At 68.4% G+C, this 44,116-nt stretch carries 39 protein-coding genes and 2 pseudogenes; 19 read left to right on the forward strand and 22 right to left on the reverse strand.

Features of this window, described 5'->3' with window-relative positions:
• Window positions 1-129: 129 nt before the first annotated feature.
• Window positions 130-573, forward strand: a pseudogene (locus D3218_RS18720) (IS5 family transposase); the annotation flags it as partial.
• A gap of 121 nt (window positions 574-694) precedes the next feature.
• On the opposite strand, the gene D3218_RS18725 reads toward D3218_RS18720, so the two are convergent.
• The 5 genes from D3218_RS18725 to D3218_RS18745 all read right to left on the reverse strand — a co-directional run bounded on the left by D3218_RS18725 (window position 695) and on the right by D3218_RS18745 (window position 5,714).
• Window positions 695-1,777 (reverse strand): ABC transporter ATP-binding protein, encoded by a 1,083-nt coding sequence (locus D3218_RS18725; RefSeq protein ID WP_119541606.1) that lies wholly within the window; start codon window positions 1,775-1,777, stop codon window positions 695-697.
• A gap of 18 nt (window positions 1,778-1,795) precedes the next feature.
• Window positions 1,796-2,641 carry a carbohydrate ABC transporter permease gene (locus D3218_RS18730; RefSeq protein WP_119541607.1) on the reverse strand — a complete coding sequence of 282 codons (846 nt, stop codon included), beginning with the start codon at window positions 2,639-2,641 and terminating at the stop codon, window positions 1,796-1,798.
• Window positions 2,642-2,646: 5 nt separating this feature from the next.
• A complete protein-coding gene (locus tag D3218_RS18735; RefSeq protein ID WP_245415121.1) occupies window positions 2,647-3,573 on the reverse strand; it encodes a carbohydrate ABC transporter permease in 927 nt (308 codons plus the stop codon).
• A gap of 88 nt (window positions 3,574-3,661) precedes the next feature.
• Complete coding sequence (locus D3218_RS18740; RefSeq protein WP_119541608.1) at window positions 3,662-4,906, reverse strand: ABC transporter substrate-binding protein; 1,245 nt, start codon at window positions 4,904-4,906, stop codon at window positions 3,662-3,664.
• 127 nt (window positions 4,907-5,033) lie between these two features.
• Window positions 5,034-5,714 (reverse strand): GntR family transcriptional regulator, encoded by a 681-nt coding sequence (locus D3218_RS18745; RefSeq protein ID WP_119541609.1) that lies wholly within the window; start codon window positions 5,712-5,714, stop codon window positions 5,034-5,036.
• A gap of 80 nt (window positions 5,715-5,794) precedes the next feature.
• Between D3218_RS18745 and D3218_RS18750 the strand changes: the two genes are divergently transcribed.
• Genes D3218_RS18750 through D3218_RS18760 form a run of 3 tightly spaced genes read left to right on the forward strand, consistent with a single transcriptional unit; the run spans window position 5,795 to window position 8,792 of the window.
• Window positions 5,795-6,937, forward strand: coding sequence for a mandelate racemase/muconate lactonizing enzyme family protein (locus D3218_RS18750; RefSeq protein ID WP_119541610.1), 1,143 nt, complete (start codon window positions 5,795-5,797; stop codon window positions 6,935-6,937).
• A gap of 40 nt (window positions 6,938-6,977) precedes the next feature.
• Window positions 6,978-7,730 (forward strand): 2-dehydro-3-deoxy-D-gluconate 5-dehydrogenase KduD, encoded by a 753-nt coding sequence (gene kduD / locus D3218_RS18755; protein ID WP_119541611.1) that lies wholly within the window; start codon window positions 6,978-6,980, stop codon window positions 7,728-7,730.
• Between the two features lie 42 nt (window positions 7,731-7,772).
• Entirely contained in the window at window positions 7,773-8,792 is a 1,020-nt protein-coding gene (locus D3218_RS18760) for a zinc-dependent alcohol dehydrogenase (RefSeq protein ID WP_119541612.1), read from the forward strand.
• A gap of 424 nt (window positions 8,793-9,216) precedes the next feature.
• Here D3218_RS18760 and D3218_RS18765 read toward each other — a convergent pair whose 3' ends face one another.
• The 8 genes from D3218_RS18765 to D3218_RS18800 all read right to left on the reverse strand — a co-directional run bounded on the left by D3218_RS18765 (window position 9,217) and on the right by D3218_RS18800 (window position 17,165).
• Window positions 9,217-10,110 (reverse strand): VOC family protein, encoded by an 894-nt coding sequence (locus D3218_RS18765; protein ID WP_119541613.1) that lies wholly within the window; start codon window positions 10,108-10,110, stop codon window positions 9,217-9,219.
• A gap of 21 nt (window positions 10,111-10,131) precedes the next feature.
• Entirely contained in the window at window positions 10,132-10,755 is a 624-nt protein-coding gene (locus D3218_RS20275; RefSeq protein WP_119541614.1) for a serine O-acetyltransferase, read from the reverse strand.
• 272 nt (window positions 10,756-11,027) lie between these two features.
• Complete coding sequence (locus D3218_RS18775; RefSeq protein WP_119541615.1) at window positions 11,028-12,569, reverse strand: aldehyde dehydrogenase family protein; 1,542 nt, start codon at window positions 12,567-12,569, stop codon at window positions 11,028-11,030.
• The gene (locus tag D3218_RS18780; RefSeq protein ID WP_119541616.1) at window positions 12,562-13,482 is read right to left on the reverse strand and encodes an NAD(P)-dependent oxidoreductase; all 921 of its coding nucleotides are present in this window, start codon (window positions 13,480-13,482) and stop codon (window positions 12,562-12,564) included. The genes D3218_RS18775 and D3218_RS18780 overlap by 8 nt, the downstream gene beginning before the upstream one ends.
• Window positions 13,483-13,664: 182 nt before the next feature.
• On the reverse strand, window positions 13,665-14,573 hold the full coding sequence (locus tag D3218_RS18785; protein ID WP_119541639.1) for a LysR family transcriptional regulator: 909 nt from the start codon (window positions 14,571-14,573) through the stop codon (window positions 13,665-13,667).
• Between the two features lie 75 nt (window positions 14,574-14,648).
• Complete coding sequence (locus D3218_RS18790; RefSeq protein WP_425359319.1) at window positions 14,649-15,797, reverse strand: amidohydrolase; 1,149 nt, start codon at window positions 15,795-15,797, stop codon at window positions 14,649-14,651.
• Window positions 15,798-15,832: 35 nt separating this feature from the next.
• Window positions 15,833-16,342 carry a hypothetical protein gene (locus D3218_RS18795; RefSeq protein WP_119541617.1) on the reverse strand — a complete coding sequence of 170 codons (510 nt, stop codon included), beginning with the start codon at window positions 16,340-16,342 and terminating at the stop codon, window positions 15,833-15,835.
• A gap of 22 nt (window positions 16,343-16,364) precedes the next feature.
• Complete coding sequence (locus D3218_RS18800; RefSeq protein WP_245415122.1) at window positions 16,365-17,165, reverse strand: DUF3100 domain-containing protein; 801 nt, start codon at window positions 17,163-17,165, stop codon at window positions 16,365-16,367.
• Here D3218_RS18800 and D3218_RS20280 point away from each other — a divergent pair.
• Complete coding sequence (locus D3218_RS20280) at window positions 17,152-17,283, forward strand: hypothetical protein (RefSeq protein WP_280959983.1); 132 nt, start codon at window positions 17,152-17,154, stop codon at window positions 17,281-17,283. The genes D3218_RS18800 and D3218_RS20280 overlap by 14 nt on opposite strands.
• Before the next feature lie 467 nt (window positions 17,284-17,750).
• On the opposite strand, the gene D3218_RS18805 is transcribed toward D3218_RS20280, so the two are convergent.
• Window positions 17,751-19,610, reverse strand: a complete 1,860-nt coding sequence (locus tag D3218_RS18805; RefSeq protein ID WP_168990600.1) for a putative bifunctional diguanylate cyclase/phosphodiesterase — start codon at window positions 19,608-19,610, stop codon at window positions 17,751-17,753.
• Between the two features lie 394 nt (window positions 19,611-20,004).
• Here D3218_RS18805 and D3218_RS18810 point away from each other — a divergent pair, with 394 nt between their 5' ends.
• The 7 genes from D3218_RS18810 (at window position 20,005) to D3218_RS18840 (ending at window position 27,146) form a co-directional block, all read left to right on the forward strand.
• On the forward strand, window positions 20,005-21,036 hold the full coding sequence (locus tag D3218_RS18810) for a class I SAM-dependent methyltransferase (protein ID WP_119541620.1): 1,032 nt from the start codon (window positions 20,005-20,007) through the stop codon (window positions 21,034-21,036).
• Window positions 21,037-21,333: 297 nt separating this feature from the next.
• On the forward strand, window positions 21,334-22,224 hold the full coding sequence (locus tag D3218_RS18815; protein ID WP_119541621.1) for a dihydrodipicolinate synthase family protein: 891 nt from the start codon (window positions 21,334-21,336) through the stop codon (window positions 22,222-22,224).
• A gap of 5 nt (window positions 22,225-22,229) precedes the next feature.
• Window positions 22,230-22,916 carry a GntR family transcriptional regulator gene (locus D3218_RS18820; RefSeq protein WP_119541622.1) on the forward strand — a complete coding sequence of 229 codons (687 nt, stop codon included), beginning with the start codon at window positions 22,230-22,232 and terminating at the stop codon, window positions 22,914-22,916.
• Window positions 22,917-22,978: 62 nt separating this feature from the next.
• The gene (locus D3218_RS18825) at window positions 22,979-24,313 is read left to right on the forward strand and encodes an ABC transporter substrate-binding protein (RefSeq protein ID WP_119541641.1); all 1,335 of its coding nucleotides are present in this window, start codon (window positions 22,979-22,981) and stop codon (window positions 24,311-24,313) included.
• Window positions 24,313-25,239 carry a carbohydrate ABC transporter permease gene (locus D3218_RS18830; RefSeq protein WP_119541623.1) on the forward strand — a complete coding sequence of 309 codons (927 nt, stop codon included), beginning with the start codon at window positions 24,313-24,315 and terminating at the stop codon, window positions 25,237-25,239. Before D3218_RS18825 ends, D3218_RS18830 begins: the two co-directional genes overlap by 1 nt.
• Before the next feature lie 13 nt (window positions 25,240-25,252).
• Entirely contained in the window at window positions 25,253-26,071 is an 819-nt protein-coding gene (locus D3218_RS18835) for a carbohydrate ABC transporter permease (RefSeq protein ID WP_119541624.1), read from the forward strand.
• Between the two features lie 10 nt (window positions 26,072-26,081).
• Window positions 26,082-27,146, forward strand: coding sequence for an ABC transporter ATP-binding protein (locus tag D3218_RS18840; protein WP_119541625.1), 1,065 nt, complete (start codon window positions 26,082-26,084; stop codon window positions 27,144-27,146).
• A gap of 52 nt (window positions 27,147-27,198) precedes the next feature.
• On the opposite strand, the gene D3218_RS18845 is transcribed toward D3218_RS18840, so the two are convergent.
• Window positions 27,199-27,603: a RidA family protein gene (locus tag D3218_RS18845; RefSeq protein WP_119541626.1), complete on the reverse strand. Its 405-nt coding sequence runs from the start codon at window positions 27,601-27,603 to the stop codon at window positions 27,199-27,201.
• A 188-nt stretch (window positions 27,604-27,791) separates the two neighbouring features.
• Here D3218_RS18845 and D3218_RS18850 point away from each other — a divergent pair, with 188 nt between their 5' ends.
• The gene (locus D3218_RS18850) at window positions 27,792-28,694 is read left to right on the forward strand and encodes a LysR family transcriptional regulator (protein WP_119541627.1); all 903 of its coding nucleotides are present in this window, start codon (window positions 27,792-27,794) and stop codon (window positions 28,692-28,694) included.
• A gap of 37 nt (window positions 28,695-28,731) precedes the next feature.
• Here D3218_RS18850 and D3218_RS18855 read toward each other — a convergent pair whose 3' ends face one another.
• The 7 genes from D3218_RS18855 to D3218_RS18885 all read right to left on the reverse strand — a co-directional run bounded on the left by D3218_RS18855 (window position 28,732) and on the right by D3218_RS18885 (window position 38,208).
• A complete protein-coding gene (locus D3218_RS18855) occupies window positions 28,732-31,128 on the reverse strand; it encodes a trimethylamine N-oxide demethylase (protein WP_245415123.1) in 2,397 nt (798 codons plus the stop codon).
• Between the two features lie 100 nt (window positions 31,129-31,228).
• Window positions 31,229-32,584 carry an NAD(P)-binding domain-containing protein gene (locus tag D3218_RS18860; protein ID WP_119541628.1) on the reverse strand — a complete coding sequence of 452 codons (1,356 nt, stop codon included), beginning with the start codon at window positions 32,582-32,584 and terminating at the stop codon, window positions 31,229-31,231.
• Window positions 32,585-32,636: 52 nt separating this feature from the next.
• Entirely contained in the window at window positions 32,637-33,770 is a 1,134-nt protein-coding gene (locus D3218_RS18865) for an aminomethyl transferase family protein (protein ID WP_119541629.1), read from the reverse strand.
• A 49-nt stretch (window positions 33,771-33,819) separates the two neighbouring features.
• On the reverse strand, window positions 33,820-34,860 hold the full coding sequence (locus D3218_RS18870; protein ID WP_119541630.1) for a heme-dependent oxidative N-demethylase family protein: 1,041 nt from the start codon (window positions 34,858-34,860) through the stop codon (window positions 33,820-33,822).
• Window positions 34,861-34,874: 14 nt separating this feature from the next.
• The gene (locus D3218_RS18875) at window positions 34,875-35,840 is read right to left on the reverse strand and encodes a PDR/VanB family oxidoreductase (RefSeq protein ID WP_119541631.1); all 966 of its coding nucleotides are present in this window, start codon (window positions 35,838-35,840) and stop codon (window positions 34,875-34,877) included.
• On the reverse strand, window positions 35,837-36,439 hold the full coding sequence (locus D3218_RS18880) for a dimethylamine monooxygenase subunit DmmA family protein (RefSeq protein ID WP_119541643.1): 603 nt from the start codon (window positions 36,437-36,439) through the stop codon (window positions 35,837-35,839). The genes D3218_RS18875 and D3218_RS18880 overlap by 4 nt, the downstream gene beginning before the upstream one ends.
• A 56-nt stretch (window positions 36,440-36,495) precedes the next feature.
• Window positions 36,496-38,208, reverse strand: a complete 1,713-nt coding sequence (locus tag D3218_RS18885) for a trimethylamine N-oxide permease (protein ID WP_119541632.1) — start codon at window positions 38,206-38,208, stop codon at window positions 36,496-36,498.
• A gap of 480 nt (window positions 38,209-38,688) precedes the next feature.
• On the opposite strand from D3218_RS18885, the gene D3218_RS18890 reads away from it, so the two are divergent.
• The 6 genes and pseudogenes from D3218_RS18890 to purU all read left to right on the forward strand — a co-directional run.
• A complete protein-coding gene (locus tag D3218_RS18890; protein ID WP_119541633.1) occupies window positions 38,689-39,399 on the forward strand; it encodes a helix-turn-helix domain-containing protein in 711 nt (236 codons plus the stop codon).
• A 160-nt stretch (window positions 39,400-39,559) separates the two neighbouring features.
• Window positions 39,560-40,471 carry a class II glutamine amidotransferase gene (locus D3218_RS18895; RefSeq protein WP_119541634.1) on the forward strand — a complete coding sequence of 304 codons (912 nt, stop codon included), beginning with the start codon at window positions 39,560-39,562 and terminating at the stop codon, window positions 40,469-40,471.
• Window positions 40,472-40,506: 35 nt separating this feature from the next.
• Window positions 40,507-41,193 (forward strand): GltB/FmdC/FwdC-like GXGXG domain-containing protein, encoded by a 687-nt coding sequence (locus D3218_RS18900; RefSeq protein WP_119541635.1) that lies wholly within the window; start codon window positions 40,507-40,509, stop codon window positions 41,191-41,193.
• A 22-nt stretch (window positions 41,194-41,215) separates the two neighbouring features.
• Window positions 41,216-42,544, forward strand: coding sequence for an FMN-binding glutamate synthase family protein (locus tag D3218_RS18905; protein WP_119541636.1), 1,329 nt, complete (start codon window positions 41,216-41,218; stop codon window positions 42,542-42,544).
• A 97-nt stretch (window positions 42,545-42,641) separates the two neighbouring features.
• Entirely contained in the window at window positions 42,642-43,949 is a 1,308-nt protein-coding gene (gene glnT, locus D3218_RS18910; protein WP_119541637.1) for a type III glutamate--ammonia ligase, read from the forward strand.
• A gap of 31 nt (window positions 43,950-43,980) precedes the next feature.
• A pseudogene (purU, locus tag D3218_RS18915) lies at window positions 43,981-44,116 on the forward strand (formyltetrahydrofolate deformylase); the annotation flags it as partial.

Below are 44,116 nucleotides of genomic sequence, written 5' to 3' on the forward strand. Positions count from 1 at the left end.
TGCTCGAGCCCATCGGAAACATCCCGCCAGCCGAAGCCGAGGCCGCATACTACGCCCAGCTTGAGGCATTTCCGATCGCCGCGTAGGACTCAAACCAATCAGCCTCCGGCAAACCCGGGGCGGTTCAGATCTGCAAAAGAGCGAGACTGCCGTGAAGCGCTTGGCCGATCTCGTGGCGGCTATGGCACGAAGGCCTGCGTGATGGCCGACGGCGCCGGGCACGCCATCGCCTTCCGCTTGGCACCCGGACAGGCACACGAACTGCCGCACGCCGTTCCGCTCTTGGCCCATCTGCCGGGCATCCCGAAGTGGGTCGTGGCCGACCGCGGCTACACCAGTCATGCGTTCCGCCAGCACATCTGGGACATCGGCGCTCGGCCCGCCATCCCGCCGCTTCGCCACGAAGCGCCAGTTGCCTGCCCGGACTGGATCTACAACAACCGCAACCGGGTCGAACGCCTGTGGGCCCGGCTCAAGGAATGGCGCGCCGTTGCCACCCGATACGAAAAAACCGCCGCCAGCTTCCTCGGTGTCCTCTGTCTCGCCGCCGCGCTCGATTGGATCAGGCGCTAACAGGCCCTAGGCGGTGCCGAGAGGTCGAGCTTAACGTTTAGCAGCGAATTGGAGTTCTGAGAAAAGCCGGGGGCCTCCCGATTGGTCCTGACCCGTGAAACTGGTCCGGACCACTACGAGGTCAGAGGCGCTGCTCCGTAGTCGGGTCGAAGATGCTGATGCGCCGTGTGTTGACGGTGAGCGCGATGTCGCTGCCCGAGCGCGCGAAGAAGTGCGGCGGTAGGCGGGCCATCAGCGGCGTGTCGCCGTGCCGGACGGTGACCATCGTGTCGGGGCCCGTCGGCTCCACCACGTCGATCACCCCCTCAAGGTCCACCCCGCGTCCGTCGGCAAGGCCGATGTCCTCCGGTCGCACGCCGAGGATCACGGGGCGTCCAGCGGTGAACGGGGCCGCGACCACCGAAGGATCCAGCGGCAGCCGCGCGCCGTTCGGCGTCGTGAAGTACATCGCACCGTCGGCGAGCACGATCTCGCCGGGCACGAAGTTCATCGCGGGCGAGCCGATGAAGCTCGCGACGAACATGTTGACCGGCCGGTCGTAGATCTCGCGCGGCGCGGCAAGCTGCTGGATCGTGCCGCCTCGCATGACTGCGACCTTGGTGCCGAGCGTCATCGCCTCGACCTGGTCGTGGGTGACGTAGACGATGGTGGAGCCCAGCCGCTCGTGCAGGCGCTTGATCTCGGTGCGCATCTCGACGCGCAGCTTGGCGTCGAGGTTGGAGAGCGGCTCGTCGAACAGGAAGAGTTCGGGCTCGCGCACGATGGCGCGACCCATCGCGATGCGCTGGCGCTGGCCCCCCGACAGCTGGGCGGGCTTGCGGTCGAGAAGGTGATCGACCTGCAGAAGCTCGGCCGCGCGCTTCACCGCGGCCGTGCGCTCCGATGCCGGCACCCCGCGCATTTCGAGGCCGAAGCCGATGTTCCGCTCGACAGACATGGTGGGGTAGAGCGCGTAGGACTGGAACACCATGGCGATGTTGCGATCCTTCGGATGCACCTCGTTGACGCGGCGCGCGCCAATGCGGATGTCACCGCCCGTCGCCTCCTCCAGCCCGGCGATGATGCCGAGAAGGGTGGACTTGCCGCAGCCCGATGGTCCAAGGAGAACGAGGAAGCCCCCGTCTTCCAGCGCCACGTCGATGCCTTTCAGAACATCCAGCGAGCCGAAGGACTTGCGCACGCCCTCGAGGGTCAGGGTTGCCATGTCGAGATACTCCTCTCGTCAGCCCTTGACCGCGCCGGCGGTGAGCCCGTGCACCATGGTGCGCTGGACGACCGCGAAGAGCACGAGGACCGGAAGAATGCTTAAGATACCGCCTGCGGCCAGAACGCCCCAAGGCAGTTGAAATTCGCCGACCATCAGCTGGAGACCGACCGGCCACGTGCGTGAGCCCTGGCCCGACGTCAGCATCAGGGCGAACAGGAACTCGTTCCAAGCGCCGATGGCGATGAAGACGGAGCTGGCCACCAGCCCGTTGCGCGCGATGGGCATGACCACCCGCACCATGGCGCCGAGCCGTGTCGTCCCGTCGATGCGCGCGGCGCTTTCCAGCTCCTTCGGCACCGCGTCGAAGAAGCCCTTCAGCATCCAGACGAAGAGTGGCAGGAGAAAGCTCGTATAGGCGAGGGCGAGGCCGAAACGGCTGTCCACGAGACCGACGCTGCGCAGCACCACGAAGAGCGGCACCACGACCATGACGGCCGGGAACATGCGCACCACGAGATAGCCGAGCATCAGTTCGTTGCGCCCGCGGAAGGTGAAGCGGGCAAAGGCGTAGGCCGCAGGCGTGCCCGCCACGATGCAGATCAGAAGCGTGATGGCGGTGACGACCACGCTGTTGCCGATGAGCGCCGGGAAGTTCGACTGCGTCCAGATCGCGACGTAGTTCTCGAAGGTCAGGCGGCTCGGCCAGTACTGCATCGTGGTCGTGACGATGTCGGCCTCGGGCTTCAGCGAGGTTAGGAAGGTCCAGACGATCGGCCCGACGCAGAAGATCGAGAGGGCGACGAGTACGAAATAGGTCGCGCCGTTGATGAGCAGGCGCCTGCGACGGCTGGTGCTGAGCATGGCGGTCAGTCCTTGTTCACGCCTGAGATGCGGACATAGACCCAGGCGAAGACCATCAGGATGACGAACATCACGGTTGCCAACGCGCCGGCATAACCGAAGTTGAATTCCTTGTAGGCGACCTGGAAGGCATAGAGGGACAGGACCTGCGTGGCGTTGCCGGGGCCGCCGTTCGTCAGGATCAGGAGGAGGTCGGGCGAGTTGACGAGGCCGATGACGCGCAGCACCACGGCCGCTGCGATCACCGTGCGCAACATCGGCAGGGTGATGAGGCGAAGGTTCGCGATCATGCCGGCGCCGTCGACCGCCGCCGCCTTGTAGAGGTCCTGTGGGATGCCCTTCAGGCCCGCGAGCAGGAGAAGCGCGAAGAAGGGGAAGCCGTGCCAGGCCTCGACGAGGATGGCGGCGGCAAGCGCGGTGTGCGGGTCGGCGAACCACGCCTTGTAGGTCGACAGGACACCGAGGTTGACGAGCATATCGTTGACGACGCCGAGGCGCGGATCGAGGAGCAGCGCCCACATATGGCCCGCCACGACGTTGGGCAGGAAGTAGGGCAGGAGGATCAGGACGCCGAAGAGTTTGGTTCCGGGCAGGTCGCGGTTGAGCGCGACGGCGGCCACCAGCCCGAGCCCGAGTTCGATGATGGTCGCGGCCGTCACCCAGATCAGCGTGTTCCAGAAACTGATCCAGAACACCCGGTCCGACCAGATCTGGGCATAGTGCTTGAACCCGACGAAGCCGTCGAGACCGGGGCGTGTCAGGCGCATCTCGCGGAAGCTGATGAGGAAGCCGTAGATCGTGGGATAGGCGATCACCACGAGGATGAGCGTCAGGCTCGGCACGAGTAGGAGATACATCCAGAAGCGCGTCTCGGAGAGGTCTCCGATCCAGCGCAGCGGACGTCCTAGAGGCGTCTGGGCAAGCGTCATCATTGCTGCGGCACCGGAGCGCCGCCCTCCGTTCCTCGGGCGGTATGGGGTGGGGAGGAGGCCGGCGGCTGGCCGCCGGCCGCCCGCGCCGTCAGCGCATCGCGGCGTCGAGACCCTCGATCATCGCGTCCACGGCCGCTTCCGGCGTCGTCTGGCCGATCAGCACCTGCTGGAAGGTCGGGTTCACGGTGTTCTCGGTCCAGGCCGTCAGGCCGAGGAAGCGGTTCGGCAGGCGGCCGAAGCCGAGCGTCTCGATCGCGGCGGCGTAGAGCGGGTTGGACTTGATGCGCTCGTCCTCCAGCGCTGCGGCGGACGCCGGGAAGTAGCCCGTTGCTTGGAGGAGCGCGATCGCCGCGTCCGTCTGGCCCCAGAAGCTAATCCACTTCCAGGCTTCGTCCGCATGGGCGTCGTTCATGATGGCGTTGCCGGCGAACGAGGTGCGCGCGATATGCGCCTTCGGGCCGGCGGGCATCGGGGCCGTCGAAAATTGCTCGCCGGGCTTGAGGGCAGCCGAGATCTCGTTGAGCGATCCGGTGTGGTGCCAGACCATCGCGGTCTGGCCCGTGCGGAAGGCCTCCATGATCTGGCGGTAGCCGTCGTTGGGGGCGCTCGGCGGAGCGACCTTGTCCTTGACGAACAGGCTGGAATAGTAGGTCACGGCCTCGATGGCGGCCGCCCGGTCAATCGCCGGCTGGCCGTCCTCGACGATGGGCGAGCCGAAGGCCTCCATCACGTCGATCACGTACTTGAAGGCGCCCGCGCCGCCGCGCAGGCCGAAGCCGTAGCGGCCCTTGGAGGGGTCGGTCAGCTTCTTCGCCGTTTCCAGGAACTCGACGTAGTTCTTCGGGGGCGCGGAGATGCCGGCCTCCTCGAAATAGTCCGTCCGGTAGTACATCCAGTCGACGAAGGCGTAGGCGGGAACGGCGTAGATCTTCTCGCCCTCCCTCATCGCCTCCCAGCGATTGTCGGGAAAGTTCTTCTGGAGGTCCCAGGCGTCGACGCGCGCACGGATGTCGACGAGCCCGTCCATGGCGAGGATGTCGGGGAAGCGATCGGCGATCACCATCGCGGTGTCGGGGCGCGAGCCCGAGAGGATCGCGGCCGAGATCTTGGCCATGTAGTCCGACTGCGGGATGTTCTCCTGGCGCACGGCAAAGCCGGGCGAGGTCGCCTCGAACAGCTTGATGACCGCCTCGAGACCGGCGAACTCGCTCTGGCTGGTGAAGTGGTGCCAGTAGCTGATCGCGTCCGCGGCCTGGGCGGACGTGAGGGACAGGCGCCCCACGAGTGTCGAGACCGCGAGTCCTGCTAGAACCTCGCGCCGATTGATCGTCATATCCCGTTCCTCCCGAACGCAGTCGCATCAACTGATAGATCAATTGATGGTCTTGATATTTCAATTTTGCCGGCTGTGCAAGGGCGGATCCCATCGGTTCTTTTCGGCCCGGCCGCCCGGGCAGCCGTCAGGAGATGCGCATGTAGCGTTGCAGTGCCGCGCCGAAGTGGCGCTCCAGAGCGTCTTCCGCCGCGTCCGGGTCGCGCGCGCGGCAGGCTTCGAGAATCTCGATGTGCTCGCGCAGGGTGCGGTTGACGATGGGGATCGTCATCCGGCGCTCCAGACGCAGAAGGCGAAGATAGTTGTGCATCCGCCGATAGGTGTTCTCGACGAGGGTGTTGCCGAGGATCGCGACCACCGCGTTGTGCAGGGCATGCTCCAGTTCGTCGAGCGTTTTCATGGTCTTGTCCTCGAGGCTTTGCTCGGGGACACGGGCTTGCAGGTCTAGGTGGCGCGCCAGGAGATCCGTCATCAGCGCCTCGTCCCCCTCGTCGGCGAAGAGGCGCACGGCGCTGCGCTCGATGATGAGGCGGAACTGGTAGGTCGCCCGCGTCAGCTCGATGCCGGGCCGCACGAACTCGATGCCGGAGCGCGGGTGGATCCGCAGGATGCCCTCCGTCTCGAGGATTCGCAGCGCGTCGCGCAACGGGGCGACGGGAATGTCGAGGAGTTCGCAAAGCTCGCCCTGAGAGACGAAGCCGCCGGCCGGGACCTTCCGGTCGAAAAGCGCCTCGAGAATCCTCTCGTAGGCCACGTCGCTGAGGCGCGGCTTTGCGATTTCCGCAGTGGGTTGCTTCCTGACAGCCACTTGCCGCCCCCTCCTCGTTGATATACTAACACGGCAATCTGATAGATCAGATGACCGTATTGATGACGCTGGAGGCAGCGATGACGATTGTCAACTTCCGGATCACGCGCTTCCAGTTCGCCCGCGACCGGGTCGTGGGCGACAGCCAGGTGCGGACCACCGAGGCCAACATCGCCGCGCTGGAGCTGATCTCCGACACCGGCCAGGTCGGGCTCGGCTTCATGCAGATCCTGTTTTCCGTCGTGCCGGACCAAGTCGAGATCGAGCGCTCCTTCGCGCACGAGGTCTGGCCGAGCCTGGAAGGCCAGCGGGCGATCGCGCTGGTACATCGTGTCTCGCGCCCGCGCGGCGGCAACCAGCGTTCCTCCACCCTGCCTTTCCACGAGGCGGTTCAGGTCGCGCTGTGGGATCTCGCGGCCAAGGAGGTCGGCCTGCCGCTGCACAGGATGCTCGGCAGCCGGCGCGACCGGGTGAAATGCTACGCGAGCGGCCTCGACTTCCACCTCAGCGACGAGCATTTCACCGCGCTCTTCGCGCAGGCGGTCGAGCAGGGCTACCGCGCCTTCAAGATCAAGGTCGGCCATGAGGACTTCGAGCGCGACCTCCATCGGCTCGACCTCCTGCGCGGCGTCGTGCCCGCCGGCTCGCAGGTGATGATCGATCCCAACGAGGCGTGGAACGCCAAGGAGGCCATCGTCAAGCTGGAGGCGATCCGGCGCGCGGGCCACGACCTCCTCTGGGTCGAGGACCCGATCCTGCGCGACGACTACGACGGGCTGCGGATGCTGCGCCGCTCGGTCACCTGGACGCAGATCAACTCGGGCGAATATCTCGACCTCAACGGCAAGCGTCTCCTGCTCGGCGCCAACGGGGCCGATCTCCTCAACGTCCATGGCCAGGTCACGGACGTCATGCATATCGGCTGGCTGGCGGCGGCCGTCGGCGTGCCGGTGAGCCTCGGCAACACCTTCCTGGAAGTCGGCGTCCACATGGCCGCGGCCCTGCCGGAAGTGGAATGGGTCGAATTCTCCTTCCAGAACTTCGAGCATCTGGTGGATGAGCCGATCGCCATCCAGGACGGCTACATCATCGCTCCCGACCGTCCGGGCCATGGCCTGACCTTGAGCGAAAGCGCGCGGGCGGAGTGGGCCCGGCCGCATGTCCTGACGCCCGACCAGATTGGCCCCGCGCCCGCCAACCAGCGGCTTCGCACATTCGCCTGAGCCCACGCTGCTGCACCCCGCTCTTCAGACAGGACGCCTCATGAACCCCTTCGATCTTGGCGGCCGCACGGCTGTCGTCACCGGTGCCAACACGGGGCTCGGCCAAAGCATCGCGCTGGCGCTGGCCGAGGCCGGCGCCACGATCGTCGCCGTCGGGCGCTCGGCCATGGACGAAACGCGGGCGGGCGTCGAAGCGGCTGGCGTCTCGTTCCACGAGATCCGCGCCGACCTGTCGACGACCGAGCCCCTCAAGGGCATCGTCGAGGAGACGATCCTCACCTGCGGCGCGCTCGACATCCTCGTCAACAACGCCGGCATCATCCGCCGCGCCGACGCGGTCGACTTCACGGAGGAAGACTGGGACGCGGTGATCGACACCAACCTCAAGTCCGCCTTCTTCCTCTCGCAGGCCGCAGGCAAGCACATGCTGGAGCGCGGCCGGGGCAAGATCATCAACATCGCCTCGCTCCTGTCCTTCCAGGGTGGCATCCGCATCCCGTCCTACACCGCCTCCAAGAGCGGGCTGGCGGGACTGACGAGGCTCCTGGCTTGCGAATGGGCGGCACGCGGGGTCAACGTCAACGCGATCGCGCCCGGCTACTTCGTCACCAACAACACGCAGGCCCTGCGCGAGGACCCCGACCGCTCCGCTGCGATCCTGTCGCGCATTCCGGCGGGGCGCTGGGGCCAGCCGTCCGACATCGGCGGGGCGGCGGTGTTCCTTGCCTCCTCCGCCTCCGACTACGTGCACGGCATCGTGCTGGCGGTGGACGGCGGCTGGCTGGCGCGCTGAGCCGCGACGAACCCTTTTCCCCTCACGACGGGACGATCATCCATGAGAGCGGCCTTCTACACCGGCAACCGCACCTTCGACCTGCGCGACGTGCCCGTAGCCGAGCCGGCCCCCGGCGAGGTGCGCGTGCGCGTCGCCTACAACGGGATCTGCGGCACCGACATGCATGCCTATCACGGCGCAATGGACAAGCGGATCGGCTTCAACCGGGTCATCGGCCACGAAATGTCGGGAACGGTCAGCGCGCTGGGCGAGGGCGTGTCGGGACTCGCGTCGGGCCAGCCCGTCGTCGTGCGCCCGCTGAAGCCCTGCGGCGCCTGCCCCGCCTGCGCGGCGGGCCATTCCCATATCTGCCACAACCTCAAGTTCCTCGGCCTCGATACCGACGGCGCGCTGCAGGAGGAGTGGTGCGTGCCGGCCTATGCCGTGCATCGGCTGCCCGACGGCGTGCGCCTCGATCACGCCGCGCTCTGCGAGCCGGTGGCCGTCGCCTGCCACGACGTGCGCATGGGCCGCGTGAAGGCCGGCGAGGACGTTCTGGTGATCGGTGCCGGCCCGATCGGCGTCCTGATCGCCATGGTCGCGCGCAGCCAGGGGGCCAAGGTCACGATCAGCGAGATCAATCCGCATCGCCTCGCCGCGGTGGAGGCGATGGGCTTTCCGACGCTCGACCCCACGAAGGTGGACGTCGCCGCTGCGATCACGGAAGCGACCGGGGGCAAGGGGGCCGACGTCGTGTTCGAGGTCTCGGGCACGCAGGCCGGAACCAATCTGATGACGGAGGCCGCGGCCACGCGCGGGCGCATCGTCATGGTCGCGATCCACACCAGGAAACCCGAGGTCGATCTCTTCCGCTTCTTCTGGCGCGAGCTCGAACTGATCGGCGTGCGCGTCTACGAGCCGGAGGATTTCGACCGTGCGATCGAGCTGATCGCATCGGGCGGCATCGACTGCGAGCGCATGATCACGGACGTGCGCGACCTCGGAGAGGTCGCCTCCGCCTTTGCCGCACTCGACGCCGGTGGCCCCTCGATGAAAAGCCTGATTCGTGTTGCCGGCTGAGGCGGCCTTACCTGCGGTTTGAATTACCCAGTCATACGCAGGCCGCCATGCAGTGCGGTTCCTCAAGCACGATCCACCCACACGTTCGCTTCGACCGCTAGGCGGCTTCCTCGTGCCCGGGTTGCGGATTTCGAGTGGGCGTCGAGAGCTATGGACCGGCGTAGACTGGTCGAAAGCGGATCGACCGCTTCCAAGCGTCCGCTTCCCCATCGGTCGTCAGCGCGACCGTGTGATTTCCGGACAGTTCGCTAACTGGCTCGCCCGGCGAAATGCTGTCGTTCGATGCGCCGCGCGAGGCTGAACGCGGTGACGCGAAAGCCGGACTGCCTTGGACACGATAGGCCCCGCCTACGAGCGTCGGGGTCGACAGTGATCCGATGGAAGGTCCGGCGCTTTGGCGCCGATGCTTTCCGCGAACCGACGGCTACGCGGTTTTCGCGCTCGTGACGAAGGCGAGGAACACGTTGCCGAAGCGGGGTGCGTCCGTCAGTACGATGCGCTCGCCCTCGTCACGGCAGGCCTCGTGTTCCAGGAACGACTTGACGCGGGCGAGATCGGGCGCGGCGATCTCCATGGCGAGATAGCAGGGGCCGAGGTCGCCAGCGATCTCGGGCGGGATGGGTCCGTAGCGCTTCGCCGCCGCCGCGCGGTCGAGGACAGTGAAGACACCATTGTCGGTTTGGGCACCGAATCCGTCGGCCGTCTCGAACAGGGCCGTTTTGCCGTAGAGGGCGGCGAGACGGGCGCGCACGCGGGGCCAGTCCTCGCGCTCGGCCAGGATGGCGACCCCCGCATAGCCCGTGCAGCCGTTGGGGTGGTCCATCCAAGCCGGAACCTCCACGAGATCGCGGCGGTGCTGCTGGCATGCGAAGTTCGACAGGCGGGGGAGGTCGTCCGACGCGAGGATCTTCAAGGTCGTCGCGGTGCGATCGGCCTGCCCGTCCGGCAGCGTCACGTCGCGCCCGAACGCGATCGTGCCCTGGCAGGCGACCCCACGCGCCGAAAGGGTCGCGACATCCTTTTCCGCGTCGTCGCTGTGGAGCGCGCAGAGGGAGATGCCCTCGCGGGCCTTCAGATCGTCGCGAACCGCGCGGCCGAAGCTGAAGCCTTCGAGCGCCTTCTCGTCGATCAGGGTCTCGTCGTAGACGCCCATCAGCTCGATCAGGCAGTCGCGAAAGATCGCCAGCGACGTGCTCGTGCCCCACGGATGGCGGCCGACCGGCGTCATGCGGAAGCCGAGGGCCGCGTAGCGCTCGCGCATCGTGTCGATGTCGCGCACCGCGATGAGCGGGTGGTCGATGCCGAGGACATTGGCCATGTCGCTTGTCGCCCCGTAAGGTCAGATGCCGCTGAAGGAAGTGGCGCTGCGCACGCGCTCGCGGGCGGGCACACCGGCGACCGTCGCGTTCGCGGGCACGCTTTTCGTGACCACCGCGCCCGCTGCCACCACCGCGTTCTCGCCGATGTCGATGTCGCCCAGAAGTATGGCGCCGGCACCGATCGTGCAGCCGCGCCGGAGGCGCGGGTGGCGCGTTGGCCCGAGATCCTTGAGGTCGGTGCCGAGCGTGACGCCGTGCCAGATCGACACGTCGTCCTCGATCAGCCCCGTGCTGCCGGCGACGAAGCCGAGCCCATGGTCGAGCCAAAGCCTGCGGCCCATCGGCACGGCGGGGTGGATGTCGTGGTTGAAGGCACGCGCGAACTGGACTTTCAACGCGAGCGCCAGGTCGCGGCGGCCCTGCCGCCAGAGTGCGTGTGCGGCGCGGTGTCCGACCAGCGCCTGCAATCCGTTGCCGAAGAGAAGCGCGCCGACCCCGCCATTGGGATCGTTGTCCTTGCGGCCGGTGGTCTCGATGTCGGATAGGGCCGCCGAGAGTGCGTCATGGTCCGAAGCGAAGACTTCGAGACAGAGAGCGCGGGCTTGGGCGCGGCGGGCTGGATCGGCGATCGCCGCGCCGAGCACCGCGGACAGGAGATGCGCGTCGTCTTCGGCATCCTCCGCCCGAAGACCGTAGACGGCACAGAGCGTTGGGTCGCACTCCAGAAACGCGCGTGCGGCCTGCGCGAGGGTATGGGCAGCGGGGAAGGGGAGATGGGGACCGTCATCGTCATCGGGCTCCTTCGACGTGCACCCCGTTGCATCGATCCCGCTCGGGACGTGCCCGCCGTTCTAGCGGCGGGACATCGTCGCTGCCAGGGGGACGGACCGAAGCCGGTCCGCCCGTCGCATCTCGGTCAGTCTGCGGAGTAGCCGAAGGCCACGGCCGGATCGGCCGCGGTTTCGACCCAGACGCTCTTGGTCGCCGTGTAGGCCAAGAGGCCCTCGCGGCCGCTGGAGCGGCCGTAGCCGCTGCGCCCGAAGCCGCCGAAGGGCGACATGACGTTGATGGTCTTGTAGCCGTTGATCCAGAACGTGCCGGCGCGCACGCCGTGGGCGACGCGGTGCGCGCGACCGACATCGCGGGTCCAGACGGCGCCTGCCAATCCGTAGACGGTGCCGTTGGCCAGCCGGATCGCTTCGTCCTCGTCCTCGAAAGGCGTCACCGCCACCACCGGGCCGAACACTTCCTGCTGCGCGATTTCCTGGGTGGGCTTCACGCCGTCGAGGATCGTCGGCGCGTAGAAATAACCGCCGGAGTCCTCGAGGTCCGCCGGCTTGGCACCGCCGAGCGCGAGTTCGGCGCCGTCGCCGAGGCTCCGGCGCACCATCTCGTCGATCTTCGACCATTGGCGCAGGTTGTTGATCGGACCGATCTGGGTCGTCTCGTTCAAGGGTGAGCCGACCGGGATGCGGCTCGTGGCGCGCGCGAACTTCTCCACGAACTCGGCATGGATCGAGCGGTGGACGAGAAGGCGCGAACCCGCGACGCAGCTCTGGCCGGCGCCCCCGAAGATCGCGGACTGGGCGCCGAGGATGGCGCGGTCGAGATCGGCGTCGGGGAAGACGATGTTGCCCGACTTGCCGCCGAGCTCCAGGATGCAGGGCACGATGTTGCGCGCGGCCGATTGCGCGATGGCCGAGCCAGCGCCCTCCGAGCCGACGAAGACGACGAGGGCGGTCTTGTCGTGCGAGATCGCGGCCTGACCCGTCGTGGTTCCGCCGCCGGCGAGCACGTTGACGAGACCCTTGGGCGCGCCCGCGCGCTCGCACAGGACCCCGAGGACGAGGGTGGCCAGCGGGGTCAGTTCCGACGGCTTGATGACGACGCCGTTGCCGGCCGCGATCGCCGGGGCGATCTGCCAGCCGCCGGTGAAGAGCGGCGCGTTCCAGGGGGTGATCTGGACCACGACGCCGAGCGGATCGTGGCGGGTGTAGTTGAGATGCGAGGAGGGGACGGGAATGACCTCGCCGTGCAGCTTGTCGCACCAGCCGCCGTAATAGTCGAACATGTCTGCGACGCGGCCCGCCTCGCCGCGCACGTCGCGGATCGGACGGCCGGCCGAGCGGCATTCGAGTTCGGCGATCGCCTCCTCGTTCTGGCGGATCAGGCGAGCGATCTCGAACATGACGCGGCCGCGCGCCGAAGCGGTCATCGCAGCCCACGCGCGCTGCGCCTTCTCGGCCGCCGCCATCGCCGCGTCTACCACCGGGGCGCCCGCGTCGCGGAAGCTGGCGAAGACCCGGCCCGTCGCCGGGTCGGTGAGGTCGAGCGTCTCGCCGGTGCCGGCCAAGACCGCGCCGCCCACAAAGCTGCCGATTTCCGAGCCGGGCAGGAAGGCGCCGAGAAGCTCGCGGATGCGCGCGGAAGGATCGACGTGGAAGGCGATGTCACCCATGGGAGGCACCCTTTGCGGCTGGCGTTTCGTTCGGGTCCTTGAAGGCACCCATGCGGGTGAAGTCGTCGCGGTCGGAGACCGTGTCGCCGCTTTCGGCCCAGAGGCGCGCGGCCTCCGTGGTCAGCGGGAGGGAGACACCGCTCTCAGCCGCCAGCGCCTGGGCGAGGCGTACGTCCTTGCGCATCAGCCCGGCGGTGAAGCCGCTGTCGAAGCGCTCGGACATGATCCACGTGGGAAAGTGGACGTCGCTGAGGAAGGACTTGCCCGAGGCGGCGTTGAGGACGCGCAGCACCGCGTCCGGGCTGACGCCGGCGGCGGCGGCGAGCTTCAGCCCTTCCGCCGTCGTGATCATATGGGCCGCGACGAGGAGGTTGTTGACGAGCTTGGCGACGTTGCCGGCCCCGCTCGGGCCGACATGCAGGATCTTGGTTGCCATGGCTTCGATCACCGGACGGGCGAGGGCGAAGTCCGCCTCCTCGCCGCCGATCATCATGGCGAGGCTGCCCGATGCCGCGCCCGCCGGGCCGCCGCTCACCGGCGCGTCGAGGAAGCCGTGCCCGGCCTGCCCAAGGCGTCGCGCCAGGTCGCGGCTGACCTCGGGTTCCGAAGTGGAGGTGTCGACGATGACGACGCGCCCGCCCGTGGCCGACCCGATGCGCGCGAAATGCTCGTCCACGACGCCCGCCACGTCCTTGGCGGTGGGCAGCGAGAAGACGACGAACTCCGCCCGTGCCAGGGCGTCGCCGAGCGCCGCCGCGGGTTCGACGCCCCCGGCCGCCGCCTCGTCGAGGCGCGCCTGCGAGAGATCGAAGCCGAGGGTGCGGAAACCCTTCGACGCGAGCGTCTTCGCCATGCCGACGCCCATGGCCCCGAGGCCGACCACGGCCACCGTCGTTGGGTTCGCTTCACTCATGCCGGCATCCTCGTGGATCGTGGGTGCGGAGAACGCTCGCGGCTCCCGGGAAGAGCGCGGATCGGCCGCTTCATCGGTGAGGTTCCAGGATGCGGCGGGGGCCCGGTAGTCGCTTCGCGGCATACGGTGCGTTGCTGCCGACGCAACGCGGGCTCGGCGGGTTCCCGATCGTCCATCCCGGCTCAGTCTCGGAACGCCGCCATCTCCCGCGCGAGGCACGTTGCGAGCTGTTCCACCGAGGCGGGCAGCCGGCGGTGCGCGCGCACGATGAGATGCGCCGACGCTTCCAGGAGAAGCGGATCGGTCAGTTCGCGTGTCGCCACCGTGCCGTGCGCGACCTCGGTGGACACGGCAAAGCGCGGCAGAAAGGTGACGCCGAGACGGGCGGCGACGAACTGGCGAAGAGCGTCGATCGAGCGCGTTTCGAGAACAGGCGTGAGGGCCATGCCGGCATCGGCGGCCACGCGGCCGACGAGCTGGCGCACGCCGTGTCCGGGCGACAGGAGGGCCGTCGGCTCGCCGAGGCAGTCCGCCAGCGTCAGGTCGGAGCGCCGGAGAAGCGCGTGACCGGGCGGGGCGACGAGGCAGAGCGGCTGGCGCCGGATCGCGAGGGAGCGGATTCGGATGTCGACGAGCGGGTTGTAGGCGATGGCGATATCGGCCTCGCCGTTGGTGATGGCGTCCACCATGCGCTCGGTGCTGCCGAGGGTGAGGGTGTAGCGGATGCCGGGATGGTTGGAGAGCGAGGTTCGTAGTCCATGGTGGATGAAGTCCGAGACGAGACCTTCGGCGCAGATGATCCGCACCCTTGCCCGCTGCAGGCCCCGCAAGCCGTCGAGTTGCTCGGTCAGGAGGCCGTGATCCTCGATCACGCGCTTGCCGTGCTCGCGCACGAGTTCCCCGGCCTCGGTGAGGAGTACGCCCTTGGCGGTGCGCTCGAACAGGGGAAGGCCGAGCGCATGCTCCAGCTCGGCGATCTGGCGGCTGACGACGGAGGGCGCGACATTCAAATGCTCGGCCGCGCGCCGGATGGAGCCGGTGCGCACTACCGTCATGAAATGCTTGAGGCCCTTGGCGTCGATCGTGTGCATGCCGCCCATCCGCCGGGAGAGGCGCGACGCGCGCCGGCTCCCGGCATAGTCTGGCGCACGTTGACGCCCGCCTTCTTAAGCCCGCAGCGAGGCGGCGACCAGCGCGGTCCAGAGGCGGACGCCGTCCGGAATGATCGCGTCGTTGAAGTCGAAGCGCGGCGAATGGAGGCCGGGGTTCTCGCCGTCCTGGCGGCTGCCGAGCCAGAGATAGCAGCCTGGCCGCTCCGCCAGCATGAAGGCGAAGTCCTCGGCCGCCATGCTGGGCGCGGCGTCCACGACCCGCAGGCCTGTCGACCCCGCCGCATCGCGCGCGAAGGCCGCCGCCGCCGGATCGTTGATCGTCGCAGGATAGCGGCGCCGGTAATCGACGCGCGCCGTGCAGCCCATCGCGCCCGCGACGCCGCCAGCGACGTCCGACACGCGCTGCTCCACGAGATCGCCGACGGCCGGGTCGAACCAGCGGGTCGTGCCGCGTAAGGCTACCGTCTCGGGGATGACGTTGTAGGCGTCGCCGCCATGGATCTGCGTGACCGAGACGACGGCCGCTTCCAACGGCGAGACGTTGCGGCTCGCGATCGTCTGGAGTGCGGACACGACCTGCGCCGCCGCCGCGACGGGATCGGCCCCCTCGTGCGGCATGGCGCCGTGCGAGCCGCGCCCCGAGACGGCGATCTCGAAGGTGGCGAAGGCGGCCATCATCGCCCCTTCGCGCGCGACGACGCAGCCCGTCTCGAGCGCCGGCCAGTTGTGGAGACCGAAGACGCGGTCCGCCGGGCAGTCGCGGAACAGACCGCCCCGCACCATCTCCAGCGCGCCGCCCTCGACCTCCTCGGCGGGCTGGAACACGAAATGCACGGTGCCGTCGAGACCGGTCATGCGGCTCGACGTGCGCGCGGCTGCGAGCGCCACCGCGACATGGCCGTCATGCCCGCAGGCATGCATGACGCCCGGCACCGTCGAGGCGTAAGAGGCGCCGGTTTCCTCGACGATGGGCAGGGCGTCCATGTCGGCGCGGATCGCGATCGCGCGCCGCGAGGTGCCGCGCGACAGGGTGCCGACGACGCCCGTGCGCCCGATGCCGGTGCGCACCTCGAAGCCCCATTCGGCCAGTCGCTCCGCGACGAAGTCGGCCGTCGCGTGCTCTTCGTAGGCGAGCTCGGGCTTGGCATGCAGCATCCGCCGCCACGCCACCGCCTGTTCCATCTCCGACGAGGGCAGTTCCAGGGTCGCCAAGGCCGGCCTCCTTCCCGCGCGTTCGTTCACTGGCCGAGGCGCAGCGTGAGGTCCGCGATGACCACCGAGCCGAGATAGGTGCCGAGCATGACGCAGACCGCGACGATGACGATCTTCCAGCCCGAGCGGCGGGCGATGGCGAACTCGTTCGCCGTCAGCGCAAGGCCGGCATAGGCGAGGGCGGGGGTCGCCAGCGCCAGGAAATTGAGCTTGCCGACGGCGTCCGTCACGAAGGCCGAGCCGGGCACGCCGGGAATGGTGACGACGATCGCGACCAACGAGATCCACGCGACGCTCGGCAGGTAGAAGGGGATGAAGCGCGCCATCGCGAGCCCGACGACGCAGACCGCGAAGAGGACCGCCATGCCGGGCAGGGCCTCCAGCGGGGAGGTGCCCGTGCCGATCCAGTTGGCGAAGAGGCCAAGGGCGCAGGCGATGACGAGAAGGGCGCAATGTCTGGCGACGTCGATCCGGCGCTCGTCCTCCTGCTGGAGAAGGTCGGCGGCGGCGTCGGCGATGGGATTGGTTTGGGTCATGGGTCCGATCCTTCGCGAGGGGTCAGTTCGAGGCGCCGGCGAACTCGGCGGGGCGCGCCCGGCGATAGAGCCACTCGGTGAGGGGAAGCGCGATGAAGAGGCCGACATAGAGGCCCGTCGCGTAGGTCAGGATGTTGCTGGCGGCGGCGAGCGCCAGGATCGTGTCCCCCTGTTCGGGCAGCGCCGCGACGAGCCCGCCCGTGCAGGCCGCCAGCATCGAGCCCGAGCCGACGCCGCAGGACATGGCGAGCGCGCGCACGTCGAAGACGTCGAGGGCTAGGATCAGCGGCGGCATGATGGCGAAGACGAAGGTGCCGATCAGCGTGCCCACGGCATAGACGCCCATCGCGCCCGCTCCCTCGGGGCTGTTCAGTCCATACTTGTCGGCGATGAGCGCGAGGTTCGGCTCACGATCGATCGAGAAGGTGGCGCCGATCGCCTCCCGGCCCATGCGAAGCAGGAAGACCGCGATGGGGAAGGCGAGTGCGATCGTGCCGAGATTGCCGAGTTCCTGGATCACTAGGGCTGGACCGGCTTCGATGATCTTGTCGATCTGCGGCCCGACCGTGGTGCCGAACTTGGCGATGAAGGGCATGATCGCGATGGTGATCATCGTGCTGGCGAGCTTCACGGAGACCGGCGGCAGGAGCTTGCGCGTGGCGGGCAGGATCGCCGGGTTGAGTGCGATGCCGACGGCGAAGGCGTAAAGGATCGGCAGGAGGATGACGGTCCCCACACCGATCGGAATGCGGATGATACCGACCAGTTCCGCGACGGCGACGATGCCGAGCACGAGGAGATGGAGGGGGATGAACTTCGCCATGCCAGGTCTGGTCATCGACATGCTGCCTCCGATTGCCAAAGACCGCGGTGCACAAATTGGCGGCTTTTCTGGCTTGGCTGAATTTTCAGGCAGCGTCGGCGAGTTGACCCGCTCGTAGTAGGGGCCACGGCGGCAACGAAGTGTTGCGAGTGGTGCAACGCTTGGATCCGCCGGACGCGATGGTGCCGGAGGAGCTTTCGCGTTCACGGGTTCCACGCAATGGCCTGATTCGCTTGGATCAGGTGCGACGGAGGATGTCTCGACGGACGCCCGAAGATCGGTTCCCGTTGGAATGCTTCGGGGACGGCACGCTTCAAATCAACAGGTTCTGATCCTATGGCTGGGCTCAGCGTGTAGGCTGCGACCGGGGACCTGATCCGCCAGGAGCGCAACGGCAACGTGATGAAGGGCTTTAGGGGCGTTCCCGCAGCCGCAGGCACGAGCGCATGACGCGGGTTATGACGAACCTGCGGTGGAGTGCCGGTCCGGTGACCTTCCGGCCGACTGACCGCGCCTGAAGCGCGATGCCGGGCGGTTACGCACGGGGTGGGCCGGCAAGCCGGGTGGGCCGCAGGCAGGTGTCGCTCAGGACGGCGCTCGCCTTGCGTCCTCCGGCGGGTGGTGGGGTGCCTTAGAGAACTGACATACCGGTTGCGGGCGGCCCATCAGGTATCCTTGCGCCATGCCGACGCCGGCCGAGCGCACGAACGCCAGATGGTCGTCCGTTTCCACGCCCTCCACCACGACGCGCAGGTCGCGGTTGCGCAGAAGCTGCAGGACATCCTGCAGGAAAAGCTGCCCGTCGTCGGTGTCGATGCGGTGGAGGAAGCAGCGGTCCACCTTCACGACGTCGAACGTGATCATCTGGAGCCACTGCAGCCCGGCATAGCCGGTGCCGAAATCGTCGAGCCAGATCTGCACGCCGAGGGCCTTCAGGCTCCGGATGACATCCAGGATGTGGGCGTCGAGGGAGATGTCGATGCCTTCGGTGATCTCCAGCGCCAGCGAGGAGGGGTGCAGCCGGAGCTCTCCCAGCAGCCGCGCGACATACATCGGGAAGCCGGGCGCCCGAAGCTGCACCGCGGAAACGTTGACCGAGACGCGTTCGGCGACTCCCCCGACCAGGATGTCCGTGCAGGCCCGGCGCAGTGCCCAGCGGCCGAGCTCGCCGATCAGCCCCGTGCGTTCCGCCACGGGGATGAACGCGGCCGGGCTGATGGGCGCCCCGTCGTCGTCGCGAAGGCGCATCAGCGTCTCCACGGCGCACAGGCGGCCGGTGTCGGTGGCGACGATCGGTTGGTAGACCAGCGATACCAGATCGTCCGCCAGCGCGCGGGCGAGAAGCTCGGCGATACCGTGGTCGGGATGCCAGCTTTCCGGGGCGTCGGGATCGAAATGGTGGGACCGGTTCCGCCCGTCCGCCTTCGCGAGGTACAGGGCCCGGTCGGCCTCGCTGCTGACGCGCTCCAACTCGGGGCTCGTGCCGACGCGCGTCATGCTCGCGCCGATGCTGACCGTCACGATGCCCATTCCGTCCGAGCGTTCGGCGTGCTGAACCTCGAGGGCCTCCACGGCCTCGCGCATGGCCTCGGCGAAGCCGAGGAGCGCCTGCGCGTCGTCGACATGGCAGAAGGCGATGAACTCCTCGCCGCCGTAGCGCCCGACGATCGCGTCGTGCGCATCGGCCGCAAGCTTCAGGGCATGAGCGACACCGACCAGGCAGTTGTCGCCGGCCTGGTGGCCGTACCGGTCGTTGAAGGCCTTGAAGTGGTCGACGTCGATCAGGAGGACGCCGATCGGCCGGCGGTCCTTGTTCCAGCGTTCGCGATATTGGGCATATTCGCACACGACGGCGCGGCGGTTGCGCAGCCCCGTCAGGTGATCCGTGTTGGCGATGCGCGCCAGTTGCCGTCCCTTGTCGCGCGCAGCCTTCTCGTTGATCCGGGCTCGGGTCTCGTTCAGGAACGTCGCGTATCGCTCGAAGGTCAGTTGCCAGGAGAGGTAGAGGGCGAACCAGAGGAAGACCAGGAAGTAGGCATTCAGGACGAGCTTGGTGTCGAACGACACGCCGGTCGCAGCGACCACCGCGCAGAGCAGGGCGGTGATGGCGGACGAGCACCCGGCGCTCACGGCGAAGCGGAACCGGAAGAAAAGGCTCGAACTGACCACGAAGACCGTGCCGAACACGAGGAACAGCGCGAACGTGTCCTGATGGATCGTGGATCTCGCCACGAGGGCCCAGGCCGCCGCCGCCGCGAACAGGCCGACCGCACAGGTCAGGTTGATGAGGTGAACGGCGACGTGGCGCGTCACCTGCCACTCCACGATGGCCAGGATCGTCAGGCCCAGGACGATTCGCGTGGTCGCGCTGATGTGGCCGACGTCGGCGAAGAGCCAAAGATCGAACAGACCGAAGGAGATGAAGCAGGCGACGGCTGCGCGCACGCCCTCCCGTAGCGATCGGCGATCGGCGGGATCGGTCTGCTTCTCGAAAAGGCCGCGCAGCAAAGGGTCGAAGCCGCGCCAACGCGGCCGCGTCAGCGCGCGCTCAATGCGTCCCGCAAGATCATCGCCGCCCGCGATCGATGCATTGTTTCCCATTTACGCCGTGCCCGGATCCCATTCGGTATCGAAGCGTCCCGCTCGCGCGAAGCAGTCGACGGCCTCGGCGCGCGAGCGCCAGGCCATAGTACATGGGGGCGGTTACCGACTTGCAAAAGCTGCTTCTGGATAAACCCCGTCCAGCCGAAATAACTGGTTAATGAAGCGTATAAAATTTGCCACGATAGCTCAAAAACCATCGGCACTTCTTTCAACGAATCAGGCAGGCAGGACCGAAATGGCATTTGAAATCGATGGACAGAGCCTCATCACCGGCAATCTCGTGCGATCTTCGAGATCCGACGCGCCCCCGATCGAAAAGACCTCGGGGCGTGAGTCGGCGGCGAGCGAGGTGCTTCCGATCCTGACGATCGCCGAAGGCGCCTTCGTCAGCGGCGCGGATCCGAGCGGCATCGTGGAGCGGTTGGCAGGCCGTCTCCACGAACTGCGCAGGGCATCGTCGCAGGACGTCTGGGACGAGGTCGTGGAGCTCGCCCAGCAACATTCCGTCCGGCGTTTCCTGATGCAGGACCCGCTGACGAACTGGTCGGCCACCAAGCCGCGCGGCTATTCCGGCGACGCCGGCCTTCTCGACATCTACTACAAGCACCCGAGCATGGAGGCGCTCGTGGCGGAGTCCTCGCCCCTCGGGCGGGCGATCTACGACTACACGTCCGAGGTCCCCGCCTGCGAGGCGGGGCGCGAGCGGTGCCGTATCCTGGCGCGCACCGTGGACGAGACGGCGCAGCGCGTGGGCACGGGCGCCGAGATCTTCGCGGTTGCGGCGGGCCATCTGCGCGAGGCTGCGATCTGCGAAAGCCTCGCGGCGCAACGGATCGATCGCTGGGTTGCCCTCGACCAGGACCCCATCAGCGTCGGCATCATGACGACCGAATATCCCGGAGGCGTCGTCCAGCCCATGAACGGCTCGGTGCTCGGGCTGCTGCGCCGCTCGTATCAGCTGGGGTCGTTCGACCTCGTCTACGCATCGGGTCTCTACGACTACCTGCAGGACAAGACCGCGATCAAGCTGCTCCAGCGCCTGGTCGAGTTCGTCCGTCCGGGTGGGACGTTGCTGTTCGCCAACTTCAGCGACGAGATCGTGTCGGACGGCTACATGGAGACCTTCATGGACTGGCCGCTGATCCTGCGTTCCGATGCCGACATGTGGCGCGTCATCAACGCCAGCATCGACCGCAACATGTTCGACGCCAGCGTCTGGTACGGCGCCAATCGCAACATCGTCTACGGGACGCTGCGCCGCCGCTGACGGGCAAGGTCTTCGTTTCGCGCGAGACGAAGGCGGGCACCCCTCGCGATCCTCTTCCGTCCACCGGTGGAGGAGGCAGGGGCGCCCGCCTTCGGCATCTCGGAGACGCTGCGCGCCGCTCGGGCGCGGCTCGCGCCTTTGCGACCCGGGGCGACGAAAGCGTCGGTGCTTCCCGTCGCACCGCGTCGACCGGCGACCGCCTCGCCGCCTTCTCTCGACGGATTGAAGCTTCGGTCCTCGTTTCCGGTTGACCGCCGACTAACATGTCAGTACGTAATCGGTGGTGGAGGATCGGTCATGTGGAATGTTTCGTTCGGTTTGTCGGCAGCCCTGACGACGCCATTCGATGAGGGCGGCGGGTGCGCGCCCGAAATCGCCGTCCGTCACGCGCAGCGTTGCCTGCGCGACGGATGCGGCAGCGTGACGCTGTTCGGCACGACGGGCGAGGGCGCGTCGGTGGCGGCGGGCGAACGGACCGCGATGCTCGAGGCGTTCCGGGCCGCCGGGATCGACGGCGAGCGCCTGGTCGCCTGCGTCATGGCCAATGCCCAGGGCGACGCGGTGGTCCAGGCCGCCGAGATCCTTGGCGGCGGCGCCAAGGGGGTGCTCCTGGCGCCTCCTTCGTATTTCAAAAATCTCAGCGAGGAGGGGCTCCTCCGCTGGTTCTGCGAGGTCATCCAGGCGCTCGGCGCCGAGGCGCGCGGGATCATCCTCTACAACATCCCCTCGGTCACGGCGGTGGAGCTTCCCGTGTCGCTGATCGGGGCCCTGCGCTCGGCCTTTCCGGGGGCGATCGCGGGGGTCAAGGATTCCTCCGGCGACTGGTCCTATACGGAGCGTCTCCTGGCCGCGCACCGGGATCTCGCGATCCTGATCGGCGACGAGCGCAGCCTTGCGGCGGGTATCCGCCTGGGCGCGCAAGGGGCGATCTCCGGCATGGCGAACGTCCTGCCGCAGCGGCTGGCGACGCTGGTGCGCACGGGCCGCGACGATCCCGCGCTCGGCGATCTCGTGAGAGCGGTGCTTCGCCATCCGGTGACGCCGGCCGTCAAGGCCCTCGTGGCGCACCGGACGGGTGACGAGGGATGGATCCGCGTGCGCGCCCCGCTGGTGCCGACGCCCGCCGACGCCCGCATCGAGCTGGGCACGCTCCTGGACGGCCTGTCCCCGGCGGCCGCGGCGGCCTGACGCGCATGGACGAGATCGCCGACGATACGATCCGGGCGAAGGGGAGCGACACGCTCAAGCTCCGCGAGCTCGCCTACGAGAGCATCATCGAGAAGCTGATCTCGCACGATTTCATGCCCGGCGAGTTCGTCACGCAGCGCCAGCTCGTTCAGCGCACCGGCCAGCCGCTCGGCGCCATCCGCGAGATCATTCCCCGGCTGGAGTCGGAGGGCCTGCTGCGCACCGTGCCGCAGCGCGGCATCCAGATCGCGCACGTGGACCTGAACCTCATCCGCGAGGCTTTCCAGTTCCGCCTGTTCCTGGAGAAGGAAGCCGTCGCGATCTTCGCGCGCTCCGCCTCCGACCAGACGCTGGCCATGCTGCGCCGGGAGCACGAGGAAATGCTCGCCCTGGCGCTCGCCCGACCCCTGACGCCGGCGGAGGAGGCCGCGGCCCAGGCGATCGACTGGCGCCTGCACGACATGTTCATCGACGCGCTCGGCAACTCGATCGTGTCGATGGCCTACCGCGTCAACTCGGTGAAGCTCAGGCTGATCCGCTCCGAACGCTACCGGATCGACGGACGCGTCGTCCCGGTCATGCGCGAGCATCTGAGCGTGATCGAGGCCATCGAGAGCCGGGACCCGGCTCGCGCCAGCGAGGCGGTCGGCGCCCATATCGACAATGCCAGGAGGCTGGCGCTCACGGTTTGAAGCCACGGCCGGACAAGACGGCGTTGGAGGACGCCCCGGCCCATCTCGGGAGGATGCCCATCATGACGCACGACACGCTCCGTCTTTCGCGCCGCCGCTTCCTGGCGGGCACCGCGGCCCTCGGCGCGCTGGCGCTGGCCGGCGTCCGGCCGTCGCTGGCGGCCGGCGTCGACTGGAAGAAGTACGCCGGCACGGAGATCGAGGTGAACCTCATCAAGTCGCCGCGCGGCGAGCTCCTGCGCAAGCACCAGACGGAGTTCGAGGAACTCACCGGCATCAAGGTCAATTCGGAGATGACGCCCGAGCAGCAGCAGCGCCAGAAGGCGGTGATCGAGCTGACCTCCGGCCGCCCGAGCTTCGACGTCGTGCACATCAGCTTCCACGTCCAGAAGCGCCAGTTCGAGAAGGGCGGGTGGCTCGCCGACCTGTCGGGCTTCATGAAGGATCCGACGCTCACCGACGCGGCGCTCACCGAAGACGACTTCGCGCAGGCCGGCATGCAGTACGCGAAGGATGCGGGCGGCGCCCTGCGCGCCCTGCCGTTCTCGGTCGACTACTGGATCATCTACTGGAACAAGGACCTCTTCGCGGCCAAGAACCTCGAATATCCCGAGACCTTCGACGCGATGGTCGCGGCCGCCAAGGCGCTCAAGGACAACGACGCCGGCACGTCCGGCTTCGTCGCCCGCGGCATGAAGAACGCCAACACCCCGGTCTGGACGGCCCTGATGCTCGGCTACGACCAGAAGGCGGTGGGCGACGACGGCCAGCTCAACACCGACAACGCCGATGCGGTCGCGGCCGCCACGACCTATCAGGAACTGATGACCGAGACGGCACCGCGCGGCGTCACCGGCTTCAACTGGTCGGAGTGCCAGTCGGCCTTCCTCCAGGGCAAGGTCGGCATGTGGCTCGACGGGATCGGCTTCGCCGCGCCGCTCGAGAACCCGGAGCTTTCGCGCGTCGTCGGCAAGGTCGGCTACGGCGTGATGCCGGCCGGCCCGAAGACCCGTGCCGCGCCCACGTTCGGCGACGGGCTCGGCGTCGCCGAAGCCTCCCAGAAGAAGGAGGCGGCCTATCTCTACTGCCAGTGGGCGATCTCGAAGGAGATGGGCGCACGTCTCTTCCAGACCGGCGCCGGCGTGCCCTTCCGCAACTCGATCGTCAACGATCCGGATGTGCTCGCCGGCGTGACCATGCCGAAGGACTGGGCGACCGCCGTGTCGGAGTCCGCCAGGATCAGCCAGATCGCGCTGCCGGTGATCGTCCCGGTCACCGAGTTCCGCGACGTGTACGGCGTCGCCCTCACCAATCTTCTGGGGGGCGCCGATCCGGCGTCAGAGCTGAAGACCGCGACGGAGCAGTTCAAGCCGATCCTGGAGCGCAGCGAGGCCTGATGAGCGTCCTGACCTCCCAGGCCGGCGAGACCGTGGCGGCGCGTGCCGCCACGAGGGGGCGGGGGCGGCTGCGCCCGAGCTACTGGCCCTTCGTCATTCCCGCGCTCGCGGTCGTGGTGGCGGTGATCGTCTTCCCCTGGGCGTTCACGCTCTGGATGAGCGTCAACGCCTGGCGGCTCGGCGGCGAGGTCTCGTTCGTCGGCTGGGAGAACTACGCGCGTCTGGCGACCGACGCGCGGTTCTGGGAATCGATGGGCCACGCGCTCGTCTACACGATCCTCTCGGTGATCGCGCCGTTGATCCTGGGAACCATCGCCGCCGTCCTGTTCGATTCCCGGATGCCGATGAAGGGCGTCCTGCGCGCGATCTTCGTGATGCCCATGATGGCGACGCCGGTCGCCATCGCGCTGGTCTGGACGATGATGTTCAACCCCTCGCTCGGGGTCCTCAACTACCTCCTGTCGCTGGTCGGCCTGCCGGAGCAGTCGTGGATCTACGACCAGTCCACGGTGATCCCCTCGCTGGTCCTCGTGGAAACCTGGCAGTGGACGCCTCTGGTGATGCTGATCGTGCTCGGCGGCCTCGCCTCGCTGCCTCGCGAGCCCTACGAGGGGGCCGAGATCGACGGAGCGAACGGCTGGCAGAAGTTCCGCTACATCACCCTGCCGCTGATCGCGCCCTTCATGATGGTGGCGGTGATCATCCGCTCCATCGACGCTCTGAAGAGCTTCGACATCATCTACGCGATGACGCAGGGCGGACCCGGCACGGCGTCCGAGACGATCAACATCTACCTCTACAACGTCGCCTTCTCTTACTACGACATCGGCTACGGATCGGCGATCGCCGTGGTCTTCTTCGTGGTCATCGTCGCCATGTCGCTCGTCATGCTGCACCTGAAGCAGCGGGCGAAGTGGAACGGCTGAGAGGATCCGACCCATGACGCTCCGCCGCTTCCTCGACCGCGCCGGCCTCCTGTTCCTCGGCCTCGTCTTCGTGTCGCCGGCCGTCTTCTTCTTCGTCTGGATGCTGTCGCTGTCGCTCAAGTTCGAGATCGACAACGGCGCCTATCCGCCGATCCTCGTCCCCGAGCGCATCGCGTGGGTGAACTACACGCGCATCTTCGCCGAGAACGACTTCCTCCTCTACTTCTGGAACTCGATCCTGGTGACCGGCACGGCGACGCTTCTCGCGCTCCTGGTCGGCGTTCCCGCCGGCTACGGCATCGCCCGGCTAAAGGCCGACAAGGCCGCCATCGTCATCATGATCGCGCGCATGACGCCGGGACTGTCCTTCCTGATCCCGCTCTTCCTCCTGTTCCAGACGATCGGCCTTCTCGGCACGCTCTGGCCGCAGATCGTGATCCATCTCGTGGTCACCGTGCCGATCGTGATCTGGGTGATGATCGGCTATTTCGAGACGACGCCGCTGGAGCTCGAGGAGGCTGCCGTCATCGACGGCGCTACCGGCTGGCAGGTCTTCTCCAAGGTGGCGCTGCCGATCGCCCGGCCGGGCATCGTGGTCTCGCTGATCCTCGCGGTCATCTTCTCCTGGAACAACTTCGTCTTCGGCATCGTGCTGGCCAGCCGCGAGACGCGCACGCTGCCCGTCGCCGTCTACAACATGCTGTCCTTCGAGCAGGTGAGCTGGGGGCCGCTGGCCGCCGCCGCGCTCGTGGTGACCTTTCCGGTCCTCGTCCTGACGATCCTCGCCCAGCGCCAGATCGTCGCCGGACTCACGGCCGGCGCCGTCAAGTAGGAAGCCGCCCATGGCCCCCGTCACCATCCGCAACGTGAAGAAGAGCTACGGAGCCGTCGCCACGATCCACGGCGTGTCCATCGACATCGCCGACGGCGAGTTCGTGGTGCTGGTGGGGCCGTCGGGCTGCGGCAAGTCCACGCTTCTGCGCATGCTCGCCGGGCTCGAGGAGATTTCGGACGGCGAGATCCTGATCGGCGGGCGGGTGGTCAACGACCTGCCGGCCAAGGAGCGGGACATCGCCATGGTGTTCCAGAACTACGCGCTCTATCCGCACATGTCGGTGGCCGACAACATGGGCTTCGCGCTGAAGCTGAAGAACGCGGCAAAGGGCGAGATCGAGCGCCGGGTGCGGCCGGCGGCCGAGATCCTCGCCCTGTCGCACCTGCTCGACCGCTTCCCGCGCCAGCTCTCGGGCGGTCAGCGCCAGCGCGTCGCCATGGGCCGGGCGATCGTGCGCGATCCCCAGGTGTTCCTGTTCGACGAGCCCCTGTCCAACCTCGACGCCAAGCTGCGCGTCTCGATGCGCACGGAGATCAAGAACCTCCACCAGCGCCTCGGCACCACGATCGTCTACGTCACGCACGACCAGATCGAAGCCATGACCATGGCCGACAAGATCGTGGTGATGCGCGAGGGGCGCGTCGAGCAGGTCGGTGCGCCGCTGGAGCTCTACGATCGCCCGGCCAACACGTTCGTGGCCGGTTTCATCGGGTCCCCCGCGATGAGCTTCATCGGCGGCTGGGTCGACGCCGACCGGTTCGTCACCGCGGACGGCCACCGGTTCCCGCTTCCCGCGGGCGTCGAGCCCGGCGGGGCGGGCGAGGCGACCTACGGCGTTCGTCCCGAGCACGTGCGCATCGACGCCAAGGGCGTGCCGATCCGGATCGAGGTCGTGGAGCCGACGGGATCGGAGGTGATGGTCGCGGCCCGGCTCGGCGACCAGCCGATCTCCTGCCTGTTCCGGGAGCGCCTCGCGCTGCGGCCCGGCGAGACCATCCCGGTGCGGTTCGACCCGGCTGCCATCCATCTGTTCGATGGCGCGAACGGCAGCCGGATCGAGACCGCGCGCTAGGCGCCACGGCCGCTTCGTTCCCCGTGGCCCGAACCGGGACGGAGCGCGGGCGTCAGTCCGGGATGCGGACGGTCAGTTCGAGTTCGGCCTGGAGGCCGGGTCCGGCCAGTGCCGCGACGCCGATCCCGGTCAGCGACGGCTGCGCGCCGTCGAAGATGTCGCGCAACGGGCCCATCAGCCGGCCGAGCCGCTCCTGCGTCAGGTCGGTGACGTAGAAGCGAGCGGCGACGACGTCGTGCGGCGTGGCGCCGATTGCCTCCAGCGTGTGCCGGACGTTGCGGCCGATGACGCGGATCTGCTCCACCAGATCGTCCGGGACGCTCCCGCCCTCGGTGGTCCAGGCAACCTGGCCGGAGATGTGCGCGATGCGTCCGGGTTCGGCGATCGAGATGTGGGAGAAGCCCTGCGCACCGAAGTCGGTGAGCGTCGGCGGGTTGAGGCGGGTGATGGCGGTCATCGCGGTTCCTGTCCGGTTCTGAGGCGCGAGGGCTTCGAGCGTTGCCGGCTCGAGGGGGTCGGACACCCACCGTCCGACGCCGGATCGCTCACGCCGCGCCTCGCTTCCTGTCTGCAGGACGACACATATGTCCGAGATTGGGGAATGGGGTTCCCCTTTGCGGGGCCCGCCGTGCACCGAGGGGAACGATGGCCGACATTCCGGACCTTGGCGCCATTCAGGCGTTCGTGGCCGTCGCCGACGCGCAGAGCTTCTCGAAGGCGGCGCGCGCCACGGGCCTGTCGCGCTCGGCGCTCGGCAAGGCGCTCGCGCGGCTCGAAGCAAGGCTCGGCACGCGGCTCCTCCACCGCACCACGCGCAAGGTGACGCTGACGGGCGACGGCTCGCTGTACCTCCGCCGCATGCGGGCCATCCTTCTCGACCTCGAGGAGGCGGATGCCGCGATCCGGCACGAGGACGCCAGGCCGCGCGGGGTCCTGCGGCTGTCGCTCCCGGCAGCCTACGGCCGTCTCCGGGTCCTGCCCGTGCTCCAGCGATACCTGCGCGACTGGCCCGAACTGTCGGCCGAGATCGGCTTCACCGATCGGCCGGTGGATCTCGTGGGTGAGGGGGTCGATCTCGTGGTGCGCATGGGCAGCACCGCGACCGGGGCCGACATCGTCGGGCGGACCATCGCGCGCTCGAAGGTCCTGCTCTGTGCGGCCCCCGACTATCTCGCGGCGCGCAGCATGCCGGCCTCCGCCGGCGATCTGGCGGATCACGACCGCCTGCATTTCGGCGGCGGAGGCACGGCCATGCGATGGGCGGTGAAGTCGGCCCAAGGCGGCGAGGCGTCGATCGCCGGCCCCGGACGCGTGCTTCTCGACAGCGCAGAGGCGATCCGCGACATGGCGCTGGCGGGCTTCGGCATCGCCGAGCTGCCGCGCTTCCTCGTGAGCTGCGACCTCGACGCCGGTCGGCTCGTCCCCGTGCTCGCCGGGCTGACGCGCGAGCCCGTGGCGATCTCGGTCCTCTATGCCAACCGTCGCCACCTTCCGGCGCGCGCCCGTCTGTTCATCGATCGCCTCGCCGACGAACTCGGCGACGAGTGACCGGGCGGCGACCGGGCCAGCCGCCCGTATCGCCGCGTCAGGGCCCCGCGACGCCGCGCTGCACGGCGCCGCGCGGATCGTCGGTCACCACCGAGGCGGCGTCGGACCGGGGAGGGGCGGCCTGCGGATCGGCCGTCTTCGGCTCCTCCGCCCGCACCCGCGTCTTCTGCGGGTCGAAATGCGGGAACGCCACGACGCTCGCCGCGATCCGCTTCTGGTGTCCGTCGAGCTTGCCGATCTCGACGCGCGTCCCCGGTTCGGCGACGGAGACGTCGAGGCGCGCGAGCGCGATCGACTTGCCGAGGATCGGCGACTTCACCGCGCTCGTGACGACGCCCACCTGCGCCCGGCCGACATGGACCGGGTCGCCGTGGCCGATCGGCTCGTTGCCGGCGATGTCGAGGCCGACCATGCGGCGATGGGCATGGTCGCGCCGGCGCGCGATCGCCGCGTCGCCGACATAGGGGTCGGGCTTCTCCTTCGGCACGCTGAAGCCGATGCCGGCCTCGAACGGGTCCGTCTCGTCGGAGAAGTCGTAGCCCGCGAAGATCAGGCCCGCCTCGATCCGAACCATGTCGAGCGCGAGCAGACCCATCGGGGTGAGCCCCTCCGGCTCGCCCGCCGCCATGATCGCGTCCCACACGAGCGGCGCGTCGGTCGGATGGCACCAGACCTCGAAGCCGAGCTCGCCCGTGTAGCCCGTGCGCGAGACCACCACCGGGCGCCCGGCGATGCGCCCGACGGTGAAGCGGAACCATTTCAGCTCGGCGATCCGCGGCTGATGCGGCGGCGTGACCATGACCTGTGCCAGGATCGCCCGCGAGCGCGGACCCTGCACCGCGAGATTGTGGAGCTGGTCGCTGGAATTGCGCACGAACGCCTTCAGCCCGTGCTTGGCCGCGAGGTCCCGCAGCCAGGCGCCGGAGAACTCGTCGCCGCAGATCCAGCGGAAGTTGTGCGCGCCCATGCGGAAGATCGTGCCGTCGTCGATCATCCCGCCGTGGTCGTAGCAGAGCGGCGTGTAGACGACCTGGCCGACGGCGAGCTTCTTCACGTTGCGCGGCACGGCGAGCTGCAGGAGGTCTTCCGCGTCCGGCCCCGTGATCTCGAACTTGCGCAGCGCCGACAGGTCGATCACCACCGCGCGCTCGCGGCAGGCCCAGTATTCCTCGATCGGGCCGGCGGCCGAGTAGCAGCTCGCCAGCCAGAAGCCGCGATAGTCCTCGAACTTGCGCGTCAGGGCGGAGGTGCGGGAGTGGAAGCCGGTCTCGCGGCTGAGGCGGGGTTCGGCGTCGGGCGTCATGCGGTGGGCGCTCCCGTTGGGGAAATGGCAGGTGGCGTCGTACACCCGCACGTGGATGTCGGTCGGGACCCAGCCGTTCGCGGGGTCGATGTCGTCGGCGCAGGAGGACGAGGCGCAGACGAGGTCGGTCAGCGCGCGCAGCAGAACGTAGTCGCCGGGCCGCGACCACGGCTCGTCCATGCCGATGCGGCCGTGCGCGTCGACGAACGTGTTGTAGAAGAAGTTGATCGCCGGCCAGCCCTGCCGCTCCGTGACGCCGTATCTCGCCAGGGTGCGGTTGAAGTTCTCGGTGCAGTTGGAATGGCCGGGATAGCCCATGTCCTCGTAGTACTTCGCGGTGCAGGCGAGGAGGAACGTGTCGTGCCGCCCGACCGTGTCCTGAACCACCTCGACGAGGGGCTTCATCCGCTGATCGAAATACTTGGAATGGAGGCCCGGACCGGAGAAGCTCGATCCCATCAGGGTGCGCGTCACGGTCGGGTCGAGATCGTATTCGTGGCCGGCCGCGAGCTCGACGGCGTCGAAGGCGAGGAAGTCGGAGCACTGTCGCCCGTCGACGTCGATGATCTGGATGTACTGGCCGGCCTTCACCTCGTAGGCGGCGGCCGTGGCCGCCGCGATCCGCAGGTCCGCCACCATCTCGGGGGCGAGCGGCGGGGGAATCTCGCCGGTCCGCGGCGCGGCGGGCACGATTTCGACCAGGACGTCGGTCGGCGTGTCCTGTGCGTCGGGGGCCATAGCGCCGCCCGGCGCGGCGACGACGCACAGAAGGTCGGCGGCCGCCTCCAGCGTGCGCGCGGCACCGGCCGGTGCGGTCGCGTCGAACAGGCTCGCCGACAGGACGGAACCGCCGGCGTGGCGGCGAAGGGCCTCGGCGGCCGCCGGCGGCAGCGCGGCGGCGATCTCCTCCGTCCGGCCGGCGACGGCCTCCGGCATCCCCGCCAGCGCGTCCTCGGGCCCCAGCGCGTGGATGTCGACGGGCTGGCCGCCTTCCAGGTTGCGGAGCGTCAGCCGGTCGCCCGCCCGAAGCGCGAAGAGCCGGGCGTCACCGCCGCGCAGGATCGCGGAGGTCGGTCGCATCACCGGCTGGGGAAGCGCCTCGGCGCCTCGCTCGCCCATCCAGACATTCATGCGGCGGGTCCTTTCCCTGGAAACGCGGGTGGTACGGCGCGTTTATGGCCGGGGTCGGGCGGACGGCGGGAAGCCGTCCTCCGTTCTGCCGGCCCTTTCGCTACTCGGCCGCTTCCCTGACGCGCAGGAAGGCTTCCAGCGAATCGTCCATCGCGTCCATCCAGGGCGTGTGATGGACCGGCGCCATGTTGCCCGTGATCGTCGAGCGGTAGGAACGGTCGCGATAGGTGAGGATGCCCTCCGCCTTGTGGTGCTCCCATTCCTTGAAGAGCCCGGCCACCTTGTCGACGTCCAGGAAGGGATAGTCGGTCGGCGCCAGGAGATCGCGCAGGTAGTCGGTCTGGAAGTCGATCATCTCCTCGGCGTCGGCGAGCGCCTCCTCGCGCCGGGTCCAGGCCTCGCTGTCGGCGTGCATCGCGTCCGGCTCGGGCAGCGCGATGCGGCCGAGCACGATGTCGCGCGCGTACCAGGCCTGCGCGTCGAACATGTTGAACGTGTAGAACTGGTCCTGCGCGCCGATGTAGAACAGGCCCGGATTGGGCTCGAACACGATGCCCTTGTAGAGGTTGGGCGGGAAGAGCCGATTGCGCGTCTTCAGCCGGAGCGAGTCCTCCAGGAACGGGTAGTGGTTGAGATAGCCCGTGCACAGGACGATGGCGTCCACCGTCTTGGTGCTGCCGTCCTTGAAGTGCGCCGTGTTGCCCACGAGCTTCTCCAGGAGCGGCTTCTCCTCGAAGCTGTCCGGCCAGTCGAAGCCCATCGGCTTGGTGCGGTAGCTGAAGGTGACCGAGGCCGCGCCGTACTTGTGGCACTGCGTCCCGATGTCCTCGGCCGAGTAGCTGGAGCCGACGAGGAGCACGTGCTTTCCGGCGAACTCGTCCGCCGCGCGGAAGTCGTGGGCGTGCATGACGCGCCCGAGGAAGCTCTCGATGCCCTGGAAGTACGGCACGTTGGGCGTCGAGAAATGGCCGTTGGCGACGAACACGTGGTCGAACGCCTCGGTGACCACCTGGTCGCCGACGAGATCCTTCACCGTGACGGCGAAGCGGTTGGTCTCCGGCTCGAAGGTGACGTTCTTCACCGCATGGTTGAACTTGCAGTAGGCGCGCACGCCGCTCTTCTCGACGCGCCCGGCGATGTAGTCGTGCAGCACGGCGCGCGGCGGATAGGAGGGGATCGGCCGACCGAAATGCTCCTCGAAGGAATAGTCGGCAAATTCCAGGCACTCCTTCGGCCCGTTCGACCACAGGTAGCGGTACATCGAGCCGTGGACGGGTTCGCCGAACTCGTCGAGGCCGGTCCGCCAGGTGTAGTTCCAGAGCCCGCCCCAATTGGCCTGCTTCTCGAAGCAGATGATCTCCGGCACGTCGACCCCGGCGCGGCGCGCCGTCTCGAAGGCACGCAGGACGGCCAGCCCGCTCGGGCCGGCACCGATGACGGCGATCCGCTTTCGCATTCCGATATCTCCCATGAGAATGGCTTGATCCGAGGCTTCCGAACGTCCGGGCTCAGCCCTTGGCCGTCCGCTTCAGCTTCTTCGGATCGTCGAAGGGAAGTTCGTGCGCCACCGCCTTGATCGGGCCGGAGGCGTTGTGGACGACGAGGTCCACGCCGGGCACGGCGCAGTCGACGTCGAGGCGCGCGATGGCCATCGAGGCCTCGGCGAGCGGCGAATACATGCCGCAGGTGGCGACGCCCACCTGCTTGTCGCCGCGATGGACCGGCGCGCCCTCGTCGGCGGGCTCGGTGCCCTCGAGCTTCAAGCCGAAGATCTTGAACCGCTCCCGGCCCTCGAGGCGGTAGTGCTCCTCGGCGCCGCGAAAGCCGGTCTTGCCGGGGCTGACGGTGAAGGTGAGGCCGAGCTCCCAGAGCGTGTCGCCGGGGCCCTCGCCGGCGAACGGGTACTTCTGCGAGTTGTCGTAGGGGTAGAACAAGAGGTAGCTCTCCACCCGCAGCATGTCGAGCGTCGTGAAGCGGCAGGGGATGATGCCCATTCCGGCGCCTTCCTCCAGGATGCGGTCCCAGATCGCGGGGGCGTCCTGGCCCCGGCAGAAGATTTCGTAGCCCCGCTCGCCGGTGTAGCCGGTGCGCGAGATCATCACCGGCAGGCCGAAGAGCTGCGTCTGCATGTGGTGGAAATAGGGAAGGTCGCGGATGCCCGGCACGTGCGGCGCCAGGTAGTCGACGGCGAGCGGCCCCTGGAGCGACAGGTCGTGGAGGTTGTCGTCGAAGCGGATCGACACGTCGCGACCGACCGCGGCGCGCTGCAGCTCCTCGTGGCCGGTTCCCGAGCCGTGGACCACCATCCAGCTGTTGGGGCCGGTGCGGTAGAGGATGCAGTCGTCGGTGAACTTGCCGGCGTCGTTCAGCATGCAGGCATAGGCCGAGCGGCCGGGATAGATCTTCTCGACGTTGCGCGTGGTCGCGAGGTCGAGGATGTGCGAGGCGTGAGCGCCGGTGACGTGGACCTTCTTCAGGCCGGACACGTCCATCAGCCCCGCCTTGGTGCGGATCGCGAGATATTCCGCCTCGGGATCGCCGTCGTAGGACCAGGCCGTCCCCATGCCGCTCCAGTCCTCGAGCTTGGAGCCGAGCGCCCGGTGGCGGTCGGCGAGGGTGGAAAAGCGCCAGGATGCGGTCATCGATCAGTCTCCCGTTGTGCGTCAGGCCGTGGGCGAAAAGGGGGGCGGCTCAGTCCGGTCCGAAGCCCGGCGAGGTCGGCGCGCCGTTGTCGTGGCGCGCCAGCCAATCGATCGCCGTGTCGCGGAAGCGCCCGAGCCCCTTGTAGTCGGCGATCTCCGGCGGCAGGCTTCGCAGAACGCGGTGGAGGCGGCGGGCCCACTTGCGCTGGGTCGCCAGCTCCTCCAGCGAGATCAGGTAGCAGCGGATCGAGAACACGATGGCGTTGGAGCGCGGCAGGCGCCACAGCGCCTGGAGCTCCACCCGCAGATGCACCTTGCCGGCGACGTTCTCCGGGGTCACGCTGGCCTTGTCGATGCCCCAGCGATGGTAGTTCTCGGGGCTCGTGTCGAGGCGCGGATTGATCGTCATCGTCCAGTTGAGCCGGCGCACGGGCCGGCCCTGCTGGAGGTTGAGGAGGAACTTGAGCGCCCGGTCGAACACGCCGAGGTCGTGCGCCAGCGGCACCGGTCCGTGCCATTCGATGAAGTTCATTCCGAGGTCGAAATCCAGCGACCAGTCGGCCTGGGACGTCACCATCCCGGCGTCCATCCAGAGATTGTCGTCGCGCTGGTCGAGCAGGCAGAAGTCGCCCTGGCACTGGCGCGTCACGTACTCCATCGGCGGCATCGGCAGGGTGGCGGCCTCGCCGAAGGTGAAGTGCTGGTCGATGCCGAGCGGCCGGTTGACCCAGTGCCAGCGGTCCCCGTCCACGGCGAGGGAGAAGTGCTCCGGATAGTGCCGGGACATGGAGGTCATCAGCAGTTCCACGAGCTCCCATCCCGCCAGCTCCATGTGCGGGAGCGACTGGCAGCGCAGCGGGTCCTCGCGCAGCGTGATGGCGCGGTCCTCCATCTCGGCGACATAGTGTTCGTCGATGTGGATCGGGAACTCGGTCGCCGACTGCACCGGGCCCGGCACGTGCTGCTCGATGTTGACCGCGTACATGTATTCGTCGCGGTCGAAGGGGAAGGGAAAGTGCCGTATGCCCTCGGGGCTGTTGCGATAGGTGTAGTCGTCGCGGAAGGTTTCGGCCTTGAACGAGAGGGTCATCCGTTCGTCTCCCCTTAGAGGTCGAGCACGAGTTCGCGGCCCTTGAGGCGCGAGACACAGGTCATGATCGTCCGGCCGGAGCGCCGTTCGGCCTCGCCCAGGAAATGGTCGGCGTGGAGAAGCTCGCCGTCGTGTTCGAGCACCCGCGTCTCGCAGGCCCCGCACGCCCCGCCGCGGCACAGGTAGGGCGCTTCCACGCCGGCCGCCTCGATGGCCTCCAGCAAGGTCTGATGCTCGCCGACGCGTGCCCGCACGCCCGATCGGCGGAGCGTCACGTCGAAGGGCTCGCCGCCCGCCGGCGCCAGGAAGCGTTCGGCATGGAGCGCGCTGTCGGGCCACCCTTGCGCGCGGGCGTCGGCGAGGACGCCCTCGATCATGCGTTCGGGGCCGCAGACGTAGAGATGCGTGCCGAGCGGCTGGTGGCGCAGGATCTCGGCCACGGCCAGGCGCTCCTGGCGCCGGCTGACATAGAGCCGCACGCGGGACCCGTGACGGTCCGCCAGCGCCTGCGCGAAGGCGCCGCTGGCCTCGTCGCGCATCGCGTAGTGGAGCTCGAAGGGCATGCTCGCCTCGGCCAGTTCCCGCGCCATCGCCGCGATCGGCGTGATGCCGATGCCGCCGGCGACCAGCACGTGGCGGCGCGCCCTGCGGTTCAGGGGAAACAGGTTCACCGGCGCGCCGAGGGTGAGTTCGGTGCCGGGCCCGACCGTGTCGTGGATGAAGGCCGAGCCGCCGCGCGACTGCGGGCTGCGCAGCACCGCGACCTCGTAGGCCCGTCCCCCGCCGAGCGTCGCGCCGAGCAGCGAATAGGCGTTGCGCAGGCGGCCGGCGCCGGTCTCCAGGGTCAGCACGGTGTGGGATCCGGCGGAGTAGGGGGGCAGCGGCTCGCCGTCGCGGCGCTCCATGCGCAGGCGCTTCACCGAGGGGCCGAGATGCTCCGCCTCCACCACGCGCACCGCGAATTCGCTCGGGCCGCTCATGCCGGGAACTCCTCGGCGGCGGGGACGTCGCCGGGCGCCTCCGCGTCGATCGAGACGCCCATGAAGGCGCCCAGGCGGCGGGAGTAGTGGTCCCGGACCAGGAGCGGGACACCGCAATGCGGGCAACGGAAGGGGCTCGCCGTCACGTCGTCCGCAAAGCCCTTGCAGTGGACGCATTGCACCCGGCGCGCCAGCGATCCGCGATGCTCGCGCTGGATCGCGTCCTCGTCGATCCCGAACCCGTCCGCGAGCGCGGCGACCCGGCCGAGGAAGTCCTCGGCACCCGCGACGTAGAGCCGGGTCCCCATCGCGGCGCCCGCCAGAAGTCCGCGAAGCCGCGTCAGCGCCGTGTCGACGCTGGGAAGCACATGGAGGGCGTCGGCCCCGAGCGCCGCGAGGCGCTCGGCATGCGCCTCGGACAGGCTGGCGCGCGGCACGTAGACGATGGTGGCTAGGCGCAGGAGGTCGGGACGCCCGTCCAGCGCCGCCTCGATCGCCCGGGCGCCTTCGCCCTCGGCCGCCAGGATATGGCGGCGCGCGGTTTCGGTGGGCGAGAGGGGCGCGTAGATCGGACGGCTCTTGATCGGTGAAGGCTGCATGAAATCGGTCTTTCGGGGCCGGGAGAAGCGGCGGGGCCGCTTCTCCGTCGGCAAGATCAGATCGTGAAGATCCAGTTGGCGATCAGCACGACGGCGGCGCCCGCGCCCAGGGTCAGGTAGGGGAGGATTCCCGCCTTGCGCTCCATCCTCGCGCCGGGCGCGATGCCGAGGTCGGCGAGCATCTGCTCGGGAAAGCGGCCGCGATCCTGGATGTAGTGGCGGTAGCAGAAGACCGGGACGATCAGCGCGGCGGTGACGATGCCGGCCCACAGCGCGGTCGGGTTCCAGACCTTGGCGCCCGCGCCCATGAACACCGCGTTGAGGAAGGCGAAGCAGCCGCCCAGCACGAGCAGGATGGTGGGCGCCTTGTAGGGGCGGGGGATGTGGCCGGAGTCCATCCGGTGGATCCAGCCGGCGTTGAGGTTGAGGAAGTTGAAGATGATGTAGCCGCAGTTGGACACGGCGAGGATGAAGAAGAAGCTGGTGGCGTCCGCGCAGGCGATGGCGAGCACGAAGAGGTTGACCACGAGGTCGGTCCACATCGCCCGCGTCGGCGCGCCGTGCTCGTTGACGTGCGACAGGTAGCGGGGCAGCCAGCCGTCCACCGAGCCCTGGTAGAGCGTGCGCGAGGAGCCGGCCATCGCGGTCATCAGGCACAGCATCAGCGCGAGGATCATCAGCATCACCAGGATGCTTTCGACGATCTGCCCGCCGCCCACCATGTGCGCCATCGCGGCCGCCACGCCCGAACCGTCGACGATCGGCGTCTCCAGCATGCCGTCGAGGCCGAGCACGCCCTGGAAGGTGAAGGGCACGAGGCTGAACAGGGCGAGGCACAGGAGGCCGGAGAAGAAGATCGCCTTGAACGTATCCTTGCCCGGGTCGCGGAACTCGCTCGTGTAGCAGACCGCCGTCTCGAAGCCGTAGGTCGACCAGGCGGCGATGAACATGCCGCCGAGCACCAGCGTCCAGCCGGCGATGTTCCAGGAACCGGGCTCGGCGACGTAGGGCGTGGCGAGAGGGACGAGCGGCGAGAAGTTCGACCAGTTCACCGTGCCGGTGACCAGCGGCACGACGCCGACGATCAGCATGGGGACGATCACGGTGAGGCCGATGTACTTCTGCACCTTGGCGGTGCCGAGGATGCCGCGATGCTGGACGGCGAAGGTCACCAGCATCAGGATCGCCCCGATGAAGAAGGCGGCGTTGAGCGAGAGCGAGACCGGCCCGAGCGTCGTCTGGAAGAAGGTCCAGGTACGGATCGTGGGCGTCAGCGCCGTGACGGCGGCGGCCGCCTTCTCGGCGTCCGGCACCGTGAGCGCGGCGCCGTTCTCGGCGAGCCAGCCGGTCACGGCGGCGCTGTCCACCGCGGGCACCGGTGCCAGCGCGTTGAGGATGTAGGCCGCGGCGATCGAGCAGCCGAGCGAGAGCACGGGCGACCAAGCGAACCAGTTGCACCAGACCGAGAGGGGAGCGATCGGCTTGGCGTAGCGCACCCAGGCCGAGGCGCCGTAGATCGACGCGCCGCCGGACTTGTTGGGAAACAGCCCGGCGATCTCGGCATAGGTGAAGGACTGGATCAGTCCCATGATCATGGAGGTGATCCACACCGCAAAGGCCAAGGTGCCGACCGTGCCGGCGATGCCGCCGATGGAGAAGAGGACGAGGGCCGGAACGCCGCTGGCGACCCAGAAGGCTCCCGTCCAATCGATCGTCCTATGCAGCTTGCCCGCTTCGGGAAGGGTAGAGACTGCCGCTGCCGTCGACATTTGCGAACTCCGCGCCAAGATGAGGGGGCTGTCATGCTCGAGCGGGCTGCCGTCGCCCGCTCGTCTTCCTGGGATTGTTGTTGGCCTTCGCTTTCCGGGCGACGATCTCGTCTTTGGATGTCGGTGTTTGCCGGACGCTTCGACGACGCGGCAACCAACCGACGCGCATCTCTACTGGAGGTCGAGCGGCATTTGCTTCTGCCTCCGATGGGGCGATCATTCCCAAGCTGCCGCCGTCTGTCAAATCTTTTTCTTGAAGGGAATACTTATTTCCTGAGATGCTGATTTCGGAGGCATTCGGCCGAAAACTCGCGCAGGCTCGCGACGCTGTGGACGCCTCCTGAAGCGGCGCCGTTTCGCGCCGGGGCATTCGGTCGCGATGGCCGTCCGCCCGCCCTGGGTTACTTTCCTGTGAGTTGATGGGATTTCACCCGGGATATAGGCTCACACCCGTTTCCCTTATCGCAGGAAGGATCCGCCATGGCCGGCCGTTCGCAGAAGTCCGCGCAGAAGCCGGCGCCCCTCGCCGACGAGGCGGCGGCCGCCCCGCCGCGCGCCGCGCCGCTGGCCCAGAACCCGCACGACCTACGAGAGCCCAAGGAGAACAACCTCGAGATGGCCATCGGCCACGAGGTCCGCGCCTTCCGCAAGAGGCTCGGAATCACCGTCTCCGACCTCGCTTCGGCCACCGGCCTGTCGCTCGGCATGCTGTCCAAGATCGAGAACGGCAACATCTCGCCCTCGCTCACCACGCTGCATGCGCTGTCGCGCGGCCTCGGCGTGCCGATGACGGCCTTCTTCCGCCGCTTCGAGGACGCGCGCAACGCCGTGTTCGTGCGGGCGGGCGAGGGGGTGGAGCTGGAGCGGCGCGGCACCCGCGCCGGCCACCAGTACAATCTCCTCGGCCATATCGACAGCAATTCCAGCGGGGTGACGGTGGAGCCCTACCTCATCACCCTTACCACCGAGTCCGACGTCTTCCCGACCTTCCAGCACCTCGGCATGGAGTTCCTCTACATGCTGGAAGGCGAGGTCGTTTATCGGCATGCCGACCGCCTCTTCACCCTGCGGCCGGGCGACAGCCTGTTCTTCGACGCCGACGCGCCGCACGGGCCGGAGGAACTGGTGACGCTGCCCGCCCGCTACCTCACGATCATCTGCTACCCGCAGGCCAGCACGCCCGCTCCTTAGGCGCGCCGGCGGAAGGGGCGTCCGCCGGCTGCCGCATGGGAGGCAATCTGCACAAGGATTGATCCTTAGGAAAAATCCTTTCTTGCCAGTTGAAATGCTTTTCGGCTTGGGCTTAGATGGGCGCATCACCTTCCGCCCCTCGCACCCAAGGATCTGCCCCATGTGCGGCATCGTCGGACTGTTCCTGAAGGACAAGTCGCTGGAGCCTCGGCTCGGCGCGCTCCTGTCGGACATGTTGGTCACCATGACCGATCGGGGGCCGGATTCGGCCGGCATCGCGATCTACGGCGGCGAGGCGGAGGGTGTGGCCAAGATCACCGTCCAGTCGCCGAACCCGGCGCGCGACTTCCCCGGGCTCGAGGCCGCGCTGTCCGACGCTTCGGGCGGGGCCGCCCGGGTCGCCGTCAAGAGCACCCACGCCGTGGTCTCACTGCCCGCCGACCGGCTGGATGCCGTGCGCGCCGCGCTGGCCGAGGTCGCGCCGGACGTGCGCGTGATGGGGGCGGGCACCAGCGTCGAGATCTACAAGGAGGTCGGCCTGCCGAAGGACGTCGTCGCCCGCTTCGGCGTGGCCGAGATGGGCGGCACGCACGGCATCGGCCACACGCGCATGGCCACGGAATCGGCCGTCACCACGCTCGGCGCCCATCCCTTCTCGACCGGCGCCGACCAGTGCCTCGTACACAACGGCTCGCTGTCGAACCACAACAACCTCCGCCGCGAGATGATGCGCAAGGGCATGCGCTTCGAGACGCAGAACGATTCGGAGGTGGCGGCGGCCTATCTCACCGCCGAGATGGAGACCGGCAAGGATCTCGGGCAGGCCCTGACCGGCGCCCTGGATGACCTGGACGGCTTCTTCACCTTCGTGGTCGGCACCCGGTCCGGCTTCGGCGTGTTGCGCGATCCCATCGCCTGCAAGCCGGCGGTGATGGCCGAGACCGACCAGTACGTCGCCTTCGGCTCGGAATACCGGGCGCTGGTGAACCTGCCGGGCATCGAGACAGCCCGCGTCTGGGAGCCCGAGCCCGCCACCGTCTACTTCTGGGACCACGACAAGGCCGCCGCCTGAGGCGCCAACGCCCTTCCTTATCCCGAGGATCAACGATGCCCGTCTTCGACTTGGCCGTCACGCCGCTGCGCGCGCTGAACCAGGCCCTCCACGCCATTCCGGCCGGCGCCAACGACACCGCCTTCGAGGTGGTCAACCCGCGCGGCGCCCATGCGGTGGCCGTCGGGATCGACAGCGCCGTCGCGGTCCAGGTGAAGGGGCCGGTCGGCTACTACTGCGCCGGCATGAACGACGGCGGCGCGGTCACGGTGGAGGGCTCCGCCGGCCCCGGCGTCGCCGAGAACATGATGTCGGGCACCGTGGTGATCGAGGGCGACGCTTCGCAGTATGCCGGCGCCACCGGGCGGGGCGGCCTGCTCGTCATCAAGGGCAACGCGGCCTCCCGCTGCGGCATCTCGATGAAGGGCATCGACATCGTGGTCCACGGGTCGATCGGCCACATGTCGGCGTTCATGGCGCAGTCCGGCAACCTCGTGGTGCTGGGCGACGCGGGCGAGGCGCTGGGCGACTCGCTCTACGAGGCCCGTCTCTTCGTGCGCGGCACGGTGAAGAGCCTCGGCGCCGACTGCATCGAGAAGGAGATGCGGCCCGAGCATCTCGAGATCCTGGACGACCTTCTCGCCAAGGCCGGGGTGGAAGGCGTCGCCGCTTCGGAGTTCCGCCGCTACGGCTCGGCCCGCACCCTCTACACCTTCAACATCGACAATGCCGACGCCTATTGAGCGGCGGGCGGGAGACGATCCGATGAGCTACCAGAACCCGCCCATGCCGCCGAAGAAGTCGGCGACGTTCGACGACCACACGATGGCCGAGATCCGCCGGGCGGCGGCGACCGGCATCTACGACATCCGCGGCGGCGGCACCAAGCGCAAGGTGCCCCATTTCGACGACCTCCTGTTCCTGGGCGCATCGATCTCGCGCTATCCGCTGGAGGGCTATCGCGAGCGCTGCGACACCTCGGTCACGCTGGGCACGCGCTTCGCCAAGAAGCCGATCCACCTCAAGATCCCGATCACGATCGCGGGCATGAGCTTCGGCGCCCTTTCCGGCCCGGCCAAGGAGGCGCTGGGGCGCGGCGCGACGATCGCCGGCACCTCCACCACCACGGGCGACGGCGGCATGACCGACGAGGAGCGCGGCCATTCGCAGACGCTGGTCTACCAGTACCTGCCCTCGCGCTACGGCATGAACCCGGCCGACCTGCGCCGCGCCGATGCGATCGAGGTCGTGGTGGGGCAGGGGGCCAAGCCAGGCGGCGGCGGCATGCTGCTCGGCCAGAAGATCTCGCCGCGCGTCGCCCGGATGCGCAACCTGCCCGAAGGCATCGACCAGCGTTCGGCCTGCCGCCATCCGGACTGGACCGGCCCGGACGATCTCGAGATCAAGATCCTGGAACTGCGCGAGATCACCGACTGGGAGAAGCCGATCTACATCAAGGTCGGCGGCGCGCGCCCCTACTACGACACCGCGCTGGCGGTGAAGGCGGGCGCCGACGTCGTGGTGCTCGACGGCATGCAGGGCGGCACGGCGGCGACGCAGGACGTGTTCATCGAGAATGTCGGCATGCCGACGCTCGCCTGCGTGCGCCCCGCCGTGCAGGCGCTGCAGGACCTCGGCATGCACCGCAAGGTGCAGCTCGTCGTGTCCGGCGGCATCCGCTCGGGCGCCGACGTCGCCAAGGCGCTGGCGCTCGGCGCCGACGCGGTGGCGATCGGCACGGCGGCGCTGGTAGCCATCGGCGACAACGACCCGAAGTGGGAGGGCGAGTACCGGAAGCTCGGCACCACGGCCGGCGCCTACGACGACTGGCACGAGGGCAAGGACCCGGCCGGCATCACCACGCAGGACCCCGAGCTGATGAAGCGCGTGGATCCGGTCACCGCCGGCCGCCGTCTGGCGAACTACCTCAAGGTGATGACGCTCGAGGCGCAGACGATCGCCCGCGCCTGCGGCCACAATCACCTCCACAACCTGGAGCCCGAGGACCTCGTGGCGCTGACGATCGAAGCCTCCGCCATGGCGCAGGTGCCGCTCGCGGGCACCGGATGGATCCCGGGCAAGACCGGCTTCTAGCCGCCGCATCGCCTTCCTCGTCCGGCCGGCTCTTCGGGGGAAGCGGGCCGGACCGCCGCCCACTTCCGCTCCAGTCCGTCATCCCAGGGGACATGCCGTGATCACCGATCTCTCCGCCTTTGCCGCCGAGCGCGGCGTGAAGTACTTCATGATCAGCTACACCGACCTGTTCGGCGGCCAGCGGGCCAAGCTCGTGCCGGCGCAGGCGATCGCGGAGATGCAGAAGGACGGCGCGGGGTTCGCGGGCTTCGCCACCTGGCTCGACCTCACCCCGGCCCATCCCGATCTCTTCGCCATGCCGGACCCCGGCTCGGTGATCCAGCTTCCCTGGAAGCCGGAAGTGGCCTGGGTGCCGGCGGACGGGGTGATGGAGGACCGGCCCGTCGACCAGGCGCCGCGCGTCGTGCTCAAGCGTCTGGTGGAGCAGGCGGCGGCGCAGGGGCTGCGGGTGAAGACCGGCGTGGAGGCCGAGTTCTTCCTGACGACGCCCGACGGCGGGCGCATCTCCGACGACCTCGATACCGCCGAGAAGCCCTGCTACGACCAGCAGGCCGTGATGCGCCGCTACGACGTGATCGCCGAGATCTGCGACCACATGCTGGCGCTCGGCTGGAAGCCCTACCAGAACGACCACGAGGACGCGAACGGCCAGTTCGAGATGAACTGGGAATACGACGACGCTCTGGCGACCGCCGACAAGCACTCCTTCTTCAAGTTCATGGTCAAGTCCGTCGCCGAGAAGCACGGGCTGCGCGCCACCTTCATGCCCAAGCCCTTCAAGGGGCTGACCGGCAACGGCTGCCATTGCCACATCTCGGTCTGGAACGCGGACGGGACGCAGAACGCCTTCGCCGACAAGGCCGAGCCCTTCGGCCTGTCGGCCAAGGGGCGCCACTTCCTCGGCGGCATCATGAAGCACGCCTCGGCGCTGGCGGCGATCACCAACCCGACCGTCAACTCCTACAAGCGCATCAACGCGCCGCGCACCATCTCGGGCGCGACCTGGGCGCCGAACTCCGTGACCTGGACCGGCAACAACCGCACCCACATGGTGCGCGTGCCGGGGCCCGGCCGCTTCGAGCTGCGCCTGCCCGACGGCGCGGTGAACCCCTACCTGCTCCAGGCCGTGATCATCGCCGCCGGCCTCGACGGCATCCAGGGCAGCGCCGATCCCGGCCCGCACCACGACATCGACATGTATCGCGAGGGGCACACGGTCACCGACGCGCCCAAGCTGCCCCTCAACCTCCTGGACGCCCTGCGCCGCTTCGACGAGGACGCATCGCTGAAGTCCGCGATGGGCGCGGAATTCTCCGCCGCCTACCTGAAGCTGAAGCAACTGGAGTGGACCAGCTACTGCAACCACTTCACCGCCTGGGAACGGGACAATGCCTTCGATGTCTGAGATCGCGCAGCCTGCCGCCCGTTCCGCCTCCGTGGAGCGCTTTGTCCTGACGGTGACCTGTCCGACGGCGCGCGGGATCGTTGCGGCGATCTCGACGTACCTGTCTGGGAAGGGGTGCAACATCGTCGATTCGGCGCAGTTCGACGACCTGGAGAGCGGGCGCTTCT

This window comes from Aureimonas flava, assembly GCF_003583935.1.
Classification (GTDB): Bacteria; Pseudomonadota; Alphaproteobacteria; order Rhizobiales; family Rhizobiaceae; genus Aureimonas; species Aureimonas flava.

Bases quoted from the DNA above. Each gene is read 5' to 3' on its own strand.
- kduD (WP_119541611.1), top strand. From the start codon at position 6,978: ATGAACCCCTTCGATCTTGGCGGCCGCACGGCTGTCGTCACCGGTGCC.
- D3218_RS18900 (WP_119541635.1), top strand. From the start codon at position 40,507: ATGCCCGTCTTCGACTTGGCCGTCACGCCGCTGCGCGCGCTGAACCAG.
- D3218_RS18865 (WP_119541629.1), bottom strand. From the start codon at position 33,770: ATGACCGCATCCTGGCGCTTTTCCACCCTCGCCGACCGCCACCGGGCG.
- D3218_RS18825 (WP_119541641.1), top strand. From the start codon at position 22,979: ATGACGCACGACACGCTCCGTCTTTCGCGCCGCCGCTTCCTGGCGGGC.
- D3218_RS18860 (WP_119541628.1), bottom strand. From the start codon at position 32,584: ATGCGAAAGCGGATCGCCGTCATCGGTGCCGGCCCGAGCGGGCTGGCC.
- D3218_RS18870 (WP_119541630.1), bottom strand. From the start codon at position 34,860: ATGACCCTCTCGTTCAAGGCCGAAACCTTCCGCGACGACTACACCTAT.
- D3218_RS18765 (WP_119541613.1), bottom strand. From the start codon at position 10,110: ATGGCCAATGTCCTCGGCATCGACCACCCGCTCATCGCGGTGCGCGAC.
- D3218_RS18800 (WP_245415122.1), bottom strand. From the start codon at position 17,165: ATGGCGAAGTTCATCCCCCTCCATCTCCTCGTGCTCGGCATCGTCGCC.
- D3218_RS18840 (WP_119541625.1), top strand. From the start codon at position 26,082: ATGGCCCCCGTCACCATCCGCAACGTGAAGAAGAGCTACGGAGCCGTC.
- D3218_RS18815 (WP_119541621.1), top strand. From the start codon at position 21,334: ATGTGGAATGTTTCGTTCGGTTTGTCGGCAGCCCTGACGACGCCATTC.
- D3218_RS18890 (WP_119541633.1), top strand. From the start codon at position 38,689: ATGGCCGGCCGTTCGCAGAAGTCCGCGCAGAAGCCGGCGCCCCTCGCC.
- D3218_RS18750 (WP_119541610.1), top strand. From the start codon at position 5,795: ATGACGATTGTCAACTTCCGGATCACGCGCTTCCAGTTCGCCCGCGAC.
- D3218_RS18810 (WP_119541620.1), top strand. From the start codon at position 20,005: ATGGCATTTGAAATCGATGGACAGAGCCTCATCACCGGCAATCTCGTG.
- D3218_RS18885 (WP_119541632.1), bottom strand. From the start codon at position 38,208: ATGTCGACGGCAGCGGCAGTCTCTACCCTTCCCGAAGCGGGCAAGCTG.
- D3218_RS18775 (WP_119541615.1), bottom strand. From the start codon at position 12,569: ATGGGTGACATCGCCTTCCACGTCGATCCTTCCGCGCGCATCCGCGAG.
- D3218_RS18730 (WP_119541607.1), bottom strand. From the start codon at position 2,641: ATGCTCAGCACCAGCCGTCGCAGGCGCCTGCTCATCAACGGCGCGACC.
- D3218_RS18880 (WP_119541643.1), bottom strand. From the start codon at position 36,439: ATGCAGCCTTCACCGATCAAGAGCCGTCCGATCTACGCGCCCCTCTCG.
- D3218_RS20280 (WP_280959983.1), top strand. From the start codon at position 17,152: ATGAACTTCGCCATGCCAGGTCTGGTCATCGACATGCTGCCTCCGATT.
- D3218_RS18760 (WP_119541612.1), top strand. From the start codon at position 7,773: ATGAGAGCGGCCTTCTACACCGGCAACCGCACCTTCGACCTGCGCGAC.
- D3218_RS18850 (WP_119541627.1), top strand. From the start codon at position 27,792: ATGGCCGACATTCCGGACCTTGGCGCCATTCAGGCGTTCGTGGCCGTC.
- D3218_RS18795 (WP_119541617.1), bottom strand. From the start codon at position 16,342: ATGACCCAAACCAATCCCATCGCCGACGCCGCCGCCGACCTTCTCCAG.
- D3218_RS18895 (WP_119541634.1), top strand. From the start codon at position 39,560: ATGTGCGGCATCGTCGGACTGTTCCTGAAGGACAAGTCGCTGGAGCCT.
- D3218_RS18830 (WP_119541623.1), top strand. From the start codon at position 24,313: ATGAGCGTCCTGACCTCCCAGGCCGGCGAGACCGTGGCGGCGCGTGCC.
- D3218_RS18905 (WP_119541636.1), top strand. From the start codon at position 41,216: ATGAGCTACCAGAACCCGCCCATGCCGCCGAAGAAGTCGGCGACGTTC.
- D3218_RS18820 (WP_119541622.1), top strand. From the start codon at position 22,230: ATGGACGAGATCGCCGACGATACGATCCGGGCGAAGGGGAGCGACACG.
- D3218_RS18835 (WP_119541624.1), top strand. From the start codon at position 25,253: ATGACGCTCCGCCGCTTCCTCGACCGCGCCGGCCTCCTGTTCCTCGGC.
- D3218_RS18725 (WP_119541606.1), bottom strand. From the start codon at position 1,777: ATGGCAACCCTGACCCTCGAGGGCGTGCGCAAGTCCTTCGGCTCGCTG.
- D3218_RS18875 (WP_119541631.1), bottom strand. From the start codon at position 35,840: ATGAGCGGCCCGAGCGAATTCGCGGTGCGCGTGGTGGAGGCGGAGCAT.
- D3218_RS18785 (WP_119541639.1), bottom strand. From the start codon at position 14,573: ATGCACACGATCGACGCCAAGGGCCTCAAGCATTTCATGACGGTAGTG.
- D3218_RS18845 (WP_119541626.1), bottom strand. From the start codon at position 27,603: ATGACCGCCATCACCCGCCTCAACCCGCCGACGCTCACCGACTTCGGT.
- D3218_RS18780 (WP_119541616.1), bottom strand. From the start codon at position 13,482: ATGAGTGAAGCGAACCCAACGACGGTGGCCGTGGTCGGCCTCGGGGCC.
- D3218_RS18740 (WP_119541608.1), bottom strand. From the start codon at position 4,906: ATGACGATCAATCGGCGCGAGGTTCTAGCAGGACTCGCGGTCTCGACA.
- D3218_RS18735 (WP_245415121.1), bottom strand. From the start codon at position 3,573: ATGATGACGCTTGCCCAGACGCCTCTAGGACGTCCGCTGCGCTGGATC.
- D3218_RS18855 (WP_245415123.1), bottom strand. From the start codon at position 31,128: ATGAATGTCTGGATGGGCGAGCGAGGCGCCGAGGCGCTTCCCCAGCCG.